The organism is Streptomyces sp. NPDC090499, from assembly GCF_044769305.1.
Taxonomy (GTDB): domain Bacteria; phylum Actinomycetota; class Actinomycetes; order Streptomycetales; family Streptomycetaceae; genus Streptomyces.
This window is the reverse complement of sequence record NZ_JBIVXP010000003.1, coordinates 418,942-475,071: the sequence shown is the minus strand read 5'-3', so window position 1 is coordinate 475,071 and position 56,130 is coordinate 418,942. Positions and strand designations below refer to the sequence as shown.

Annotated in this window: 54 protein-coding genes and 1 pseudogene (1 of these 55 only partly in view); 39 read left to right on the top strand and 16 right to left on the bottom strand. The window is 71.3% G+C overall.

All coding sequences use genetic code 11. The annotated features are described in order from the left end of the window. The 6 genes from ACIQVL_RS14090 to ACIQVL_RS14065 form a co-directional block, all read left to right on the top strand. A protein-coding gene (locus ACIQVL_RS14090; protein WP_403434035.1) for a glycosyltransferase family 2 protein crosses the window boundary here: on the top strand, positions 1-1,504 show its 3' portion. Its footprint begins 98 nt before the window's first position; 1,504 of the gene's 1,602 nt are visible here — the last part of the coding sequence; its start codon lies beyond the left edge, outside the window; its stop codon occupies positions 1,502-1,504. After that, positions 1,504-2,550: a glycoside hydrolase family 26 protein gene (locus ACIQVL_RS14085; protein ID WP_403434244.1), complete on the top strand. Its 1,047-nt coding sequence runs from the start codon at positions 1,504-1,506 to the stop codon at positions 2,548-2,550. Before ACIQVL_RS14090 ends, ACIQVL_RS14085 begins: the two co-directional genes overlap by 1 nt. Then, the gene (locus tag ACIQVL_RS14080; RefSeq protein WP_403475422.1) at positions 2,547-4,418 is read left to right on the top strand and encodes an ArnT family glycosyltransferase; all 1,872 of its coding nucleotides are present in this window, start codon (positions 2,547-2,549) and stop codon (positions 4,416-4,418) included. The genes ACIQVL_RS14085 and ACIQVL_RS14080 overlap by 4 nt, the downstream gene beginning before the upstream one ends. Further along, positions 4,415-6,280 (top strand): glycosyltransferase family 39 protein, encoded by a 1,866-nt coding sequence (locus ACIQVL_RS14075; RefSeq protein WP_403475421.1) that lies wholly within the window; start codon positions 4,415-4,417, stop codon positions 6,278-6,280. Before ACIQVL_RS14080 ends, ACIQVL_RS14075 begins: the two co-directional genes overlap by 4 nt. Positions 6,281-6,348: 68 nt before the next feature. Then, a complete protein-coding gene (locus tag ACIQVL_RS14070; RefSeq protein WP_403434043.1) occupies positions 6,349-7,104 on the top strand; it encodes a polyprenol monophosphomannose synthase in 756 nt (251 codons plus the stop codon). Between the two features lie 8 nt (positions 7,105-7,112). After that, positions 7,113-7,622: a GtrA family protein gene (locus ACIQVL_RS14065; protein WP_403475420.1), complete on the top strand. Its 510-nt coding sequence runs from the start codon at positions 7,113-7,115 to the stop codon at positions 7,620-7,622. Positions 7,623-7,638: 16 nt separating this feature from the next. Here the strand turns inward: ACIQVL_RS14065 and ACIQVL_RS14060 are convergent, their stop codons facing one another. Further along, entirely contained in the window at positions 7,639-8,523 is an 885-nt protein-coding gene (locus ACIQVL_RS14060) for a hypothetical protein (protein ID WP_403475419.1), read from the bottom strand. A 383-nt stretch (positions 8,524-8,906) separates the two neighbouring features. Here ACIQVL_RS14060 and rplM point away from each other — a divergent pair, with 383 nt between their 5' ends. The 4 genes from rplM (at position 8,907) to ACIQVL_RS14040 (ending at position 12,092) form a co-directional block, all read left to right on the top strand. After that, positions 8,907-9,350, top strand: coding sequence for a 50S ribosomal protein L13 (rplM, locus tag ACIQVL_RS14055; RefSeq protein ID WP_403434050.1), 444 nt, complete (start codon positions 8,907-8,909; stop codon positions 9,348-9,350). Between the two features lie 42 nt (positions 9,351-9,392). Continuing rightward, complete coding sequence (rpsI, locus tag ACIQVL_RS14050; protein WP_046730620.1) at positions 9,393-9,920, top strand: 30S ribosomal protein S9; 528 nt, start codon at positions 9,393-9,395, stop codon at positions 9,918-9,920. 183 nt (positions 9,921-10,103) lie between these two features. After that, positions 10,104-11,462 (top strand): phosphoglucosamine mutase, encoded by a 1,359-nt coding sequence (gene glmM, locus ACIQVL_RS14045; RefSeq protein ID WP_403434052.1) that lies wholly within the window; start codon positions 10,104-10,106, stop codon positions 11,460-11,462. A 108-nt stretch (positions 11,463-11,570) separates the two neighbouring features. Then, a complete protein-coding gene (locus ACIQVL_RS14040; protein WP_403475418.1) occupies positions 11,571-12,092 on the top strand; it encodes a hypothetical protein in 522 nt (173 codons plus the stop codon). Here the strand turns inward: ACIQVL_RS14040 and ACIQVL_RS14035 are convergent. The 3 genes from ACIQVL_RS14035 to ACIQVL_RS14025 all read right to left on the bottom strand — a co-directional run bounded on the left by ACIQVL_RS14035 (position 12,089) and on the right by ACIQVL_RS14025 (position 15,042). Next, the gene (locus tag ACIQVL_RS14035) at positions 12,089-13,036 is read right to left on the bottom strand and encodes a DUF389 domain-containing protein (protein WP_403434057.1); all 948 of its coding nucleotides are present in this window, start codon (positions 13,034-13,036) and stop codon (positions 12,089-12,091) included. The two genes, ACIQVL_RS14040 and ACIQVL_RS14035, sit on opposite strands and share 4 nt — an antisense overlap. 22 nt (positions 13,037-13,058) lie before the next feature. After that, positions 13,059-14,027: a type I pantothenate kinase gene (gene coaA / locus ACIQVL_RS14030; RefSeq protein WP_403434059.1), complete on the bottom strand. Its 969-nt coding sequence runs from the start codon at positions 14,025-14,027 to the stop codon at positions 13,059-13,061. A gap of 82 nt (positions 14,028-14,109) precedes the next feature. Further along, complete coding sequence (locus tag ACIQVL_RS14025) at positions 14,110-15,042, bottom strand: CbrC family protein (RefSeq protein ID WP_403475417.1); 933 nt, start codon at positions 15,040-15,042, stop codon at positions 14,110-14,112. 148 nt (positions 15,043-15,190) lie between these two features. Here ACIQVL_RS14025 and glmS point away from each other — a divergent pair, with 148 nt between their 5' ends. From glmS to tsaE, 7 genes are all read left to right on the top strand, one after another. Next, the gene (glmS, locus tag ACIQVL_RS14020; protein WP_403434063.1) at positions 15,191-17,038 is read left to right on the top strand and encodes a glutamine--fructose-6-phosphate transaminase (isomerizing); all 1,848 of its coding nucleotides are present in this window, start codon (positions 15,191-15,193) and stop codon (positions 17,036-17,038) included. 16 nt (positions 17,039-17,054) lie between these two features. Then, positions 17,055-17,426, top strand: coding sequence for a holo-ACP synthase (locus ACIQVL_RS14015; RefSeq protein ID WP_403434065.1), 372 nt, complete (start codon positions 17,055-17,057; stop codon positions 17,424-17,426). Positions 17,427-17,481: 55 nt separating this feature from the next. Then, the gene (locus ACIQVL_RS14010; protein WP_403475416.1) at positions 17,482-18,933 is read left to right on the top strand and encodes an NAD(P)H-hydrate dehydratase; all 1,452 of its coding nucleotides are present in this window, start codon (positions 17,482-17,484) and stop codon (positions 18,931-18,933) included. A 262-nt stretch (positions 18,934-19,195) separates the two neighbouring features. Next, positions 19,196-20,080, top strand: coding sequence for a L,D-transpeptidase (locus ACIQVL_RS14005; protein ID WP_403434069.1), 885 nt, complete (start codon positions 19,196-19,198; stop codon positions 20,078-20,080). A 60-nt stretch (positions 20,081-20,140) separates the two neighbouring features. Beyond that, entirely contained in the window at positions 20,141-21,355 is a 1,215-nt protein-coding gene (gene alr, locus ACIQVL_RS14000; protein WP_403475415.1) for an alanine racemase, read from the top strand. 129 nt (positions 21,356-21,484) lie between these two features. Next, a complete protein-coding gene (locus ACIQVL_RS13995; RefSeq protein ID WP_403434073.1) occupies positions 21,485-22,747 on the top strand; it encodes an alpha/beta fold hydrolase in 1,263 nt (420 codons plus the stop codon). Beyond that, positions 22,713-23,225 (top strand): tRNA (adenosine(37)-N6)-threonylcarbamoyltransferase complex ATPase subunit type 1 TsaE, encoded by a 513-nt coding sequence (gene tsaE / locus ACIQVL_RS13990; RefSeq protein ID WP_403434076.1) that lies wholly within the window; start codon positions 22,713-22,715, stop codon positions 23,223-23,225. The genes ACIQVL_RS13995 and tsaE overlap by 35 nt, the downstream gene beginning before the upstream one ends. 609 nt (positions 23,226-23,834) lie before the next feature. On the opposite strand, the gene ACIQVL_RS13985 is transcribed toward tsaE, so the two are convergent. Next, positions 23,835-24,398 (bottom strand): hypothetical protein, encoded by a 564-nt coding sequence (locus ACIQVL_RS13985; protein WP_403434078.1) that lies wholly within the window; start codon positions 24,396-24,398, stop codon positions 23,835-23,837. 148 nt (positions 24,399-24,546) lie between these two features. Here ACIQVL_RS13985 and tsaB point away from each other — a divergent pair, with 148 nt between their 5' ends. The 4 genes from tsaB to ACIQVL_RS13965 are packed head-to-tail and all read left to right on the top strand — an operon-like array spanning position 24,547 to position 27,092. Next, a complete protein-coding gene (gene tsaB, locus ACIQVL_RS13980; RefSeq protein ID WP_403434081.1) occupies positions 24,547-25,203 on the top strand; it encodes a tRNA (adenosine(37)-N6)-threonylcarbamoyltransferase complex dimerization subunit type 1 TsaB in 657 nt (218 codons plus the stop codon). A gap of 17 nt (positions 25,204-25,220) precedes the next feature. Continuing rightward, positions 25,221-25,748 carry a ribosomal protein S18-alanine N-acetyltransferase gene (gene rimI / locus ACIQVL_RS13975; RefSeq protein WP_403475540.1) on the top strand — a complete coding sequence of 176 codons (528 nt, stop codon included), beginning with the start codon at positions 25,221-25,223 and terminating at the stop codon, positions 25,746-25,748. Then, a complete protein-coding gene (tsaD, locus tag ACIQVL_RS13970; protein WP_403434083.1) occupies positions 25,741-26,835 on the top strand; it encodes a tRNA (adenosine(37)-N6)-threonylcarbamoyltransferase complex transferase subunit TsaD in 1,095 nt (364 codons plus the stop codon). Before rimI ends, tsaD begins: the two co-directional genes overlap by 8 nt. Next, positions 26,832-27,092, top strand: coding sequence for a hypothetical protein (locus ACIQVL_RS13965; protein WP_403434085.1), 261 nt, complete (start codon positions 26,832-26,834; stop codon positions 27,090-27,092). The genes tsaD and ACIQVL_RS13965 overlap by 4 nt, the downstream gene beginning before the upstream one ends. A 51-nt stretch (positions 27,093-27,143) precedes the next feature. Here ACIQVL_RS13965 and ACIQVL_RS13960 read toward each other — a convergent pair whose 3' ends face one another. From ACIQVL_RS13960 to ACIQVL_RS13940, 5 genes are all read right to left on the bottom strand, one after another. Next, positions 27,144-28,877, bottom strand: coding sequence for a caspase family protein (locus tag ACIQVL_RS13960; protein ID WP_403475414.1), 1,734 nt, complete (start codon positions 28,875-28,877; stop codon positions 27,144-27,146). Continuing rightward, positions 28,864-29,238 (bottom strand): hypothetical protein, encoded by a 375-nt coding sequence (locus ACIQVL_RS13955; RefSeq protein WP_403475413.1) that lies wholly within the window; start codon positions 29,236-29,238, stop codon positions 28,864-28,866. The genes ACIQVL_RS13960 and ACIQVL_RS13955 overlap by 14 nt, the downstream gene beginning before the upstream one ends. Before the next feature lie 149 nt (positions 29,239-29,387). Further along, the gene (locus tag ACIQVL_RS13950; RefSeq protein WP_403434094.1) at positions 29,388-30,074 is read right to left on the bottom strand and encodes a TetR/AcrR family transcriptional regulator; all 687 of its coding nucleotides are present in this window, start codon (positions 30,072-30,074) and stop codon (positions 29,388-29,390) included. A 34-nt stretch (positions 30,075-30,108) separates the two neighbouring features. After that, complete coding sequence (locus ACIQVL_RS13945; RefSeq protein ID WP_403475412.1) at positions 30,109-30,783, bottom strand: TetR/AcrR family transcriptional regulator; 675 nt, start codon at positions 30,781-30,783, stop codon at positions 30,109-30,111. Continuing rightward, positions 30,780-31,466: a DUF998 domain-containing protein gene (locus ACIQVL_RS13940; RefSeq protein WP_403475411.1), complete on the bottom strand. Its 687-nt coding sequence runs from the start codon at positions 31,464-31,466 to the stop codon at positions 30,780-30,782. Before ACIQVL_RS13940 ends, ACIQVL_RS13945 begins: the two co-directional genes overlap by 4 nt. Positions 31,467-31,584: 118 nt before the next feature. On the opposite strand from ACIQVL_RS13940, the gene ACIQVL_RS13935 reads away from it, so the two are divergent. Then, on the top strand, positions 31,585-32,418 hold the full coding sequence (locus ACIQVL_RS13935; protein WP_403475410.1) for a Scr1 family TA system antitoxin-like transcriptional regulator: 834 nt from the start codon (positions 31,585-31,587) through the stop codon (positions 32,416-32,418). Further along, a complete protein-coding gene (locus ACIQVL_RS13930; RefSeq protein WP_403475409.1) occupies positions 32,415-32,606 on the top strand; it encodes a DUF397 domain-containing protein in 192 nt (63 codons plus the stop codon). The genes ACIQVL_RS13935 and ACIQVL_RS13930 overlap by 4 nt, the downstream gene beginning before the upstream one ends. 3 nt (positions 32,607-32,609) lie before the next feature. On the opposite strand, the gene ACIQVL_RS13925 is transcribed toward ACIQVL_RS13930, so the two are convergent. Continuing rightward, on the bottom strand, positions 32,610-34,907 hold the full coding sequence (locus tag ACIQVL_RS13925; protein ID WP_403475408.1) for a glycoside hydrolase family 3 N-terminal domain-containing protein: 2,298 nt from the start codon (positions 34,905-34,907) through the stop codon (positions 32,610-32,612). 140 nt (positions 34,908-35,047) lie between these two features. Between ACIQVL_RS13925 and ACIQVL_RS13920 the strand changes: the two genes are divergently transcribed. The 6 genes and pseudogenes from ACIQVL_RS13920 to ACIQVL_RS13895 all read left to right on the top strand — a co-directional run. Beyond that, entirely contained in the window at positions 35,048-36,079 is a 1,032-nt protein-coding gene (locus ACIQVL_RS13920; protein WP_403434105.1) for a LacI family DNA-binding transcriptional regulator, read from the top strand. A 104-nt stretch (positions 36,080-36,183) separates the two neighbouring features. Continuing rightward, entirely contained in the window at positions 36,184-37,605 is a 1,422-nt protein-coding gene (locus ACIQVL_RS13915; RefSeq protein WP_403434108.1) for an endo-1,4-beta-xylanase, read from the top strand. A 95-nt stretch (positions 37,606-37,700) separates the two neighbouring features. After that, complete coding sequence (locus ACIQVL_RS13910; protein ID WP_403475407.1) at positions 37,701-38,762, top strand: LCP family protein; 1,062 nt, start codon at positions 37,701-37,703, stop codon at positions 38,760-38,762. Between the two features lie 130 nt (positions 38,763-38,892). After that, entirely contained in the window at positions 38,893-39,249 is a 357-nt protein-coding gene (locus ACIQVL_RS13905) for a YciI family protein (RefSeq protein WP_403434113.1), read from the top strand. A gap of 43 nt (positions 39,250-39,292) precedes the next feature. Beyond that, a complete protein-coding gene (locus ACIQVL_RS13900) occupies positions 39,293-40,573 on the top strand; it encodes an RNA polymerase sigma factor (protein ID WP_403475406.1) in 1,281 nt (426 codons plus the stop codon). A 117-nt stretch (positions 40,574-40,690) separates the two neighbouring features. Continuing rightward, a pseudogene (locus tag ACIQVL_RS13895) lies at positions 40,691-40,825 on the top strand (helix-turn-helix domain-containing protein); the annotation flags it as partial. A 43-nt stretch (positions 40,826-40,868) separates the two neighbouring features. On the opposite strand, the gene ACIQVL_RS13890 reads toward ACIQVL_RS13895, so the two are convergent. After that, a complete protein-coding gene (locus tag ACIQVL_RS13890) occupies positions 40,869-42,041 on the bottom strand; it encodes a methyltransferase domain-containing protein (protein ID WP_403475405.1) in 1,173 nt (390 codons plus the stop codon). Between the two features lie 90 nt (positions 42,042-42,131). On the opposite strand from ACIQVL_RS13890, the gene ACIQVL_RS13885 reads away from it, so the two are divergent. The 5 genes from ACIQVL_RS13885 (at position 42,132) to groL (ending at position 47,022) form a co-directional block, all read left to right on the top strand. Further along, entirely contained in the window at positions 42,132-43,025 is an 894-nt protein-coding gene (locus ACIQVL_RS13885) for a polysaccharide deacetylase family protein (protein ID WP_403475404.1), read from the top strand. Continuing rightward, positions 43,022-43,825, top strand: a complete 804-nt coding sequence (locus ACIQVL_RS13880; protein WP_403434122.1) for a polysaccharide deacetylase family protein — start codon at positions 43,022-43,024, stop codon at positions 43,823-43,825. The genes ACIQVL_RS13885 and ACIQVL_RS13880 overlap by 4 nt, the downstream gene beginning before the upstream one ends. Positions 43,826-43,982: 157 nt before the next feature. Beyond that, positions 43,983-44,750, top strand: coding sequence for a pirin family protein (locus tag ACIQVL_RS13875; protein ID WP_403475403.1), 768 nt, complete (start codon positions 43,983-43,985; stop codon positions 44,748-44,750). Positions 44,751-44,961: 211 nt separating this feature from the next. Then, positions 44,962-45,270, top strand: coding sequence for a co-chaperone GroES (groES, locus tag ACIQVL_RS13870; protein WP_004955293.1), 309 nt, complete (start codon positions 44,962-44,964; stop codon positions 45,268-45,270). Positions 45,271-45,396: 126 nt separating this feature from the next. Continuing rightward, entirely contained in the window at positions 45,397-47,022 is a 1,626-nt protein-coding gene (gene groL, locus ACIQVL_RS13865) for a chaperonin GroEL (RefSeq protein ID WP_391373006.1), read from the top strand. A 206-nt stretch (positions 47,023-47,228) separates the two neighbouring features. On the opposite strand, the gene ACIQVL_RS13860 is transcribed toward groL, so the two are convergent. The 3 genes from ACIQVL_RS13860 to ACIQVL_RS13850 form a co-directional block, all read right to left on the bottom strand. Continuing rightward, positions 47,229-47,936 (bottom strand): ester cyclase, encoded by a 708-nt coding sequence (locus ACIQVL_RS13860; protein ID WP_403434128.1) that lies wholly within the window; start codon positions 47,934-47,936, stop codon positions 47,229-47,231. A 114-nt stretch (positions 47,937-48,050) separates the two neighbouring features. Next, positions 48,051-48,824, bottom strand: coding sequence for an SDR family NAD(P)-dependent oxidoreductase (locus ACIQVL_RS13855; RefSeq protein ID WP_403434131.1), 774 nt, complete (start codon positions 48,822-48,824; stop codon positions 48,051-48,053). A 96-nt stretch (positions 48,825-48,920) separates the two neighbouring features. Then, a complete protein-coding gene (locus tag ACIQVL_RS13850) occupies positions 48,921-49,589 on the bottom strand; it encodes an MOSC domain-containing protein (RefSeq protein ID WP_403434133.1) in 669 nt (222 codons plus the stop codon). Between the two features lie 79 nt (positions 49,590-49,668). On the opposite strand from ACIQVL_RS13850, the gene ACIQVL_RS13845 reads away from it, so the two are divergent. Next, complete coding sequence (locus ACIQVL_RS13845; RefSeq protein ID WP_403434135.1) at positions 49,669-50,568, top strand: LysR family transcriptional regulator; 900 nt, start codon at positions 49,669-49,671, stop codon at positions 50,566-50,568. An 81-nt stretch (positions 50,569-50,649) separates the two neighbouring features. Here ACIQVL_RS13845 and ACIQVL_RS13840 read toward each other — a convergent pair whose 3' ends face one another. Continuing rightward, complete coding sequence (locus tag ACIQVL_RS13840; RefSeq protein WP_046733109.1) at positions 50,650-50,979, bottom strand: WhiB family transcriptional regulator; 330 nt, start codon at positions 50,977-50,979, stop codon at positions 50,650-50,652. A 381-nt stretch (positions 50,980-51,360) separates the two neighbouring features. Between ACIQVL_RS13840 and ACIQVL_RS13835 the strand changes: the two genes are divergently transcribed. The 4 genes from ACIQVL_RS13835 to ACIQVL_RS13820 all read left to right on the top strand — a co-directional run bounded on the left by ACIQVL_RS13835 (position 51,361) and on the right by ACIQVL_RS13820 (position 55,785). Further along, a complete protein-coding gene (locus tag ACIQVL_RS13835) occupies positions 51,361-51,972 on the top strand; it encodes a response regulator transcription factor (protein ID WP_003948568.1) in 612 nt (203 codons plus the stop codon). Between the two features lie 277 nt (positions 51,973-52,249). Beyond that, a complete protein-coding gene (locus ACIQVL_RS13830; protein WP_089099378.1) occupies positions 52,250-52,837 on the top strand; it encodes a sigma-70 family RNA polymerase sigma factor in 588 nt (195 codons plus the stop codon). Between the two features lie 202 nt (positions 52,838-53,039). Beyond that, positions 53,040-54,545, top strand: coding sequence for an IMP dehydrogenase (gene guaB, locus ACIQVL_RS13825; protein WP_403475402.1), 1,506 nt, complete (start codon positions 53,040-53,042; stop codon positions 54,543-54,545). Positions 54,546-54,660: 115 nt separating this feature from the next. Continuing rightward, entirely contained in the window at positions 54,661-55,785 is a 1,125-nt protein-coding gene (locus ACIQVL_RS13820; protein WP_132893015.1) for a GuaB3 family IMP dehydrogenase-related protein, read from the top strand. Positions 55,786-56,130 lie beyond the last annotated feature (345 nt).

Sequence of the window (56,130 nt, the reverse complement as noted above, 5' to 3'; positions counted from 1 at the left end):
CACCGAGAAGTACTCGTACACGCGCCGTCACCTGTGGGTGCTGACGCTGGGTTCGCTGATCAGCTTCGTCTGTCTCGCGGTCAGCCAGTTCCTGTTCACGGCGTCCAGCCCGTGGTTCTGGCTGACGATGCCGCTGCTCGCCTTCGTGGTCGCGGACTACCTGATCTCGCTGTACCTGGACGGGCTCAGCAAGGACTTCGACATCAAGGCGCACAAGCAGCTGGTACGGGACTGGCGGCCCGCCGTCTACCCGAGCGTGGACGTCTTCCTGCCGGTGTGCGGCGAGCCGCTGGAGGTTCTGCACAACACCTGGGTCAACGTGAACCGGCTCAAGGGCACCTACCGGGGCGTGGTCAAGGTGTACGTGCTGGACGACGCCGACGACCCCGAGGTCGGCGCCATGGCGCGGGATTTCGGCTTCCACTACGTGGTGCGGCCCAACCGCGGCTGGTTCAAGAAGGCCGGCAACCTCAACCATGCCTTCGGGATCACCGACGGTGACCACATCCTGATCCTCGACGCCGACTTCGCGCCACGCGCCGACCTGCTCGACGAACTGCTGCCGCACATGGACGCCGACGAGCGGACCGGGATCGTGCAGTCGCCGCAGTTCTTCCGGATCACCGACCGGCAGAACTGGATCGAGCGCGGCGCGGGAGCGGTGCAGGAGCAGTTCTACCGGTCCGTGCAGACCTCCCGTGAGGACAAGGACGGCTCGATCTGCGTCGGCTCGTGCGCGGTGTACCGGCGTGCGGCCCTCGCCGAGATCGGCGGCATCACGCTGATCGAGCACTCCGAGGACATGTACACCGGTTTCGACCTGCGGGCGCTGGGCTGGAAGCTGCGCTACGTGCCCGTCGCGCTGTCGGCCGGCGTGTGCCCGGACACCGCCGGTGCCTTCCACAACCAGCAGTACCGCTGGTGCATGGGCTCGCTCGAGCTGCTCACGAGCAAGCGGTTCTGGGAGATGGACCTGAGGTTCCAGACCCGCCTGTGCTACATCTCGGGTTTCCTCTACTACCTGCAGACCGCTCTGGCGACCTTCCTCACGCCGGTCATCCCGCTGTCGCTGATGATCCTGCGCCCCGACCTGCTGCGCGCCGAGGCGGCGATGTGGGTGCTGCCCAGCGTGGCGTACGTGACGCTGGTGCTGCCCTTCTGGCATCGCGCGCCGTACCGGCTGGAGGCCTGGGCGGTGCGGTTGATGTACGGCTGGTCGCATGTCTTCGCGGTGTGGGACGTGCTGCGCGGCCGTCCCATGGGCTGGAAGCCGACGGGATCGCAGGGCGCCAAGAAGAACGGCATGCGCCGCTGGTGGGTCGGCATGGTCGGGTGGACCGGCGGCACCGCGGTGCTGTGGGTGGTCGTCGCCGCCTGGCGGATGCTCACCGAGTACCCGCCGGACTTCGCCCTGATGCTCTCCGCAGGCCTCTTCTACGCGATCGTCGTCGGTCGCGCCCTCGTCCAGCCGCGCGCACGCGCAGTGCAGGAAGCGACCGCATGATCGTTCATCCACGCACCGCACGGATCCTTCGGCCCGTGCGGATGCTCGCCGCCGCGCTGCTCGCAAGCGCTCTCCTGGCGGGCTGCACCACGTTCTCCGAAAAGGGGCGCGACGAATACGACCGCGCCCAGGGCGACCAGCCGGGTGCCGACAGCTCCGCCGGGGCCTCCGCGTCGGCCAAGGCCGAGCCGCCGTACGACGTAAGGCCGCTGCTGCGGCCCGCGAAGAGGTACCTGGGTGTGGCCGCCGACGGCGCGCCCGCCAAGATGACCGGCGTCGCGGACTTCGCGAAGCGGGGCGGCAAGAAGCCCAACCTGATCGAGTTCTACTCGGCCTGGGGCGACCAGTACGAGACGCGGCTGGTACAGAAGTCCTGGGACTACGGTGCCCTGGCCTTCATCGCCTGGGAGCCCTTCGACGCCTCCCTCAAGGACATCGCCTCCGGCAGGGAGGATGCGTACATCCGCTCCTACGCGCAGTCCGTCAAGGCGCTGAACCTGCCGGTGGCGATCAGCTTCGCGCACGAGATGAACGGCGCCTGGTACCCCTGGGGCACCAAGAAGGCCACGGCTGCGCAGTTCACCGCCGCCTTCAAGCACATCCACGACCTCTTCGACGACGAGGGCGCCACCCAGGTCATCTGGGTGTGGAGCCCGAACGTCGTCAACCCGATGCCCAAGGTGAAGCTCAAGCCGTACTGGCCGGGCGACGACTACGTGGACTGGGTCGGTGTCATCGGCTACTACGCGGCCACCGGGCCGTCGACGTACAAGACGCTCTACGGGCCGACGATGAGCCAGGTCCGGTCCTTCACGAAGAAACCATTCATCATCGCGGAGACGGCGGCGCAGGCCGGTGAGCGCAAGCCCGCCGACATCGCGGACCTCTTCCACGGGACCGCGGAGCGCTCCGACGTCGTCGGGCTGGTCTGGTTCAACTTCGACAAGGAGACCGACTGGCGCATCAACAGCGGGCCGCTGTCCGAGCAGGCCTTCAGGAAACAGGCCGCGGACCCGAGCTTCGGATTCGATGTGACCAAGCCATGACCGACCGGCACACGCCCGTCTGGGCGGACGACCCCGGACTGCGGTACGACGCGCACGACCTGCCGTACGGACAGGACCAGCGGGTGCAGTGGCCCGGCGCGCACTCCCAGGACCCGTCGTGGTCGCACGAGCAGCAGTACGCCCACCAGATGCACCCCGGGGCGCAGCAGGGCGAGGTGACCGACACCGGCAGCTGGCGCTTCGACGGCCGTACCTCCGCGTACACCGACCAGCTGACCTACGACACCTTCGCGCCCTACGACCCGTACGCCACGTACACCGTGGCCGAGCCGGTGCCGGCCCCCGTGCCGGTGGCGCCCGAGCCCGAGCCGGAGGGGCCCGGCTACGTGCTGCCGCCCGTCCTGGAGTCCTCCTGGGCCGTGGACACCGGGCGCGGCCGGCTGCTCGGGCGGCTGGTGCTGCTGTGCGTCCTGCTCATCCAGGCCGGGCTGTCGCTGCGGCTGCGCGGCACCGCGTTCGAGGACGAGGCGCTGTACGTCCTCGCGGGCCACTACGAGATCGGCAACATCCTGCACGGCACCCCCGTGCCGGGCGACTTCGAGGGCTACTTCTCCGGCTATCCGAAGCTGTACCCGGTGCTCGCCGCGATGGTCGACAGCGTGGCCGGGCTCGCCGGGGTGCGCATCGTCAGCCTGGTGTTCATGCTCGGTGCGACGAGCCTGCTCTACGCGATGACCCGCCGGATGTTCGACGTCCGGGCGGCGATCGGCGCGGCCGCCCTCTTCTCGGTCGTCCAGTCCACCGTGTTCCTCGGCAACTTCGCCACCTTCGACGCGGCGGCGATCTTCTTCCTGGCGCTGTCCGCGTGGATCGTGGTGCGCACCGGCCGTGCGCCGGTCGTGGCGGTCGTGCTCGCGGCGCCCCCGGCGGTCCTCGCCTTCGCCACCAAGTACGCGGCGGGCCTGTACCTGCCCACCCTGGTGGTCCTGGCGGTGCTGACCGCCTACCGCCACCGCGGGCTGCGCGCGCTGGCGCGAGGAGTGCTGCTCGGCGGGGCGATGGGCGCCCTGCTGGGGGCCGGATACCTCTTCGCCGGATCGCTCGGCGGCATCAGCCAGACCACCACCAACCGTGCCAAGGGGGCCGACACCGCGGCGCTGCTCCTGCAGCACAGCGCCGAGTGGGGCGGGCTGATGTTCCTCACGGCGGTGGGCGGCTCCATCGCCTACGCGATCCGTCCGTACATGGGTGAGATGCCCTGGCTCGAGCAGGTGGGCCCCGGCCGGTTCCGCCGTGTCGCGCTCGGCGTGCTGCTCACCGGTACCGCCCTGCTCGCCCCGGCCTACCAGGTCCACCTGCAGACCGAGGTCTCGCTCTTCAAGCACGTGGGCTTCGGCCTGCTCTTCGCCGGACCGATGGCGGGCCTGGGCATCTCGCGCCTCGTCGGGCCGCACTTCCGGCACCCGCAGCTCGGGATCATGCTGTACGTCCTGACGCTCGTGTTCGGCATGGTGCAGTCGCAGCAGAACTACAGCTTCCCGGACTCCCGCGAGATGACGGCCGTCCTGCGCCCCATGGTCGACCGCAAGGGCACCTACCTGGCCGAGGAGCACGAGGTCCCCGCCTACTACTTGCGGGACGTCACCGGCTACGCGCAGTGGCAGGGCACGTTCGGCATGGACTACACGGACAAGAAGGGCAAGCGGTACTCGGGCCCCGAGGCCTACGGTGCCGCCGTCAAGGACGCGAAGTTCGACGTCATCGTGTTGCGCGGGACGGTCACGCCGGACGTCGACACCGCTGTGACGGACGCGCTGCGCGGCAACCCTCACTACCGCCTGGCCGCCGTCACGCGATTCACCACCAGCAAGGGCGACGGCGCATACCGGATCTGGGTGAAGAGATGAGTTTCGATGCCTTCGCCCGGCGCGACGAAGGGTACGCCGAGGGTCCCGGGGGGCACGATCCGTATCCGGGGCAGGAAGCACATCCGGGCCAGGACGCCTATGCCGGGCAGTGGGCGCATGCCGGTCAGGACGTCTACGCCGCTCCGGGACAGGGTGCCCCAGCGGGCCCCGGGGCCTACGCGGAATCCGGGCCCTACGCCGGGCCGGCACCGTACCCGGAAGCCGACCGGTATGCCGGTGCCGGGACAACCCCCGCGGCGGCGGCCGTCACCGAGCCGGAGGCTCCGGAGGCCGGTCCTCAGGCCGTCGAGGCCGAGCCCGGCCAGGAGGCGCCCGAGGACGCGAAGGGCGGGCGGCTCGCGGCTGCAGTTACGTTTCTGCTGCCCACCGTGCTGGCCTTCGCCCTGATCCTGCACGGGATCGGGGACCGCGAGCTGTGGCGGGACGAACACGCCACCTGGTGGGCGGCCGGCCTGTCGATCCACGACCTGAGCATGCTGATCCGCAGCATCGACGTGGTGTTCACCCCGTATTACGTGTTCATGCACGGCTGGATCCGGGTGGCCGGTGACTCCCCGACCGCGATGCGGGTCCCGGGCGCGGTGGCCATGGCGGCGTCGGCCGGTCTGCTCGCCCTGCTCGGCAGGCGGCTGTTCACGACGCAGGTGGGTGTCCTCGCGGGGCTGGTCCTGGCCGTCCTGCCGCTGACCACACGGTACGGGCAGGAAATCCGGCCGTACCCCTTCGCGGTCGCCGCGGTGCTCCTGTCGACGCTGCTGCTCGCGCGGGCGCTGGACCGGCCGTCGTTCAAGGTGTGGGTCGCCTACACGGTGTCGGTGCCGCTGATCGGCTGGAGCCATCTGGCCTCGCTCGCGGTGCTCGGCGCCCACCTGGTGTGGGTCGTACAGAAGCGGCGCGCGGGCGACAAGATCGTCAGCTGGGCCTACACCGCGGCGCTGATCCTCGGCATGTGCTTCGTCATGCCGATGGCCATGTCAGGCTCGGGGCAGAGCGGTCAGATCGCGTGGAACAACCCGGGGTTCCAGGACCTGGTGGACTTCCCCGAGAACCTCTTCGGTTCCTGGGCGGTGGCCGTGCCCGTGATGGCGCTCGGCCTGGTCGGTCTGTGTTTCGCGGGCCGGGCGGCGCTGCCCCTGGCGGTGTGGATCGTGCTGCCGCCGGTGGTGACCTACCTGACCGCGGCCCAGCTGCACCTCTTCCTGCCGCGCTATCTGCTGTTCACCGCGCCCGCCTGGGTGCTGCTCACGGCAGTCGGGGTGGGACGCCTGGCCGGTCCGGTGGCAGGGGTCAAGGCCGGCTCCGGCGGCGCGGTGCGTCGCGGCTTCGGCTGGGTGCTGGCGGTCGCCGCGGTCGCGGGACTCGTCTTCCAGTCGTTGCCGGGTATCCGCGAGGCTCATCACAACGCGCTGGGCGAGCCGGATTTCCGCGGTGCCGCGCGGATCGTCGAGGCCCAGCAGCGCAAGGGCGACGGCATCGTCTTCAGCGGCGTGCTGCAGGAACGCCGGGCCATGGCCTACGAACTGCGCGACGACGCCGGCCGGCCACGGGACGTGCTGATGTACCGCACTCCGCAGCAGCGGGGCTCGTACGACGCGGCCGAGTGTCCGCAGCCGGCGAGCTGCCTGGCGAAGAGCGAGCGGCTCTGGCTGGTGTCGACGACGCCTGACGGACAGCCGTTCAGCGGGATGCCGAAGACGACGGCGACCGTGATCCAGAAGGACTTCCGTGTCGTGAAGACCCGGAAGCTCGACTACCTCCAGCTGGTGCTCCTCGAAAGGACGCGAGCGGCGACGGACGGGACGTCCCGTGACGACGCCGCCAGGCGCAAGGTGCACGTCTGAGCTGGATTCACCGAACCACCGGAAGCATTTCTTCCGGCGGCTGCATTCACATTTGGGGAGGGAAAGAAATGACGTATGGACTGGGGGGTGCTCGCGTCACCGTGGTGATGCCCACCTACAACGAGGTGGCGAACCTGCCGCGGATGGCCGAGGCCGTGCTGTCGCTCGGGCTGCCCGGGCTCCACCTGAAGATCGTCGACGACTCCAGCCCGGACGGCACGGGGCGGATCGCCGAGGAACTGGCCGAGAAGTACAACTGGGACGGTCAGTACCGCATGAGCGTGCTGCACCGGACCGAGAAGGACGGGCTCGGGCGGGCGTACGTGGCGGGCATGAGCGCCGCACTGGACGAGGGCGCCGCGTACGTGGTCCAGATGGACGCGGACGGCAGCCACCCGGTGGAAGCGGTCCCACGCATGATCGGTACGGCGGTGGCGTCCGGGGTCGGACTGGTCGTCGGCAGCCGGTACGTCGAGGGCGGCTCGCTGGACGAGGAGTGGGGCAAGCACCGGGTCCTGCTGTCCCGGTTCGCCAACCGGTACGCCCGGACGGTGCTCGGCACGAAGATCCGGGACATCACCGCCGGCTTCAACCTGTGGTCGGCGGCCGCGCTGCGTGACGTGGACCTCGCGACCCTCGACAGCGCGGGCTACAGCTTCCAGGTCGAGCTGAAGTTCAAGGCCGTCCGTGCCGGGCACAGCGCCGTCGAGATCCCGATCCGTTTCGAGGAGCGCACCGAGGGCGTGTCCAAGATGAACCTCGCGACGCAGATCGAGTCGGCCGTGATGCCGGTACGGTTGCGGCTGCGCAACCGACGGGGCTGAACGAGACCGTGAGCGGACGGCATGCGCTTCCCTCGCGAGGGGGGAAGCTGTACCGGGAGATCGCGAAGTTCGGCATCGTGGGGGCCTCGGGGTTCGTGGTGAACCTCGCGGTCTTCAACCTGATCAGGGCCGCCGTCCACTGGCAGCCGGTGCGGGCGAGTGTCGTCGCGACGGCCTGCGCAGTGCTGGGCAACTACGTGGGCCTGCGCTACTTCGCCTACCGGGACCAGGACCGGGACGGCGGCGGTCGCAAGGAGCTGGGCCTCTTCCTCTTCTTCAGCGCGGTCGGCCTGGTCATCGAGAACGGGGTGCTCTACGCGACCACCTACGGGCTGGGCTGGCAGAGCACGCTCTCCTACAACGTGAGCAAGTTCCTCGGCATCGGCATCGCCACCCTGTTCCGCTTCTGGTCCTACCGCACGTGGGTCTTCGGGGCCGCCGAGGCCACCCCGCCGCACACGGTCGCGCGCGGCGGGCCCCAGGAAGCCGTGCTCCAGGCCACCTGGGAGCGGACCTGACCGGATGTGTCCGGAATCACTGTCCGGCGTCGGCCGCCGCCGACGCCTGGGCCTCGCCGCGGCGGTGGATCTGGCGGAAGGTGAACTCCGCCAGGTCGTCGCCGGCCTGGAAGACCTTGGTGTCCTTGGTGGTGACGTCCTTGCCGTTCAGGAAGCCGGCGGTGGTGAAGTACGCGTAGCGGCCGTACGAATTCGTCGTCGTGCGGCAGACGCCGGAGTCGCAGAAGGTCTTGACGCCGGAGCCGGCCAGGGCGGTCACGAAGCCCTTCTTGTCGGCGTCGGTCTTGGCCTTGCCCGCCTGCGCCTCGGTGTTGAAGACGGCCACGCCGACCGTCACCGCCACGCCGTCCTTGAAGTAGGTGACCCGCAGCAGGCGGGTGCAGCCGTCCTTGTCGAAGACGGCCGGGAGGCTGCCCTTGGCGGCCGTGGCGCACTTCTTCGTGTCGGACGTGGCGCCCTTCTTGTAGACCGTCTCGCCCATGGTCAGCTGGGTGCCCGGGAAGAGGGCCGCGGCGCTCAGCGGTGCCGTGTCCTTCTGCACGCTCGATATGAACTCCTCCGGGTCCAGCGGCGGCGGCGCGCTGGTCGGAGCGAAGGACGGCCCCGCGCCCGCCGTGTCGCTGGGCAGCGAGGCGCTGGCCGGCAGGTTGGTGGGCGTGCCGGAGGCCTTGTTGTCACCGTTGGCGGACACCACGGCCATCGCGACGGCGGTGCCGATCGCCAGCGTGGCGACCACGCCACCGCCGATGAACAGCACTCTGCGCCGCTTGTTCCGCGTCTCCGACGCCTCGGCCAGCGACGCCCAGTCCGGGGTCTGGCCGGTGCCGCTGCCCCAGGGCTGCTGAGACTGCGGTTTCCACGGATCCCACTGGGACTGAGGTCCCCCCTGCCCATAGCTCATGGGGCGCATCTTAGACGGGGGCCGGGGGGTGCCGGTGCGACTGTACGAACGGAGACCGGGGAGCTTCGGGGGACCTTTGGGGGCAGGACGGCGCATCCTGGTACGGCCGGGCGCCCAGGATTTCCGCCACGGTCGGCGACCGCTCGTCCCGATGTCCCCGGGAGCTCGTTTTGACCCTTCAGGGGCGACCCCGGTACGCTGGCTCTTCGTTGTGTATCGGCTCGCTCGTTCTCACGCGAGAGGCCCTTCACACAGGTTCCCTGGAGCAGTTACCAGTGGGCGGCATACGGGCAGCGTCCCCGGCATATTTGTCGTCCCCAGCTGCACGATCGCTTCAGTGATGCCATTTCCAGCGCCCATCCACTGAAGAAGAAGGCTGCGAAGTGCGTACGTACAGCCCCAAGCCCGGCGATGTGACTCGCCAGTGGCACGTCATCGACGCCCAGGACATCGTCCTGGGCCGTCTCGCCTCCACTGCGGCGTCCCTCCTGCGGGGCAAGCACAAGCCGATCTACGCCCCTCACGTCGACACCGGTGACTTCGTCATCATCATCAACGCCGACAAGGTGCACCTGTCCGGCAACAAGCGGACCCAGAAGATGGCGTACCGCCACTCCGGGTACCCGGGCGGTCTGCGTTCCGTCCGCTACGACGAGCTGCTGGACAAGAACCCCGAGAAGGCCATCGAGAAGGCCGTCAAGGGCATGCTCCCCAAGAACACCCTGGGCCGTCAGATGCTCAGCAAGCTGAAGGTCTACCGAGGCGAGAACCACCCGCACGCTGCGCAGCAGCCGGTTCCGTTCGAGATCACCCAGGTCGCGCAGTAGTTCCGGCCACCCCCTAAGACAGAAAAGAATCTGAGGAGCATCGTGGCCGAGACCACTGTTGAGCAGCCGGTCGAAGAGACCGAGACCGAGCTCGTCGACATCGACAGCTACACCACCGAGTCCGAGGTCCCCGTCGAGGGCGAGTACACCTCGGAGTCGCTGGCGTCCCGCTTCGGCGACCCGCAGCCGGCCGCCGGCCTGGGCCGTCGCAAGAACGCCATCGCCCGCGTCCGGATCGTCCCGGGCACCGGCAAGTGGAAGATCAACGGTCGCACCCTTGAGGACTACTTCCCCAACAAGGTGCACCAGCAGGAAGTCAACGAGCCCTTCAAGGTGCTCGAGCTCGAAGGCCGTTACGACGTCGTCGCCCGCATCGCCGGTGGCGGTGTCTCCGGTCAGGCCGGTGCGCTCCGTCTCGGTGTCGCCCGCGCGCTGAACGAGGCCGACGTCGACAACAACCGCGGCCCGCTCAAGAAGGCCGGCTTCCTCAAGCGCGACGACCGCGCGGTCGAGCGCAAGAAGGCCGGTCTGAAGAAGGCCCGCAAGGCCCCGCAGTACAGCAAGCGCTAATCACCAGCTGCCTGCACGTACTCCGAACGCCCCGGCGGCACGCCACATGTGCTGTCGGGGCGTTCGTTTATCCCGGTCAAGGGCGTATAACGACACAAGACGCTCAAAGGCTGGTGTGATCGCATGACTAAGCGCCTGCCATCATCATTTCCTGGCAGCAAGGACGCTTCTTCAGGAGGACAAGTGGGACGACTCTTCGGCACGGACGGCGTGCGCGGTGTCGCCAACGCGGACCTGACCGCCGAGATGGCGCTCGGGCTGTCCGTCGCGGCGGCGCACGTGCTGGCCGAGGCGGGCACGTTCGAGGGCCACCGGCCGACGGCGGTCGTCGGACGGGATCCGCGCGCGTCCGGGGAGTTCCTGGAGGCCGCCGTGGTCGCGGGCCTGGCCAGCGCGGGCGTCGACGTCCTGAGCGTGGGCGTCCTCCCGACGCCGGCCGTCGCCTTCCTGACCGGCGCGCTCGGCGCCGACCTCGGCGTCATGCTCTCCGCCAGCCACAACGCCATGCCCGACAACGGCATCAAGTTCCTCGCCCGCGGCGGGCACAAGCTCGACGACGAGCTGGAGGACAAGATCGAGGCCGTGTACGAGTCCCACCGGCACGGCGAGCCGTGGCAGCGGCCGACGGGCGCGGGCGTGGGCCGGGTGCGGTCGTACGACGAGGGCTTCGAGCAGTACGTCGGCCACCTCCTGTCGGTCCTGCCCAACCGGCTCGACGGACTGAAGATCGTCCTGGACGAGGCGCACGGCGCGGCCGCGGGGGTCTCGCCGGAGGCGTTCCGCCGGGCCGGCGCCGAGATCGTCACCATCGGCGCGGAGCCGGACGGGCTCAACATCAACGACGGCTGCGGGTCGACCCACCTCGGCAAGCTCAAGGCCGCGGTCGTCGAGCAGGGCGCGGACTTCGGCATCGCGCACGACGGGGACGCGGACCGGTGCCTGGCCGTCGACCACACCGGCGAGGAGGTGGACGGCGACCAGATCATGGCCGTACTCGCCCTCGCCATGCGGGAGCAGGGCACGCTGCGCGCCGACACCGTCGTCGCCACCGTCATGTCCAACCTCGGCTTCAAGCTGGCGCTGGAGCGGGAGGGGCTGCACCTCGTGCAGACCGCGGTCGGCGACCGGTACGTGCTGGAGGAGATGAAGGAGCACGGCTACGCCCTCGGCGGCGAGCAGTCCGGCCACGTCATCATCCTCGACCACGCGACGACCGGCGACGGCACGCTGACCGGGCTGCTGCTGGCGGCGCGGGTCGCCGGGACCGGGCGGTCGCTGCGGGAGCTGGCGGGCGTCATGGAGCGGCTGCCGCAGGTGCTGATCAATGTGCCGGACGTCGACAAGTCGCGGGTGCGGACGTCGGGGGACCTGGCGGCGGCGGTCGCGGAGGCGGAACGGGAGCTCGGGGAGACCGGGCGGGTGCTGCTGCGTCCTTCGGGCACGGAGCCGTTGGTGCGGGTGATGGTCGAGGCGGCCGACATCGAGCAGGCCCGGTCGGTGGCGGGGCGGCTGGCCGACGCGGTGAAGTCGGCGCTGGGTTGAGCCTCAAGGCGTAGCAAAAAGTGCGCGCCCGATCACTGACTGTTTCTCTTGCGTCGAGGCCGCTCTGTGCGGCGCCCTCTCGACGGAAGAGAACACAGCATGAAGATCGTGAGCACCATCCTCAAGCGAGCGGCCGGTCCGGTTCTGGTGGCGGGCCTCGTCGTCACCTCGTCGGCCACCATGGCCGTCGCCGCCCCGCCACCGGGCTCGACGGCGTTCCGTATCCTCGGCGGCCTGGTCGTACTCCAGGCGCGTAGCGGAGTGAACAACGTGGTCACGGCCAGCACTTCCACCGGCCGGCTGATCCTCACGGACGCCACGGGCATCGCGATCGGCCCGGGCTGCACCCGGGTGGACGCCAACACGGCGGACTGCGGCATCGCCGCCACGGTCACCCGGCTCGCGGTGCAGCTGGGCGACGGGAACGACAGCTTCGACGGTTCCACCGCCAATGTCAGCACCACCGCCGATGCCGGTACGGGCACCGACAGCGTGAAGACCAACGGCCGCAGCGACACGGTCAGCGTGGAGGACAACACCGGCGGTGACACGGTCGACTGCGGCGCCGGCACGGACACGGTGTTCGCCGACCCCGGCGACACCATCACGAACTGCGAGCGGCAGTTCTAGGAACCGCCGGCCTTCGCCGTGCGCTCACGCCGGCTGGCCCAGAACCACTTCTGGGCCAGCAGCGTCAGCGCTCCCGCCAGCACGATCCCCAACAGGTTCAGCAGCAGTTGTTCCGACGAACCCCACGCCTGGCGGTACTCCGTGAAGGCGAAGGCCACGGCCGCGTTCGCGGCTGCCGGGACCGTCGTCACCGAGATGGCGACGCCCACCAGGGCGCCGGACTTCGCCGAGGTCAGGGAGAGTATGCCGGCGATGCCGGCCAGGACCGCGACGACGAACGAGAAGGCGTCGGGGCGGTAGATGAAGTTGGTGTTCGGGCGTGCTGCCTCCAACTGCACCTTCGTGAACAGGTTCAGGCCGTCCATGAGGTAGGTGAAGCCGACCGTCACCAGCATCGCCACCGCGAAGCCGACCAGCAGCGCGACGACGGAGCGCACCGCCAGGCGGGGCCGGCGCCGGACCAGCGCCGTGCAGACGCCGGCCAGCGGGCCGAACTCCGGGCCCACCGCCATCGCCCCCACGATCAGGATCGCGTTGTCCAGGACGACACCGCAGGCCGCGATCATCGTGGCCAGGGTGATGAAGGCGACGTAGGTGACCGACAGCGTCGACTCCTCGTGGGTCGCCTCGGTCAGCCCCTCCCACAGCACCGCGTCGGCGCCCTCGCCCGGGGCCTCCGCCTCGGCCTCGTCGGCCCGGCGGGACAGGCTCAGGCCGATCTCCTCGACGGCGATCGAGCCGGTGCGGTCGAGGTCCAACCCCCGCAGCCCGCGGATGAGTTCGTCACCCGCCTCGCGGGCCACGTCGCACATCACGACGTCCCCGGCCGGGTCGCGGGCGGCGCCCGGCAGCACGACCAGGTGCGTGGTGCCCACGGTCGTCTCGATCAGACGGACCGCGTCGTCCGTCCGGTCGGCCGGGGTGATCAGGCGCAGATGCAGCATGACGCCTTTCTAACAGGCCGCTCTAGAGCTTGCGGAGCCGTAGCCGCTGCACCTTGTGGTCGGGGCCCTTGCGGACGACCAGGGTGGCGCGGCCGCGGGTGGGGGCGATGTTCTCCACCAGGTTGGGCTTGTTGATGGTCCGCCAGAGGCCGCGGGCGTAGTCGACGGCCTCCTCCTCGGACACCTGGGTGTACTTCCTGAAGTACGAGTCCGGGTTCTGGAAGGCGGTCTGGCGGAGCTTCCGGAAGCGGTTGAGGTACCAGCGCTCGATGTCCTCCGCGTTCGCGTCGACGTACACGCTGAAGTCGAAGTAGTCGGCCAGGCCGACGCGGGTACGGCCGTCCTGGCCGGGGAGGGCGGGCTGCAGGACGTTGAGGCCCTCGACGATGAGGATGTCCGGCCGGCGGACCGTGAGCTTGCGTTCCGGGACGATGTCGTAGATGAGGTGGGAGTAGACGGGCGCGGTGACCTCGTCCTTGCCGGCCTTGATGTCGGCGACGAAGCGGGTCAGGGCCCGGCGGTCGTACGACTCGGGGAAGCCCTTGCGCAACATCAGGCCGCGGGCTTCGAGCTCCCTGGTCGGGAGCAGGAAGCCGTCCGTCGTCACCAGCTCGACGCGCGGGTGCTCGGGCCAGCGGGAGAGCAGGGCCTGCAGCAGCCGGGAGACGGTCGACTTGCCGCAGGCCACGGAGCCGGCGACGCCTATCACGAACGGGGTGCCGGACTGGGAGCCCTGTTCGCCGAGGAAGGTGTTCAGGGCGCCTCTGAGGCCGTCGGTGGCACCGACGTAGAGGTTGAGCAGTCGCGACAGCGGGAGGTAGACGTCCCGCACCTCGTCGAGGTCGATGACGTCGCCGAGACCGCGCAGCTTCTCGACCTCCTCGGCGGTGAGCGGCAGCGGCGTCTTGTCGCGCAGCGCGCTCCACTCGGAGCGGGTGAGGTCGACGTAGGGAGTCGCCTCCGGCCTGTGCCGGTGGGCGCTCCGGGGCATCGGGGAGACCGGAGAGATCACATTCCATTGTTAACGGAGTTTGAACGGGGCGGGGGGTGGGGTCGGTCACGTGGGGTTCTGATCACGTGAAGTCGGCATACGCGAGGTGGATGCCACAGGCCCGGCACCGGAAGAGGTAGGCGGTGGGCGAGCCGTCCTTGTCGAGCGAGTCCAGCAGGCCGTCGGCCTGACCGGCCGGCCACTCCCGGCGCAGGTGCTCGACCGCGCTCGGATACGCCGCGAGCTCCCGGGCCCCGACGCGGCCGAGAAAGGCGGCGCCGTCGCCGCAGTGCGTCAGCCAGTACGGGGACTGCCAGGCGGCGAACCCCGGAGTGCGCTCCAGGATGGCCCCTACGACCTCCCGGGGCACGTCCCCGTCGACGGTGTCGGTGAAGGAGGCGCCGTGGCGTTCGGCGGCGGTGCCGAAGGCGATGCAGTACGGGCAGATGCCGGTGCCGGGGCCGTCCGCCGCGTAGACGGGTCCCGTGCAGATCCACCCGCGCTGCTGCCCGCAGCACCCGCACGCCTCGTCGGAGGCGGTCACGGAGCCGGTGGCGACCGGGCTCGGGTGGTACGGGAAGTCCGGGAGGATCGGCCGCAGGGGTTCTTCCGGCTGCGGGGCGACGATCCCCGCGACCGTCCGGCCGGTCAGGGCGGCGGACGGCACCACGATCGCGTCCGCGCGCAGGGGCTCCGGCAGGTGCCCGCGGTCGGTCTCGTCTCCGGCGATCGCCGGACCGTCCTGAGGCAGCATCACCGCGTCCGTGCGACGGACGAGTTCGGCCATGCGGTCCAGGACGGCGCCGGTGGAGAAGCGGTTGAAGCTGAGCCCCGTCGAGTCGCCGTAGACCTCCGAGCCGCCGCCGTCGCCGGCTTCGAGGTCCCAGGACTCCGGCAGCCCGGAGGCGGGCATGCCACCGACCGTGACGGGGCCGAGCACGTCGCGTATCACGGTCTCGTCCATCGGCACCGGCTCTCCGTCGACGAACCGGCCCACGTACAGGCTGTAACTCACGTGGCCTCCTGCCCTCTGCCTTGAGCCGGGAACCGAAGCTACCTTCCCGGCGGAGCGAACGGATCACGGTACGCAGGGCCGGGATAATTTCCGATTCCGGGCACGCTGAGCCGTGTTCGGGTGGGGGTCGGCACTTAGGCTGCCGCTCATGTGCGGAATCGTGGGATACGTGGGGGCGCAGTCGGCGCTCGATGTGGTGGTCGCCGGGCTCAAGCGGCTGGAGTACCGGGGGTACGACTCGGCGGGTGTCGCGGTGCTCGCGGACGGCGGGCTGGCCTCGGCGAAGAAGGCCGGGAAGCTGGTCAACCTGGAGAAGGAGCTGACGGAGCGGCCGCTGCCGGCCGGTGCCACCGGCATCGGGCACACCCGGTGGGCCACGCACGGCGGGCCGACGGACGCCAACGCGCACCCGCACCTCGACAACGCGGGCCGGGTCGCCGTCGTCCACAACGGGATCATCGAGAACTTCGCCGCGCTGCGCGGGGAGTTGGCCGGGCGCGGGCACGACCTCACGTCCGAGACGGACACCGAGGTGGTCGCGCACCTGCTCGCCGAGGAGTTCTCCGGCACCGCCGACCTCGCCGAGGCGATGCGGCTGGTGTGCCGGCGGCTGGAGGGTGCGTTCACGCTGGTCGCGGTGCACGCCGACGACCCGGACGTGGTGGTCGGCGCACGCCGGAACTCCCCGCTCGTGGTGGGCGTCGGAGAGGGCGAGGCCTTTCTCGCCTCGGACGTCGCCGCGTTCATCGCCCACACGCGGTCGGCGATCGAGCTGGGCCAGGACCAGGTGGTGGAGCTGCGCCGGGACGGCGTGACGGTGACGGGCTTCGACGGCGCTCCGGCGGACGTCCGCTCGTACCACGTCGACTGGGACGCGTCGGCGGCCGAAAAGGGGGGTTACGACTACTTCATGCTCAAGGAGATCGCCGAGCAGCCCAAGGCGGTCGCCGACACCCTGCTCGGCCGTATCGACGCGGGCGGCTCGCTGACCCTGGACGAGGTCCGGATCTCCGCCGCCGAGCTGCGTGAGATCGACAAGGTCGTCATCGTCGCGTGCGGTACGGCCTTCCACGCCGGCCTGATCGCCAAGTACGCCATCGAGCACTGGACGCGCATCCCGTGCGAGGTGGAGCTGGCCAGCGAGTTCCGGTACCGGGACCCGATCCTGGACTCGCGCAGCCTCGTCATCGCCATCTCCCAGTCCGGCGAGACCATGGACACGCTGATGGCGCTGCGGCACGCGCGGGAGCAGGGCTCCAAGGTCCTCGCGATCTGCAACACCAACGGCTCCACGATCCCGCGCGAGTCGGACGCGGTGCTGTACACCCACGCCGGACCGGAGGTCGCGGTCGCCTCGACCAAGGCGTTCCTCACCCAGCTGGTGGCCTGCTACCTGGTGGCGCTGTACCTCGGCCAGGTGCGGGGCACCAAGTGGGGCGACGAGATCAGCGCCGTGATCCGGGACCTCTCGCACATCTCCGGCGAGGTCGAGCGGGTCCTGGAGACCATGGAGCCGGTACGGGCGCTGGCGCGGACGCTGGCGGACAAGAAGACCGTGCTGTTCCTCGGCCGGCACGTCGGCTACCCGGTCGCCCTCGAAGGTGCCCTGAAGCTCAAGGAGCTGGCGTACATGCACGCCGAGGGCTTCGCGGCGGGCGAGCTGAAGCACGGGCCGATCGCGCTGATCGAGGCGGACCTGCCGGTGGTGGTCGTCGTCCCGTCCCCGCGCGGCCGCTCGGTGCTCCACGACAAGATCGTGTCCAACATCCAGGAGATCCGGGCCCGCGGCGCCCGCACCATCGTGATCGCGGAGGAGGGCGACGAGGCGGTCGTACCGTACGCCGACCACCTGATCCGGATCCCCGCCACCCCGACCCTGCTCCAGCCGCTGGTCGCCACGGTCCCGCTCCAGGTCTTCGCCTGCGAGCTGGCCACCGCCCGGGGCAACGAGGTGGACCAGCCGAGGAATCTCGCCAAGTCGGTCACCGTGGAGTGACCTTAGGGTGCAGACCATGAGCATCATCGGGGTAGGCATCGACGTCGCCGAGATCGACCGGTTCCGGGAGTCGCTGGAGCGGACTCCCGGGCTGGCCGGCCGGCTCTTCGTCGAGCGGGAGCTGTACCTGGCGAGCGGGGAGCGGCGCGGTGTCGCCTCGCTCGCGGCGCGGTTCGCGGCCAAGGAGGCGCTGGCCAAGGCGCTCGGCGCGCCGCCGGGGCTGCTCTGGACGGACGCGGAGGTCGTCGTCGAGGACAACGGACGGCCGCGGCTGCAGGTGCAGGGCAGCGTGGCCGCCTGCGCGGCGGAACTCGGGGTGCGGTCGTGGCATGTGTCGCTCAGTCACGACGCCGGGGTGGCGTCGGCGGTGGTGATCGCCGAGGGGTGACCCGGGCGGGGCGGGGCGGATGCGCGCCCCGCGGGTTCCGGGGGAGACTCGGGGCATGCGGACTGCTTACAGCGTGGAGACGGTACGGGCGGCCGAGCGGGAGCTGATGGCGCGGCTGCCGGAAGGGGCGCTGATGCAGCGGGCCGCCGCCGGGCTGGCCGCCACCTGCGCCGAGTTGCTCGGACGGGTCTACGGCAGCCGGGTGGTCCTGCTGGTCGGCAGCGGGGACAACGGCGGGGACGCCCTGTACGCCGGGGCGCGGCTGGCGCGCCGGGGGGCGGGGGTCGCGGCGGTGCTGCTCGCGCCGGAGCGCACGCACGAGGGCGGGCTGGCGGCGCTGCGCCGGGTCGGCGGGACCGTCGTACGGGACGGCGGCGCCGAGGAGTTGGTCCTGCGGGCCGATCTCGTCGTCGACGGGATCGTCGGGATCGGCGGGAAGGGCGGGCTGCGGCCCGGGGCGGCGGAACTGGTGGCGGTCGTGGAGCGGTCCCGGGCCGCCGTCGTCGCCGTGGACCTGCCGAGCGGGGTGGAGGCGGACACCGGCGAGGTGCGCGGGGCGGCCGTACGGGCGGACCTGACCGTGACCTTCGGGACGCACAAGCCGGGGCTGCTGATCGATCCGGCGCGGGAGTACGCCGGTTCGGTACGGCTGGTCGACATCGGGCTCGAACTGCCCGAGGAGGCCGAACTGGAGGCCTTGCAGGACGTGGACGTGGCGCGGCTGCTGCCGGAGCCGTCGGCGGAGAGCGACAAGTACCGGCGCGGGGTGGTGGGCATCGTGGCCGGCTCGGCGCGCTATCCGGGCGCGGCCGTGCTGGCCGTCGCGGGGGCGCTGCGGGGCGGGGCCGGGGCCGTACGGTACGTCGGGCCGGCCAAGGACGAGGTGCTGGCCCGCTTTCCCGAGACGCTGGTGTCGGACGGGGGACCGCGGAAGGCCGGGCGGGTGCAGGCGTGGGTGGCCGGGCCGGGGGTCGGGGACGACGCCGACGCCGTCGCCGAGGTGCTGGCGGCGGACGTGCCGGTGCTGGTCGACGCGGACGGGCTGCGGTTCGCCGACCGGGACGCGGTGCGCGCTCGTACGGCGCCGACCCTGATGACGCCGCACGCCGGGGAGGCCGCCGCGCTGTTGGGGGTACGGCGTGAGGAGGTCGAGGCCGGGCGGCTCGCGGCGGTGCGGGAGCTGGCGGCGGCCTATCGGGCGACGGTGCTGCTGAAGGGGTCGACGACGTTGGTGGCGGCGGCCGGGGGAGGTTCCGCCGTCCGGGTGAACGCGACGGGGACGCCCTGGCTCGCCACCGCCGGGAGCGGGGACGTGCTGTCGGGGCTGGCGGGGTCGTTGCTGGCGGCGGGGCTGGACGCGCGGGACGCGGGGAGTGCGGCGGCGTATCTGCACGGGCTCGCGGGGCGGTTCGCGGCGGACGGGGCGCCCACGGTCGCCCACGAGGTTGCTGCGCGGCTGGGGGCGGCTTGGCGGGGGGTCTTCCCACCCGCCCACCCGACTCGGTAGGACAGGGCCGCACCGTCACGGGGCTCCGCCCCGAACCCCATGTGCATGTGCGCCGGGTGCCGGTGCGCGGTGGCTGGTCGCGCAGTTCCTCCCCCAGCCTTCGGCCGGGGGTGGTACCCCGAGCGCCCCTTGCGGGGCGCCGTGCCCGGGGCGCGTGCATCCCTCGGGTGACCTCACCGCGCGGCTCCCCGGAATTCAGGGGGCCGCGGGGTTGTCTGATCGCATGATTTGTGGACGAATCGCGCGTTATCGGTGTGGTCTGGTGCGGGAGGTCGCCGGGGTCCTCGTGGTCGCCGTGGCCGTGTTCTGCCTCGGTGCCGGGACCGGGGTCGCGGACGCCGCCGCCCCCGAACCGGGCGCCGCCGTCCCCGAGTCGGAGCTGGTGCCGGGGGTCGCGCCGGGGCCCTCGCAGCCCTGGCAGATCGACACCCCCGACCAGATGCTGGCGCCCAAGGTGTACACGCCCACCGCCCAGGAGGACGCCGTCGAACCGAAGGCGGCGCCGCCCGGGACGTACGACCTCATCGAGTACGTGCCGCTCAGCGACGCCGTCGCCAAGGTGAGCTGCTCCAAGCTGACCGGGCCGTATCAGAAGCAGATCGAGCAGTGGCTGAAGCTGAAGGCGGACGGCAAGCAGTCCAGCGCCGACTGCAAGGCGATCCAGAAGTTCCAGACGAAGTACAAGATCAAGCCGGCGATCGGGTTCGCGGGGCCGGTCACCTGGTACCAGATGATGCTCCTGTCGGCGAAGAAGAACCCGAACGCGGCCAGGAACTGCCCCGTGAAGTCGTACCGGGTCGCCTGCGTGGACCTCAACCGGCAGGTCACCTGGGTGCAGAAGGGCAGCAAGGTGGTCTACGGGCCGGTGCAGATGCGCAGCGGGCGCAAGGGCTACGCGACCCGGGCCGGGTGGCACACCGTCTACTGGCGGCACAAGAACCACTGGTCGACGCTGTACAACTCGGCCATGCCGTACGCCCAGTTCTTCGACGGCGGCCAGGCCTTCCACGCCGTCTACGGCTCCATCTACACCACCGTCGGCTCCTGGGGCTGCGTGAACCTCAGGCTCGGCGACGCGAAGAAGCTGTGGAGCGTGCTCAAGAAGGGCGACAAGGTGTACGTGTGGGGTCACCGTACGGGTACCTGAGCCCGGTACCAGGGGCTGTGCCGGTGGGCTGCCGGGGGCCTCTGAGACACTGGGGGCGCGATGAGTGATAACCCGACTGCGCAGACCGCACCGACCGCACCGACCGGGTCCCTGCGCGCCCGCGCCGAGATCGACCTGGCCGCCCTGCGGGCCAACGCGCGGACCCTGCGTGCCCTCGCGCCGGGCGCGGCCCTGATGGCCGTGGTGAAGTCCGACGCGTACGGCCACGGGGCTCTTCGGTGTGCCCGCGCGGCCGTCGAGGCGGGCGCGAGCTGGCTGGGCACGGCCACCCCGGAGGAGGCCCTGGCACTGCGCGCGGACCCCGGGCTGCCCGCGGACGTGCGGATCATGTGCTGGCTGTGGACGCCGGGCGGGCCCTGGCGGGAGGCGATCGAGGCCGACCTCGACGTGTCGGTGAGCGGTATGTGGGCCCTGCGTGAGGTGACCGGGGCGGCGCGGGCGGCCGGCCGGCCCGCCCGCGTGCAGCTCAAGGCCGACACCGGGCTCGGGCGCAACGGCTGCCAGCCCGCCGACTGGCCCGAGCTGGTCCGTGAGGCGCTGCGCGCCGAGGCGGCGGGGCTGGTCCGGATCACCGGGCTGTGGTCGCACTTCGCCTGCGCCGACGAACCCGGCCATCCCTCCATCGCCGCCCAGCTCACCCTCTTCCGCGAACTGCTCGGGTACGCCGAGGGGCAGGGGGTGCGCCCCGAGGTGCGGCACATCGCCAACTCGCCGGCCACCCTCACCCTCCCCGAGACCCACTTCGACCTGGTCCGCACGGGCATCGCGCTCTACGGCCTGTCGCCCAGCCCCGAGCTGGGCAGCGCGGCCGACTTCGGCCTGCGCCCCGTGATGACGCTGTCCGCCTCCCTCGCCCTGGTGAAGCACGTACCGGGCGGGCACGGGGTCAGTTACGGGCACCACTACGTCACACCCGGCGAGACCACCCTCGGACTCGTCCCCGTCGGCTATGCGGACGGCATCCCGCGGCACGCCTCCGGCACCGGGCCCGTGCTGGTCGGCGGCAAGTGGCGGACGGCCGCCGGGCGCATCGCCATGGACCAGTTCGTCGTGGACCTCGGCGGCGACGAGCCCGAAGTCGGGGCGGAGGCGGTGCTGTTCGGTCCGGGCGACCGGGGCGAGCCCACCGCCGAGGACTGGGCCCAGGCCGCGGGCACGATCGCATACGAAATCGTCACGCGCATCGGAACCCGGGTGCCCCGCGTCTATGTGAACGGGCAACCGAGTGGGCAAGAACCAGGGGACGACGCCTGACCCGAGGGGTTCGGCGGCGGCACGACCCGGTTACACCTGTATCAACAGCAACAACGGCAACATGCGTCGCGTCAGCATCACCCGTGTCAGCCAGGCAGCGAACTGCAGTACGGCGAAGAGGAGCGGTACGTGAGCGAGAGCAGTGCGGAGGCCGTAGCGGAAGCCGCCGCGGCGGCCGTCGTCGCCTCGGCCACGGGGGCGGCCTCCGGCAGCTGGCGCAAGGTGACGGGCGTCGCCGGGGCCGCCATAGGAGTGCTCGCCGCCGGAGCGGCGGCCGGCGTCGCCGTGGAGCGGATGACCGTCGGCCGCGGGATGCGCCGCAAGGCCCGGCTGGCGCTGGACTCGGCGGGCCCCTACGGCACCCTGCGCGGCACCCCCGGCAAGGCGTACGCCGACGACGGCACCGAGCTGTACTACGAGGTCGACGAGGTGGTCCCCGACCCCGGCCCCGCCGTCTCGCCGCGCCGCCGCCGGCTCTTCGGCCGCAAGGCGCCCGCGCCCGTCACCGTCGTCTTCAGTCACGGCTACTGCCTCAACCAGGACTCCTGGCACTTCCAGCGGGCGGCCCTGCGCGGGGTCGTGCGCACCGTGCACTGGGACCAGCGCAGCCACGGCCGCTCCGGGCGGGGCGTCGCGCAGCACGAGGACGGGGTGGAGCTCACCATCGACCAGCTGGGCCGGGACCTGAAGGCCGTCCTGGACGCGGCCGTGCCGGAGGGGCCGATGGTGCTGGTCGGGCACTCCATGGGCGGCATGACGGTGATGGCGCTGGCCGCGCAGTACCCCGACCTGATCCGCGAGCGGGTGGTCGCCACCGCCTTCGTCGGTACCTCGTCCGGGCGGCTCGGCGAGGTCAACTTCGGGCTGCCGGTCGCCGGGGTCAACGTGGTGCGCCGGGTGCTGCCCGGGGTGCTGAAGGCGCTGGGCACGCAGGCCGCGCTGGTGGAGAAGGGGCGGCGGGTCACCGCGGACCTCTTCGCCGGGATCATCAAGCGGTACTCGTTCGCGTCCAAGGACGTCGACCCGGCGGTGGAGCGGTTCGCGGAGCGGATGATCGAGTCGACGCCGATCGACGTGGTCGCCGAGTTCTACCCGGCCTTCACCGACCACGACAAGACCGCGGCCCTCGCCTACTTCCAGAACCTGCCGGTGCTGGTGCTGGCCGGGGTGCAGGACCTCGTCACGCCCAGCGAGCACAGCGAGGTCATCGCCGACCTGCTGCCCGACGCCGAACTCGTGCTGGTCGCGGACGCCGGGCACCTGGTCATGCTGGAGCACCCGGAGGTGGTCACCGACCGCCTCGCCGACCTGCTCACCCGCGCGGGGGCCGTGCCGGCAGGGGCTACCGTAAGTGGCTATGGAAGCACCAGCAGCACGGCACAGCCAGGCTGACACCGAGTTGACCGTCACCTCCCCCGAGCAGATGGGGGAGCTGGGCCGCCGGCTGGCGAAGCTGCTGCGCGCCGGTGACCTCGTGATGCTCAGCGGGGAGCTCGGCGCCGGCAAGACGACGCTGACGCGGGGGCTGGGCGAGGGGCTCGGTGTGCGCGGGGCCGTCACGTCGCCGACGTTCGTCATCGCCCGCGTGCATCCGTCCCTGGGGGACGGCCCGCCGCTCGTCCACGTGGACGCGTACCGCCTGGGCGGCGGGCTCGACGAGATGGAGGACCTCGATCTCGACGTCTCGCTGCCCGAGTCCGTGGTCGTCGTGGAGTGGGGCGAGGGCAAGGTCGAGGAGCTGACCGACGACCGGCTCGTGGTCGGCATCCACCGGGCGGTCGGCGACACCACCGACGAGGTACGGCACGTGACCCTGGCGGGGCTGGGGGAGCGGTGGGACGGGGTGGACCTGGGGGTGCTGGCGGCCTGAGGACCGTGTGAACGTTCCGACAAGGCGTCGGCAAGATATTGCGCCGGACGTATCGGGCGTGGTCACATGGTACCCAGTCAGTGGTTAGGTCTACCTAACTACGTCCGCCCCCGCACTTCAGGAGGCGCCCGTGTCCGTGTCCCAGTCCGAGGAGCGGCGACCGGTCGCGGTCGCCGGGGTTCCCGGCGTCTCCATGCGTGAGCTGCTGGCGTCCTGTGCGTGCGCTGACGCGGTGTCCCGGCCGCCGGTGGTGCCGGAGCCGGCACCGAGGCCGGTTGTGCAGGACCGTAGGGCTGCCTAGGCGGTTCGGCAGCGCCCCGTCGGGGGCGCTGGGGGTACCCCCGGCCGAAGGCTGGGGGAGGAACTGCGCGACCAGCCGCGACGTACCTGAACGGACCCACCGACCGAACCCCCAGCGTGCTGCTATCTGCCGACTGCCGCGCCATCGTGGCTGGTCGCGCCCGCGCGGCGGAGCTGCAGATCAGATACAGCCCCGCGCCGCCAGGCGGCGGCTGCGCCGCCGGCTGGTCGCGCCCGCGCGGCGGAGCTGCAGATCAGATACAGCCCCGCGCCGCCAGGCGGCGGCTGCGCCGCCGATCAGGGGTGTGGTCAGCGGATCACGGTCACCTTGACGCCGATCGTCGCGAAGTTCCACATGGCGGTGCCGTCGGCGCGGGTCTCGCGGATGCCGCCGGTCTTCACCGTGGGGTCGGGGGGTGCGGCCGCGCGCTGGGCGGTGACCGCGCTGAAGCCGATGGCGGAGCCGTCCTTGGTGGTGGTGAAGCGGACCACGTGTTCGATGGGGAGGCCGTCGGTGCCCGTGACGGCCTTCGAGCGGGACGTCACCCAGTAGGCGCCGAGCGGCGGGTCGACGGTGCCGGGGTTCACCTTGAAGGTCCGTTCGACGCGGCCCTGCTCGTTGACGAGCCAGACCCGGTCGTCGTCCACCGAGTACACCACCCGTTCACCCGTGCCGGAGGTGTTCGGCAGGGCGGTGGGGTGGCGGTGGTCCCGGGGGGCCTTGGCACCCGGCGCACCGGGCGCGGGGCTCGCCGACGACCGGCTGCCGAGGCCGGGCGGGACGGTGGCCGAGGCCTGGTAGGCGAGGAAACCGACCGCTCCGACGGCCGCCGCGGTCAGGCCTGCCACGACTCCCGAGCTGGTCCCTGCCACGTGCGCCACCTCTGCCTGCCGTAGAGCCTCACGGGGAGCCTCGCATGGGGCCCAGCCGTATATGTCGTACTTCGTACAGACCGTAGCAGTCAGTGACCGTCCGACCCGGCCGGGCGTGCTCGCGGCGCCGGAGCCGTAGGCTGTTCGCGTGCTCTTGCTCGCTCTGGATACCGCCACCCCCGCCGTCACCGTCGCCCTGCACGACGGTACGGCCGTCATCGCCTCGTCGAGCCAGGTGGACGCGCGCCGGCACGGCGAGCTGCTGCTGCCGGCCGTCGACCGGGTCCTCGCCGAGGCCGGGGTCCCGCTGGACGCCGTCACCGAGATCGTCACCGGCATCGGTCCCGGCCCCTACACCGGCCTGCGGGTCGGTCTGATGACCGCGGACACCTTCGGGCTCGCGCTCGGCGTGCCCGTCCACGGCCTGTGCACGCTCGACGGGCTCGCCTACGCGGCCGACATCGAGAAGGGCCCGTTCGTGGTAGCGACCGACGCCCGCCGCAAAGAGGTCTACTGGGCGGTGTACGAGGACTCGCGCACCCGGCGCACGGAGCCCGCCGTCGACCGGCCCGCCGACATCGCCGAGAAGGTGGCCGGGCTGCCGGCCGTCGGCGCCGGGGCGCTGCTCTACCCCGACACCTTCCCGGTCGTCCACGAGCCCGAGCACGTCTCCGCAGCGGCCCTCGCGTCGCTGGCCGTCGCGAGGCTGGCCGCCGGCGAGGAACTGCCCGCGCCCCGCCCGCTGTACCTGCGCCGGCCGGACGCCCAGGTGCCCAAGAACTACAAGGTGGTCACCCCGAAGTGACCGCACAGCTGCGCGAGATGCGCTGGTGGGACATCGACCCGGTCCTGGAGCTCGAGAAGGACCTGTTCCCCGAGGACGCCTGGTCACGGGGGATGTTCTGGTCCGAGCTGGCCCACGCGAGGGGACCCGGGGCGACCCGGCGGTACGTGGTGGCCATGGAGGACGACCGGATCGTCGGGTACGGCGGCCTCGCCGCCCAGGGCGCCGCCTCCGACGACAGCGGCTCCGCCGCGGTCGGCGACGTTCAGACCATCGCCGTACGCCGGGACCAGTGGGGCACCGGGCTCGGCGCGGAGCTGCTCACCGAGCTGCTGCGGGCCGCGACCGCCTTCGAGTGCGCCGAGGTCATGCTGGAGTGCCGGGTCGACAACATCCGCGCCCAGAAGCTCTACGAGCGGTTCGGCTTCGAGCCCATCGGGTTCAGGCGCGGCTACTACCAGCCGGGGAACGTGGACGCCCTGGTGATGCGCCTGACGTCCGGGCAGCCCGGCAGTGGCTCCGCCACCGGGCCCACCTCAGAACAAGGAACCGAGATCAATGGCTGACGAACCCCTGGTGCTGGGGATCGAGACCTCCTGCGACGAGACCGGCGTCGGCATCGTCCGGGGCACCACCCTGCTCGCCGACGCCGTCGCCTCGTCCGTCGACGAGCACGCGCGCTTCGGCGGGGTCGTCCCCGAGGTGGCGTCCCGGGCGCACCTGGAGGCGATGGTCCCGACCATCCGGCGCGCGCTGAAGGACGCGGGCGTCAGCGCCAAGGACCTCGACGGCGTCGCGGTCACGGCGGGCCCCGGCCTGGCCGGTGCGCTGCTGGTCGGCGTCTCGGCGGCGAAGGCGTACGCGTACGCGCTCGGCAAGCCGCTCTACGGCGTGAACCACCTCGCCTCCCACATCTGCGTCGACCAGCTGGAACACGGCCCGCTCCCGGAGCCGACGATGGCCCTGCTGGTCTCCGGCGGCCACTCCTCGCTCCTCCTGTCCTCGGACATCACCTCCGACGTACGGCCGCTCGGCGCGACCATCGACGACGCGGCCGGTGAGGCCTTCGACAAGATCGCGCGCGTGCTGAACCTGGGCTTCCCGGGCGGCCCGGTCATCGACCGGTACGCGAAGGAGGGCGACGCCTCGGCGATCGCCTTCCCGCGCGGCCTCACCGGCCCCCGCGACCCCGCCTACGACTTCTCCTTCTCCGGGCTCAAGACGGCGGTGGCCCGCTGGATCGAGGCCAAGCGGGCGGCGGGCGAGGAGGTCCCGGTCCGTGACGTGTCCGCGTCCTTCCAGGAGGCGGTCGTCGACGTCCTGACCCGCAAGGCCGTCCGGGCCTGCCGCGACGAGGGCGTCGACCACCTGATGATCGGCGGCGGAGTCGCCGCCAACTCCCGGCTGCGCGCCCTCGCGGCGGAGCGCTGCGAGGCGGCCGGTATCCGGCTCCGGGTGCCGCGCATGAAGCTGTGCACGGACAACGGCGCGATGGTGGCCGCGCTCGGCGCGGAGATGGTCGCCCGCAACCGCACCCCGTCCGACTGGGACCTCTCCGCGGACAGCTCCCTGCCGGTGACCGACCCGCACGTCCCGGGCAGCCACCACCACGACCACGTGCACGAGGTCAGCAAGGAGAACCTGTACACGTGACGGTCGCGTTGATGTGGGAGGCGCGGGCAACGGCGGGCCGGGGCGGGGAGTTGCTGACGTGGGCGCGGCAACAGACGCTCGCCGGGCCCCCGTTGCGCCGCGAGATGCTCCGGGCACCGCAGGACCGGGTGCTGGTGATCACGTGGTGGGAGGGGTCGTACGACACCCCGGACCTGCCGGAACTCGCCGACCCGCCGGAGGAGTTGGTGACCCGTCCGGTGCACCGGTGGCGGTTCGAGTCGGTGGCGGCGGACTGAGCGCGGCTCAGGACCGGCACAGGACCGGCTCAGGACCGGCTCAGGGCTGACTCAGGGCTGGCCGCGCAGCGTGTTCGCGGTACGGGCGAGGTCCTGCAGGCGTCGGCCCGCGTCGCGGACCTGATGGCGGAAGGCAGCCGCGTCACCGTCGACGCTGTCCCTCGTGGGCAGGCACAGCAGGCTGAAGAACCAGACCAGTCCTGACTGGTCCTTCGGGCTCAGCGTGCCCCACTCGCCCCGCAGCCCGCCGCAGGCTTCGGCAAGCGCCTGGACGCAGAAGGCCATGGCGAGGTTCTGGTCACCGCCCCAGACATCGCGCAGCCATCGTTGGAAGTTGGCCTGGACCGTCGCCACCACGTCCGGGCCGGCGTCCCCGGCGAGGATCCTGGTCACCAGTGCTCCCTGCTCGTTCGCTCGCATGCTGAACACGACTGACTCTCCGTCCTGTTGGCTCTGTTGCTCCTGTTGGTGTGCGGAAATTCCGGTCTTTCCGAAGTCGCCGGCGTGTGCCAGCGGACCGAGGCCGCGGGCCATGCGGTCCTCAAGCCCGGCCAGGGCCTTGCGCGCCGCCCAGTTCCGCTCGTCGCGCGCGGCCTCCCGGTACCAGACCAGCGCCTCCGGCCACTTGCCCAGGTGGTCCTCGTGGAAGAGCCCGAGGAAGTAGGCGCCGTGCGAGCTGCCGAGCCGGGCTGCCCGGGTGTACCAGTGCAGGGCACCGTCGAGGTCCGGGGTGACGGCGTCACCGTGGCGCGTGCCCTTGACGCGCTCCTGGGCCCGCCCTTCGAGGATCATGCCCAGGCGGGTCATCGCCTCCGGATGTCCGGCCTCGGCGGCGGACCGGTACATCGACTGGATACGCGGCAGGTCCGCTGCCGTGGTGTCCCAGTCCATCTCGAGTGCGAGGGCGGCCCGGAAGAGCTCGTCGGCGTCCTGGTGGGCCGGGCCGGACCCGGCGGCGGCCTCGCCCGGTGCGGCGTCCGGCCGGCCGGGGAGCGGCCGGTGGCGCGCCGGGCCCCCGGCGATGACGAACCGCCCGGCATGGTGGCGGACCGACTGGGTGGGCCGGGGCTTGCCGTCCCGCACCAGGGCCGCCGAAGCGGCCGCGAAGGCCGTTTCGAGGGAGACCCCGTGCGGGTGGCCGGCGGCACCCGCCTCGATCGCGTCGACCAGGTAGCGGGTGAAGTGGGTCTGCGGGTAGCCGCCCGCCGAGTCCGGTTCGAACCATGCGGTGCGGTAGGCGTCGGTCGCGGCCAGCGTGATGGCCCCGGAACAGTGGGTCAGCTCGGTGATGGCGGGCGCGGACAGCGTGTTCCTGGGCAGCGTGGCCTGTCCTGAGAAGCAGCAGTCGAGGATGACCACCTTGGTCACGGCCTCGGACTCCTCAAGGGCCTCCCGGATGTCGGAGAACCGCAGCCCGGTGGTCTTCTGCGCGGACCCGCTCAACGGGGATTCGGCGAGTGCCAGGCAGAGCTCGTCCCCGTAGAGGCGGCCATGGCCCACGAAGTAGATCAGTGCCAGGTCGGCGGCGTCCTCGAACCACCGCATGAGGTCGTCGGGCAGGTTGTTGCGCCGCCGTGGATTGCGGAGGACCTGGAGCCGGTCCGCCGGGCTGCCCGAAGGCCGTGGCCAGCCGCAGAGCGGGCTCTGGAGCAGTTCGGCCATCCGGTCGAGACTGTTCCTGGTGGCCGAGGCGACGGGCGGCAGGTGATCGTAGTCCCAGCCGCCGATGAGGACCGCTCGTGAGCGCGCGTAGTCGTACAGGGGCGGGGGCTCAGGGGTTGTCACGGAGCAGCCGTTCGACGGCATCCAGCGCCCGGTCCGCGTTCTCCAGCTCGATCTCGACCTGCCTGCCGTCGACGGTGATCCGCATCCTGAGGTTCGAGCGGCGCGAGCGGAGGAAGTCGGGCAGGGTCTTCAAGGCCGTGGCCAGCACGCTGCTGCCGGCGAGTACCGCCAGCACGTCGGCCGTGCCGAGTTCGCCGGGGGCCGGCGGCGCGGGACTGATCCGCGTGGTGATCCCGTCCTGCGCACCCAGCCAGTCCCGTAGTCCGCGGAGCTGTGCCGGGTCGGAGACCGTCAGTTCGAGCATCCGGGCTGTGCCGGCCGACTCGCGGTCCAGTGGTTTCCCGTGACTCTCGGTTCTCACCTGCGTCTGCTCCGATCGCCGTACCGCCAAAGCGAAGTTGATCAGGCCGGAGTCCCGAGGGCGTGCGTAACGGACGGCTCGGGAGTCCGGACGTCGGTGCTTCCCGCAGCGTAGCCGCTCCGTCGGCGCAAAGGAACACTCATGTCTTTTTAGGTTGGCGGGAAGTCCGGCGCGGTCGGGCGGGGACGCGGGCCGAGCAGGCCGGCGTCCCACAGCTGGCGTACGTAGCGGTTCAACTCGACCGCGGCCGCGTCGAGTTGGCCTTGGTCGCCGTCGGCCACCGCCGAGGTCGCCAGGGCGGTGGTGGCCGCGAGGATCATCCGGCAGGCGAGCAGGCCCTCCGGGTCCGTGACCCCGAGCGTCTCCGCGACCAGGTCGACCACGGTGTCGTACAGGGGCGCCCGCACGGGAAGCACACCGGGACCGGCCGCGAACGCCTCGACCAGGCAGAGCCGGGCCGTGGGCCAGTCGGCGGCCAGGGTGTGGATGTAGGCGTCGACCAGCCGTCCGAAACGGTGCGGTGGGCCGTCGTCGGCACCGGCCGGGGACTCGCTCCCGGCGGCGCCGAGCCGCTGAAGCACCTGCGCCAGCAGACTCTCCCCGGCCGCCTGGTAGGCCGCGGCGAAGCAGTCCGCCTTGGAGTCGAAGTAGCGGTAGAAGGTCTGCCGGGACACCCCTGCCCGCTTGATGACGTGTTCGACGGTGGCGGCGGCGTACCCCCGCTCGGTCAGCACCTGGGCCAGCGCCGCGTACACGCGGCCCCGCTGCAGCGCCTCCACCTCGTCGACCGGCAGGGCGTTCGTGCCCCGGGGAAGCTTGCGCTGCGGTGTCGTCATGGACGGCAGGTTAGTCCGCCGGTGCGATGCGCCTTCAGGCCTCGAAGCCGGTCCGCTTCGGCCAGATCTGGAGGGCCTGGGCGTCGGTCATCACGGGCGGGCGCGGCGCCGGGTCCTTCGGGTCCGCCGGGTCCTGCGCCAGGCCGAAGCCGGCCAGCAGCAGTTCCGCGTAGCGGCGCCAGGCGCCGGGGGCGGCGTCCTCGGTACGGTCGGCGACCGTACCGATCATGAGGAGGAACGCGTACACGTCGGCGGAGGCGAAGTCCGCGCGTACGGCGCCGGCCGCCACGGCCCGTTCGGCCAGGCCGTCCACGTGGCGGCCCAGGTCGTCGCGCATCCGGGCGATCGGCTCCGCGGCGACGTCCGCGTGGGCGAGGATGACCTCCAGTGCCCTGTCCTGTGCGCGTCGGCGCGCCGCCTCCAGCAGGTAGTGCCGCAGCGCCCGCCCCGGATCCGGCTGCTCCGCGGCCGCCGTCGCGACCTCCAGGAACACGGTGAACCGCTCCGTGAACAGGGCGTCCACCAGTGTCTGCAGGTCCGGGAAGCGGCGGTAGACCGTGCCGACCCCGACGCCCGCCTCGTGGGCGATCTCGTTGAGGGTGGCGACCGCCCCCCGCTGGGCGAACATGCGCTCGGCCGTCTCCATGATCAGCCGACGGTTCCGTTCGGCGTCCGCGCGGAGCGGGCGTTGCGTGGTGTCCGGGGTCACGCCAAGACATTCTCCACGACGACGGGCGAGCGGAACCGCCTGGCCAGGACCAGCCCGCCCGTCACCGCGCTCCACAGCAGCCAGGAGTAGACCCCGCCGCGCTCGAACACACCGGCCGTGCTCGTGGAGACACTCACGAACAGCTCGCTCAGCAGGCCGAGGGACCCGACCGTGACGCTGAAGACGCGGTACGGCTTCGGCAGGCCCAGGCGCCCGCCCAGGCTCCGGGACGCCCCCGCCATGATCGCCAGCGTGTTCGCGCACAGGATGCCGATGCCGGCCCCCACGACATGGAGGACCAGGCTGTACTTCGCCCCGTTCGCGGAGCCGTGGAAGAGCCCGACCATCACGAAACCCACTCCGTGCGCGACCGCCAGCGAGGTGACGACGCGCCGCATCCGCCCCTCGACGAGCGGTAGCGCCACCAGCAGCACCCCGGCCGCGAACAGGATCCCCTGCAACGCGAACGACGTGTTCATCAGCGCGTGCGACGGCGAGCAGATCTCCCGCGCCTGGAACTTCGTGCCGCAGTCGGGCACGCCGAGGTCGCTGATGTAGTTCCGGGCGTAGCTGTAGGGCGGGTCGTTCCAGGCCGTCGCGGTGACGCCCTCGGCGATCACCCACTGCAACGCGTTCACGATCAGGACGGCGGCTCCCACCGGGAGCCAGTTGCTGCGCGACATCGGCACTCCTCATGTCCTCGGACGACGGCTGCGCAGCCACCGTAACACTAACCGGATATTCTTATCCGCTTACGCGATACGGCCGCGCGCGGGCGCCGACGCCCGTCACGCTGAGTGCATGAGCGGTGGCGTTGAGGTGAATGGCGAGCCCGAGTCGTCGGACAGCATGAAGACGTTCGGCGCGTTCGTGCAGGGGCTGCGGGAGCATGCGGGGCTCAGCCGGGAGGAGTTCGGGGCGCGGGTCCACATGTCCAAGCACTCGGTGGCTTCGATCGAGTTGGGCAGGAGGCTGGCGGACCAGAGTTTCGTGGAGGCGGCGGAGGGGGTGTTGGGGAACACCGGGGCGTTGAGGAGAGGGTTCGAACGGGTTTCACGGCAGCCCGGGTTCGCGGTCTGGTTCCGCAAATGGGCCGCGTTGGAGCAGGAGGCGGTGAGCCTGGCCACGTACGAATGCCGTCTGGTTCCCGGGCTGTTGCAGGCCGAGCCGTACGCACGGGCGGTGTTCGGCAACAGCATTCCGCCCTTGTCCGATGCCCAGGTAGAGGCGCAGGCCGAGGCCCGGATGGAGCGGCAGTTGATGCTTCGGGAGCGGCCCAACACCTCGTTCAGCTTCGTCATGGACGAGCACATCGTGCGGCGCCGTCTGGGAGGCGACGAGGTGGCCCGCGCCCAACTCGATCACATGCTCGGATACGCCCAACTCCGCAATGTGGAGATCCAGATCATGCCGCTCGACTGCCAGGTACACGCGGGGCTGGATGGTCCGCTTGCCTTGCTGGAGACGCCGGAAGGCGGGCATCTTGCCTACTCCGAAGGCCAGAAGACCGGTCGGCTGATCGTTGACCCGAAAGAGGCCGCCATCCTGCATCGCCGTTATGCGACACTCCGCTCACAGGCACTGTGCCCCCTGGAGTCGGTGAGCCTGCTGGAGCGCATCAGAGGAGAGCTATGAGCGACACCATCGAACTGGCGTGGTTCAAGTCCACCTACAGCGGTACCGAGGGCGACAACTGCATAGAAGTAGCCGTAGCCCCCACCACCATCCACATCCGCGACTCCAAAGACCGCGCCCGCCCCCACCTCGACCTCACTCCCGCCGCCTGGGCCCCCTTCGTGGCGCACGCGGCGGGGGTGGCCTGACGGTCAGTTCACCTCCGTCTCGCAGCGCAGTACCCGGTCCGGCCCCAACCGCCGTACCGGGCCGGTCAGTCGGAGGTGGGTCACCGCCCGCACCTCCGCGCTGGACGCCGCAACCCGCAGCTCCAGGGCCCCCGGCTCCACCACCCGCGCCCCTTCCCGGTCCGTGAACGCCGACAGGTCCGCGTGGAACCGGAAGGTCACCCGGCGGGACTCGCCGACGGCCAGCTCCATGCGCCGGTAGCCGATCAGCCGGACGTCCGGGCGGGTCACCGAGGCCACCGGGTCGTGGAGGTAGAGCTGGACGACCTCGGTGCCCGCGCGGTCGCCCGTGTTGCGGACGGTCACGGTCACGTCGTACGAGCCGTCCGTGCCGATCTCCGCCGTGTCCGGTGAGACGAGGTCCCACGCGAACGCCGTGTACGAGCGGCCGTGGCCGAAGGCGTACTGCGGGGTCGGGTCCAGGTTGCTGACCTCGCCCGCGAGGCCCAGCGGGGGCTGGAGGTAGGTCCAGGGCTGGCCGCCCGGTACGCGTGGGACGCTGACCGGGAGGCGGCCCGACGGGTTGACGCGGCCCGACAGCACTCCCGCCACCGCCGGGCCGCCCTCCTCGCCGGGGAAGAACGCCTGCACCACCGCGCCGAGCCGGCCGTGCCAGCGGCCCAGCGCGTACGGGCGCCCGGTGAGGAGGACGAGGACCACCGGGACGCCCGTCGTCAGCAGCGCGTCCAGCAGGCCGGACTGGACGCCGGGCAGGTCGAGGTCCGTGACGTCGCAGCCCTCGCCCGAGGTGCCCCGGCCGAACAGGCCGGCCCGGTCGCCCAGGACCGCCACGCACACGTCCGCCTCCGCGGCGCGGGCCACCGCCTCCTCGAAACCGGCGGTGCCGGGGTCCGAGACGTCGCAGCCCTCGGCGAACGTGACCTTCGCGTCGGGGAGTTCGGCGCGGAGGGCGTCGAGGACGGTGGGGATGGCGATGCCCAGGTCGGCCTCGGGGTGGTGGGTCAGGACGTGGGACGGGAAGGAGTAGCAGCCGAGCATGGCGAGGGCGTCGGCGGCGCGCGGGCCCACCACCGCGATGCGGGTGTCGGGGGCGAGCGGGAGGGTGCCGTCCGGGTTGTCGAGGAGGACCACGGACTCCTCGGCCAGGCGGCGGGCCAGCGCACGGTTCGCCGTCGAGTCGAGGTCGATCGGCCCCGCGGGCGTGGGGTCCCAGTCGGCGTCCAGCATCCCCAGCTCGCACTTCTGGAGCAGGACCCGGTGGGCCGCGCGGTCGACGAGCGACTCCGGGACCGCGCCGTCCCGGACCGCCGCCACCAGCGGGCGGCCGTAGCACTTCAGCGTCGGGAGTTCGACGTCGATGCCGGCCTCAAGGGCGAGACGGGCCGCCTCCGCCTCCGTGCCCGCCACGCGGTGGAGGGTCTGGAGGAAGCCGATGCCGAAGTAGTCGGCGACGACCGTGCCGGTGAAGTCCCAGTCCGTGCGGAGGAGTTCGGTCAGCAGGCGGGGGTCGGCCGAGGCCGGGACGCCGTCCGTCTCGTTGTAGGCCGCCATCACCGAGCGGGCCCCGCCCTCCCGGAGCGCCATCTCGAACGGGGGGAGGGTGACGTCCGCGTACTCCCGTACTCCGGCGCGGACCGGCGCAAGGTTGCGGGCGCCCGCGGAGGAGGCGTAGCCGGCGAAGTGCTTGAGGGTGGCGATCACTCCGGCCGACTCCAGGCCCCGGACGTACGCGGAGCCGACGGTGCCGACCAGGTACGGGTCCTCGCCGATGGTCTCCTCGACCCGGCCCCAGCGCGGGTCGCGGACCACGTCCAGGACGGGGGCCAGGCCCTGGTGGACGCCGACCGAGCGGAGGTCGTGGCCGATGTGCCGGCCCAGCTCCTCGACGAGGGGCGGGTCGAAGGCGGCGCCCCAGGCGAGCGGGACCGGGTAGGCCGTGGCCTGCCAGGCCGTGAAGCCGGCCAGGCACTCCTCGTGGGCGATGGCCGGGATGCCGAAGCGGCCGGCCGCGGTGATCCGGTGCTGGGCGCGGGCCAGTGCGCGCGCGCCCAGCACCGGGTCCACCGGGGCGGTGCCGAAGGAACGGGTCAGCTGGCCGAGACCGAGAGCGATCAGCTCGTCCCAGTCGTAGTCGGCGGTCATCTCGCGTTGCAGCGGGGCGACCCCGTCGCCGTCCGTGGCGGCGCCCACCCACACGCCGTACAGCTGGGCGGTCTTCTCCTCCAGCGTCATCCGGGTGAGCAGGTCGTCGACACGGGCGGTGGCGGGCAGCGCGGGATCGCGCCAAGGAGCGGTGGTCATGAAACTCCCGTCTCTGCTTCCTGCGGGTTCTCTGCTACGAACGCTGCTACGAATGTTTCGTACCACACACCGAATGTTCCGGGAACCTATGGCGTGCGAAGGTCTTCGTCAAGGGGAAGCGCGGGGATACGATCGCGGGCATGACGCCTTCGAAGCCCACAGAAACGCAGACGGCGACGCTCGCCGAAATCGCCCGTGAGGCCGGCGTGTCCGCTCCGACTGTTTCGAAGGTCCTGAACGGGCGTGCCGACGTCGCTCCGGCCACCCGTACCCGGGTCGAGGAGCTGCTGCGCGCCTACGGCTACCGGCGGCGCCGCGCCGAGGCCTCCCGGTCGCCGTTGATCGACCTGGTCTTCCACGAGCTGGAGAGCGCCTGGGCGATGGAGGTCATCCGGGGGGTGGAGAACGTGGCCCGGGACGCCGGTCTCAGTGTCGTGCTCAGCGAGAGCGCCGGGCGGCTCACCCCGGGGCGGACCTGGGCGGACCAGGTGGCGGCGCGGCGGCCGCACGGGGTGGTGCTGGTGCTGTCGGGCCTGGACGAGTCGCAGCGGGCGCTGCTGCTGAGCCGGTCCATCCCGTTCGTGGTGATGGACCCGGCGGGCGACCCGGGGCCGGACGTGCCGTCGATCGGCGCGACGAACTGGCAGGGCGGGCTGGCCGCCACCCGGCACCTGGTCGAGCTCGGGCACCGGCGCATCGGGGCGATCAGCGGGCCGTCCCGGATGATGTGCAGCCGCGCCCGGGTGGACGGGTACCGGGCCGCGCTGGAGACCGCCGGGCTGCCGGTGGACCAGGCCCTCATCAAGGCGGGCGACTTCCACCACGACGCCGGCTACCGGCTCGGCCTGGAGCTGCTGCGCATGCCCGACCGGCCCACCGCGATCTTCACCGGCAACGACCTCCAGGCCCTCGGGCTCTACGAGGCCGCGCGCGAACTGGGGCTGCGCATCCCGGAGGACGTGAGCGTCGTCGGGTTCGACGACCTGCCGCTGGCCCGCTGGGTGGGGCCGCCGCTGACGACCGTACGGCAGCCGCTGACCGAGATGGCCGAGGCGGCGGCGCGGCTGGTCCTGGAGATGGGGCGGGCGGAGGAGGCGACGACCGCGACCCGGGTGGAGCTGGCGACCAGCCTGGTGGTGCGGTCGAGCACGGCGGCACCCGCGGGGGCCTGAGGCGGGCTTGGCCAGAAGTTGACGTATTGACGGGTGGTGCGGGCGCCTCCACACTCCACCGAAGTCAATCGGTTACTCAACCGAAACTTTCGGAGGCCACCCGCATGAGAACCTCCAGAACCGCCAGGACCTCTAGCAGCTCTAGCACCTCCAGAACCTCCAGGGCTTTCAGGAATCCGTTACGGGCCGGTCTGGCGGCCGGTCTGGCCGGGCTGGTCGCAGGCATCGGCCTGTTCGCCGTCGGCGCCGTCCCCGCGCACGCCGCCGACACCCCGCTGCGCGACCTCGCCGCCGCGAAGGGCAAGGTCATCGGCACCGCGGTCACCGGCTCCAAGCTCACCGGCACCTACGGCGACCTGGCCGGCGGCCAGTTCAGCTCGCTGACCCCGGGCAACGCCATGAAGTGGGGGACGGTCGAGCCCACCCAGGGCAGCTTCAACTGGACCGAGGCCGACCAGATCGTCGCCTTCGCCCAGGCCCACAACCAGCAGGTCCGCGGCCACACCCTGGTCTGGCACAGCCAGAACCCCAGCTGGCTGACGAACGGCACCTGGACCTCCGCCCAGCTGAGCAGCCTGCTGCAGAACCACATCAGCACCGAGGTCGGCCGCTACAAGGGGAAGATCGCGGCCTGGGACGTCGTCAACGAGCCCTTCAACGAGGACGGCAGCTACCGGTCGACGCTCTGGTACAACGGGCTCGGTTCCGACTACATCGCCAACGCCCTGACCTGGGCGCACGCGGCCGATCCCGCCGCCAAGCTGTACATCAACGACTACAACGTCGAGGGTGTCAACGCGAAGAGCACCGCCCTGTACAACCTGGTGAAGTCGCTCAAGGCGGCCGGCGTCCCGATCGACGGGGTCGGGCTGCAGGCCCACCTCGTCCTCGGCCAGGTGCCGTCCACCCTCCAGCAGAACATCCAACGCTTCGCCGACCTGGGCGTCGACGTGGCGATCACCGAGCTGGACATCCGGATGGCACTGCCCTCCGACAGCACCGAACTCGCCCAGCAGAAGGCCGACTTCAAGTCGGTGGTGGCCGCGTGCGTGGCGGTGGGCCGCTGCGTCAACGTCACCGTGTGGGGCTTCACCGACTCCGACTCCTGGGTGGACAGCACCTTCCCGGGCTACGGCGCGGCGACCCCGTACGACGCGAACTACGTGCCGAAACCGGCGTACTACGGCATCGCGGAGGCGCTCGGCGGCACCACGACCACCCCGCCGCCGACCGGTGCCTGCACCGCCGCCTACAGCGTGACCAGCCAGTGGAACACCGGGTTCACCGGGCAGGTGACGGTCTCCTGTTCCGGGGCGGCACTGAGCTCCTGGAACGTGAGCTGGACCTACGGCGCCGGGCAGCAGATCACCCAGGCCTGGAACGCCGTGTGCACCCAGTCCGGCGCGGCCGTCTCCTGTGCCAACGCCTCCTACAACGGGACGGTGGCGGACGGTGGTTCGGTGTCCTTCGGGTTCAACGCGTCCTGGAGCGGGAGCAATCCGGTGCCCGCCGTCACCCTGGGCTGAACCCCGGGTGAGAACGGTGAGATTTTCCGAAGAAAACCCCTTCACGGCGCCTGCGCTAACAGTCCCCTAATAATTCAGACTTACGTTCCTGCCTTGTGACGGGACACGAGGAGCAAGGCGGCGCGGGCAGACGGGTCGGCCGGCGGTCGAGAACGCTGAAGATCGTCGGCCTCACCCTGGCGGGGGTCATGACGCTCGGCATCGCCGGTGCGGGGTGGGTCTACTGGCACCTCAACGACAACATCAAGAGCGTCGACATCAACAGCGCGCTCGGGGACGACCGCCCGGCGAAGGCGGTGACGACACCGACGGCCACCGCGTCCGCCTCGGCCTCCGCGTCCCCGCTGCCCACCGGCTCGATGAACATCCTGGTGCTGGGCTCGGACTCGCGCAGCGGCAAGGAGAACAAGAAGCTCGGCGGCGGCAGCAGCTCGGGCGCCCGCTCCGACACCGCGATGGTCGTCCACGTCGACGCCGGCCGGACCTCCGCCACGATCGTCAGCATCCCGCGCGACACCCTGGTCACCCGGCCCTCCTGCCCGCTCTCCTCCGGCGGCTCGACGTCCGTCGCCTACAACGCGATGTTCAACAGCGCCTACTCGGTGGGCGGCGCGGTGTGCGCGGTCAAGACGGTCGAGTCGATCACCGGCGTCCGCATGGACCACTACCTGGAGATCGACTTCTCGGGCTTCGCGAAGCTCGTCGACGCGCTCGGCGGGGTGACCGTGACCACCGACCAGGACATCGACGACGACGACAGCCACCTGCACCTGAAGAAGGGCACCCACCACCTCGACGGCACCCAGGCCCTCGCGCTCGCACGCACCCGGCACGGCATAGGCGACGGCAGCGACCTGGGCCGGATAGGCCTCCAGCAGAAACTGGTGAAGGCCCTCCTGGACCGGATGGCCTCCATCAGCCTGCTGACCGACCCGGCCAAGCTCTACGAGGTCGCCGACGCGGTCACCTCCAGCCTCACCACCGACACCGGCCTGGACTCGCTCAGCGAGCTGATGCGGCTCGGGCAGAGCCTGAAGGGACTGACCTCCGACCACACGAAGACGGTGATGATGCCGGTGGTGACCGCGCCCTCCGACCCCAACCGGGTGATCGCGAAGGAGCCGGCGGCGGGCGAGCTGTGGGAGTCGCTGCGGTAGGCCCTGCCGCAGGGGCGGAAAAAAACTTCGGGGAATTCCGGTGAGCGTGTCGATCCGGGGGCGGGCCGTTCGACGCAAGGGTGAGATGCGGGGACGGACCCCGCACCGCACCGGAACAACAGGAGCCACCATGCCCCGTTACCTGTCGCTCGTGAAGATCGACGAGAACACCGCGCCCGCCGAAGGCCCCAGCCAGGAGCTGATGCAGCGGATGGGCGAGCTGATCGAGGAGATCACCAAGGCCGGCGTGATGCTGGACACCGCGGGCCTCACGCCGACCGCCCAGGGCACCCGGGTGCACTGGGAGGGCGGGAAGATCTCCGTCACCGACGGGCCGTTCACCGAGGCCAAGGAGGTCGTCGGCGGGTACGCGATCATGCAGTGCAAGGACATGGCCGAGGCCCTGGAGTGGACCAAGCGGTTCCTCAAGGTGCACGAGGAGTTCTGGACCGTGACCTGCGAGGTCCGGGAGATCGCGGAGGGCTGACCTTCCTGGCGTCCGTCCGGCGGTGGGTGTTGCATGGGGGGCTGTGAGCACACAGCCCCCCGCCGAGCCCGCCGCCTCCGCCGCGGCCGACCCCCGCCACGCCATCGAGACCGTCTTCCGGCTCGAATCGCCGCGCGTGATCGCAGGTGTCGCCCGGATCGTCCGGGACGTCGGCATCGCGGAGGAACTGGCGCAGGACGCGCTGGTCGCGGCCCTGGAGCAGTGGCCGCGGGACGGCGTGCCCGACAACCCGGGCGCCTGGCTCATGGCGACCGCCCGGCACCGCGCCGTCGACCTGGTCCGGCGCCGGGAGAACTACGCCCGCAAGCTCGCCGAGATCGGCCGGGGCACCGAGACGACGGCCCCGCCACAGGAGCCCGCCGACCCGGACGACATCGACGACGACCTGCTCCGGCTCGTCTTCACCACCTGCCACCCGGTGCTCTCGCCCGAGGCCCGCACGGCCCTCACCCTGCGCCTCCTCGGCGGTCTGACCACGGCCGAGATCGCCCGCGCCTTCCTGGTCCCCGAGCCGACGGTCGCCCAGCGCATCGTCCGCGCCAAACGCACCCTCGCGACGAAGAACGTCGCCTTCGAGGTGCCGTACGGCCCCGACCGCGAGGCCCGGCTCGGCTCGGTCCTGGACGTCATCTACCTCATCTACAACGAGGGCTACGCGGCCACGGCGGGCGACGACTGGCTGCGCCCGTCGCTCTGCGAGGACGCGCTGCGGCTGGCCCGCGTCCTGTCCGCACTGATGCCGAAGGAGCCGGAGGTGCACGCCCTCACCTCGCTCCTCGAATTCCAGTCCTCCCGGACGGCCGCCCGCACCGGCCCCGACGGCGAACCGGTCCTGCTCAGGGACCAGAACCGCCGCCGCTGGAACCGCATGCTCGTCGCCCGCGGCATCAGGGCCCTGGCCCGCGCGGACGCCACGGCGGCCGGCGCCCCCGGGCCGTACGCCCTCCAGGCGGCCATCGCGGCCTGCCACGCGCACGCGTACACGTACGAGGAGACCGACTGGAAGGCCATCGCCACCCTGTACGGGCTGCTGGCGGCCCGCTCCCCGTCCCCGGTCGTCGAGCTGAACCGGGCGGTGGCCGTGTCGATGGCGGACGGCCCGGCGGCGGCCCTCGCGATCGTGGACCCGCTGACCGCCGAACCCGCCCTGAGCGACTACCACCTGCTGCCGAGCGTCCGCGGCGACCTGCTGGCCCGCCTCGGGCGCACGGCCGAGGCCCGCGCGGAGTTCGAACGGGCCGCGGGCCTGACACGCAACGAGCGGGAACGGGAACTGCTGCTGCGACGGGCGGCGGAGGCCTAGGTGTTCTGTCCATAGAGGTTGGTGACGGACGGCACGGCTAGGTGGTCTTGAACGAGTGAGGGCCTTCCGGCTTCGGTGTGGATTGCGACATCTCCACCGAGTACCGAGAAGGCCCTCTTGCCCCACCGTAATGCACCTCTGACCGAGACCGGCCGTCTGCGCCTGGCCCGCTGCGTGGTCGAGGACGGCTGGCCCCTGCGCCGTGCCGCCGAACGTTTCCAGGTCTCACCGACCACAGCCCAGCGATGGGCCGACCACCCGCCAGCCGCGTCCCCAACCTCACAGGGCAATACACCTAGGGCCGGGCGGGGTGGCCGAGCAGCATCGACGGCGCCCCCGCCACCCGGGTCAGGAACACGGTCGCCGCGTTCGGGCCCTGCGGCCTGACCTTCCTGCGCAGTTCCTCCGGCTCCACCGCCGAGCCGCGCTTCTTCACGGTCAGGTTCCCGACCGCGCGCTCCCGCAGCAGCGCCTTCAGCCTCTTGACGTTGAAGGGGAGTTCGTCGGTGATCTCGTACGCCGTGGCGTAGTCGGTGGCGCGGAGCGTGTCGGCCGTGACGTACGCGATCGTCGGGTCGATGAGGCCGCCGGCCAGTTCCCCGGCCGTCTCGGCGACCAGGTGGGCGCGGATGACGGCGCCGTCCGGCTCGTAGAGGTAACGGCCGACCGGGCGGACGGCGGGGTCGGGCAGGCCGCGGCCGAGCAGGGTGCGCGGGCCGGGCAGGAGGGTGGCGCGGACGGCCCCCGGGGCGCCGGTGCCGAACCAGAGGACGGCCTCCTTCACGTCGCCGCCGTCCGAGATCCACTCCGCCTCGGCCACCGCCGGGACCGCCTCGTGCGGGATGCCGGGGGCGATCTTCAGCGCGGCCACCCGGGCGGTCGAGGCGGTCGCGACCGCCCAGGACAGGGGCGGTGAGTAGGCCTCCGGGTCGAAGATGCGGCCGCGGCCGCCGCGCCTGGCCGGGTCGACGAAGACGGCGTCGTGGCCGGCCGTGTCCACCTCCTGGACGTCCGCCTCCCGGACCTCGATCAGGTCCGCGAGCCCGAGCGCCTCGGCGTTCGCGCGGGCGGTGGCCGCGGTCACCGGGTCCCGGTCCACGGCGAGGACGCGGATGCCGGCCCGCGCGAGCGCGATCGCGTCGCCCCCGATCCCGCAGCACAGGTCGGCCACCGAGGTCACCCCGAGCGCCTTCAGCCGCTGCGCCCGGTACGCGGCGACACTCGCCCGCGTCGACTGCTCGACCCCGTTCGGCGTGAAGAACATGCGGCCCGCGTCCGCCTCCCCGAACTTCGCCGCCGCCCGCTGCCGCAGCCGGGCCTGGGCCAGTGCCGCCGACACCAGCTCGGCGGGGTGCTCGCGGCGCAGCCGGGTGGCCACGGCCAGCTCGTCGGCGGGCGCGGTGTCGCGCACCTCGTCGAGGAGGGCGTGGCCCTCGGGCGTGAGGAGGGGGGAGAGGAGGTCGTTCACCGGGTCATTGTCGGCCAGTCGGTGGACTGTTCGCCTCCGGCCGAGGTGTCTGCCGGGGTTCCGGGGAGAGGGCTGGAAAGATCCGAGGCCATGCGAGCAGTCGTACAAAATGACAAAAATAGGGTGGTTTCGGCCATGGCCGCCCTCGCCGCCGTAGCGGCCGTCGCCGTCGTCTCCGGCTGCGCCGGGCCGGGGGACGAGGCCGGAGTCCGGCCCGCCGCGGGCCAGCAGGCCCACCGGGCGGCCGCCGCCCCCGACGACCACGCCGCCCTGGTCGCCGCCGCCCGGCGCTGGGGACTGGACGCGGTCCCGCTGCGCCCCCCGGCCCCGCCGAAGCGCAAGCCGACGATCACCGCTCGCGACGGCTTCGAGGTGGACGGCCAGGTCGAGGACGACCTGCCCCCGGTCTTCACCACGATCCCGACCAGGAAGAAGGTCGTCTTCCTCACCATCGACGACGGCGCCGAGAAGGACCCGGACTTCCTGCGGATGATGAGCGAGCTGCACGTCCCGTACACCGCGTTCCTCAGCAACTACCTGGTCAAGGACGACTACGGCTACTTCCGCCGGATGCAGGCCGAGGGCCACACCGTCAACAACCACACCCTCACCCACCCCTACATGCCCGGCCTGACCTACGACGAGCAGAAGCACGAGATCTGCGGCATGCAGGACATCATGAAGCGGCAGTTCGGCAAGGCGCCGACGGTCTTCCGGCCGCCCTACGGCAACTACAACGGCGACACCCTGCGCGCCGCCAAGGCCTGCGGCATCAAGTACGCCCCGATCTGGGACGAGGAGGTGTACGTCGACCACTGGGAGTACCGCGAGTGGGACCGCTCGCTGCACCCCGGTGACATCGTCCTCACGCACTTCCGCGGCCGCAACGACTGGGACGGCACCATGGTCGACGACATGCGCCGCTTCCTGAACAAGGTCACCCGCGACGGCTACGCGGTGGCGCGCCTGGAGGACTACCTGTGAGCCGACCGAGGGCGACGGCCGCTGTCCTGGCCGCCGCCCTCCTCCTGTCCGCGTGCGCGCCGTCCGTCGACCCCATCGAACGGCTCGGCCGGAAGGCGGCCGACCGGGTGCACCCGCACGGCCCGTCCGGCGAGCCGCCGTACCGCCGGTGGGGCCTGACCGAGCCGCTCGCCCCGGCGCCCCGCCCGCCGCAGCACCCGCTGTCCTTCCGCGCCGACCTCCCCCCGGTCGTCGACCACGTCCCCACCTCCGACCGGGTGGTCTTCCTGACCTACGACGACGGCGCCGAGAAGGACCCCCGCTTCGTCGACATGGTCCGCGAACTGCGGCTGCCGGTGAGCATGTTCCTCACGGACAGCGTGGTCGGCCCCGGCTACGGCCACTTCGCGCGCCTCCAGTCGGTCGGCGCGAGCGTCCAGAACCACACCCTCGACCACCCGGCCATGCCCGGTCTGCCGTACGCCGGCCAGCGCGCCGAGATCTGCGGCCAGCAGGAGAAGCTGAAGTCCCGCTTCGGCATCCGCCCCCGCCTCTTCCGCCCGCCCTACGGCACCTACGACACCACCACCCTGCGCGCGGCGGCCGACTGCGGGGTCACCGCGGTGGTGCTGTGGCGGGCGGCGATGACCCCCGACGGCATCACCTACCGGACCGGCGACCGACAGCTCCGCCCCGGCGACATCATCCTGGTGGGCCCCGACGAGGCGCTCGGCCTCACCCTCAGGGAGCGCACCGCCCGGCTGCTGCGCCGGGTGCAGGCGAGCGGGCTGACGGTGGGCCGTCTTGAGGACTATCTCTGAGGGCTGAGACCTGAGCTCTGAGCTCGCCAAGACTTAAAGACTCAAGTCAATGTGGCGCTCAATCGCGTCCGTTTGCCTCTCCTAACTGGTCGATGGATCCCTGATGACTTGAATATTCACGTCAATATGGATTCTTGTGCGGAGCGGAAGGCGCGGTATGAGCGCACTACTGGTGCCCGGCGTGGAGGTGCGGCGCGGTGACGCGCGGCTCGCGAGCCGGCTGTCCTGGCTGGACTCGAAGCACTCGTTCTCCCTCGGTACCCACCGGCCCGACCCGGCCAACACGCACCACGGGGTGCTGCTGGTCCACAACGAGGACCTGGTGCAGCCGGGCACGGGCTTCGAGACCCACCCGCACCAGGACATGGAGATCGTCACCTGGGTGCTCCGCGGCTCGCTGGTCCACCAGGACTCCGGCGGCCACTCCGGTGTGATCTACCCGGGCCTGGCCCAGCGGATGAGCGCCGGCACCGGCATCCTGCACTCGGGGAAGAACGACACCTACCGGGCCGCGGACCGGCCGCCCGCCGAACCGGTGCACTTCGTCCAGATGTGGGTCGTCCCCGACGAGGCCGGTGTCGCCCCGGGCTACGAACAGCTGGAGATCGACGCCGAACTGCTCTCCGGCGGCCTGGTCGCGGTGGCGTCCGGCATGGACCGGCACAAGGACGCGAGCGCCATCCGGATCCGGAACCGGCACGCCGCCCTGTACGCGGCCCGGCTGCGCCCCGGCGGGCACGTCACCCTTCCGGAGGCGCCCTACCTGCACCTGTTCGTCGCCCGCGGCGCGGTGGACCTGGAGGGCTTCGGGGCGCTCGGCGAGGGTGACGCCGCGCGCTTCACGGCCGTCGGCGGCCACCGGGTGGCGGCCTCGGAGCCGGCCGAGATCCTGGTGTGGGAGATGCACGCCGCCGTCGCCCTGTGACCCCTCCGAGGCCGATTCCGGCGCCGCGACGCTCGCAATTGGCACTCCGCTTGACCGAGTGCTAATCGCGGTCATAGTCTCGGCTCTGGCACTCGGCAGATGAGAGTGCCAACAACGCGACGGGCAGGTCCGGCACCCGCGACGACGGATCGACCTGGTCGCCACCTCAGACAGTTAACCCCGTGAGATCTCCGAAGGGGGAGGTCGGATCGTGACGACCGCCAGCTCCAAGGTTGCCATCAAGCCGCTTGAGGACCGCATCGTGGTCCAGCCGCTCGACGCCGAGCAGACCACGGCCTCCGGCCTGGTCATCCCGGACACCGCGAAGGAGAAGCCCCAGGAGGGCGCTGTCCTCGCCGTGGGTCCGGGCCGTTTCGAGAACGGCGAGCGCCTGCCGCTCGACGTCAAGGTCGGCGACGTCGTGCTCTACAGCAAGTACGGCGGCACCGAGGTGAAGTACAACGGCGACGAGTACCTCGTCCTCTCGGCTCGCGACGTGCTCGCGATCATCGAGAAGTAAGCCTGCGACTTACCACCTCAAGCACTCTGCTTGAAGCTGCGCCCCTGGCCCCGCGATCCTCCAAGAGGCCGGGTGCCGGGGGCGCAGTCTTGTTCACCCAAGAATTCCGAGAGGGCATCCGCTGCCATGGCGAAGATCCTGAAGTTCGACGAGGACGCCCGTCGCGCCCTTGAGCGCGGCGTCAACAAGCTTGCCGACACGGTGAAGGTGACGATCGGCCCCAAGGGCCGCAACGTCGTCATCGACAAGAAGTTCGGCGCCCCCACCATCACCAACGACGGTGTCACGATCGCCCGCGAGGTCGAGATCGAGGACCCGTACGAGAACCTCGGCGCGCAGCTGGTGAAGGAGGTGGCGACCAAGACCAACGACATCGCGGGTGACGGTACGACCACCGCCACCGTGCTGGCCCAGGCGCTCGTGCGCGAGGGCCTCAAGAACGTCGCCGCCGGTGCCTCCCCGGCCGCCCTGAAGAAGGGCATCGACGCGGCCGTCGCCGCCGTCTCCGAGGACCTCCTCGCCACCGCCCGCCCGATCGACGACAAGGCCGACATCGCGGCCGTCGCCGCGCTGTCCGCCCAGGACACGCAGGTCGGCGAGCTCATCGCCGAGGCGATGGACAAGGTCGGCAAGGACGGTGTCATCACCGTCGAGGAGTCCAACACCTTCGGTCTGGAGCTGGACTTCACCGAGGGCATGGCCTTCGACAAGGGCTACCTGTCGCCGTACTTCGTGACGGACCAGGAGCGCATGGAGGCCGTCCTGGAGGACCCCTACATCCTCATCAACCAGGGCAAGGTCTCCTCCATCGCGGACCTGCTGCCGCTGCTCGAGAAGATCATCCAGTCCAATGCCTCGAAGCCGCTGCTGATCATCGCCGAGGACGTCGACGGCGAGGCGCTGTCGACCCTGGTCGTCAACAAGATCCGCGGCACCTTCAACGCGGTCGCGGTCAAGGCCCCCGGCTTCGGCGACCGCCGCAAGGCGATGCTGGAGGACCTGGCGATCCTCACCGGCGCCACGGTCGTCTCCGAGGAGGTCGGCCTCAAGCTCGACCAGGTCGGCCTGGACGTGCTGGGCTCCGCCCGCCGTGTCACCGTCACCAAGGACGACACCACGGTCGTCGACGGCGCCGGTGACTCCGGTGCGGTCACCGGCCGCGTCGCCCAGATCAAGGCCGAGATCGAGAACACCGACTCCGACTGGGACCGCGAGAAGCTCCAGGAGCGCCTCGCGAAGCTGGCCGGCGGCGTGTGCGTGATCAAGGTCGGCGCCGCCACCGAGGTGGAGCTGAAGGAGAAGAAGCACCGTCTGGAGGACGCCATCTCCGCGACCCGCGCCGCGGTCGAGGAGGGCATCGTCTCCGGTGGTGGCTCCGCGCTGGTCCACGCCGCGAAGGTCCTGGAGGACGGCCTCGGCAAGACCGGCGACGAGGCGACCGGTGTCGCCGTCGTCCGCCGCGCCGTCGTCGAGCCGCTGCGCTGGATCGCCGAGAACGCCGGCCTGGAGGGCTACGTCATCACCTCCAAGGTCGCCGAGCTGGAGAAGGGCCAGGGCTTCAACGCCGCCACCGGCGAGTACGGCGACCTGGTCAAGGCCGGCGTCATCGACCCGGTCAAGGTCACCCGCTCCGCCCTGGAGAACGCCGCCTCCATCGCCTCCCTGCTGCTGACGACCGAGACCCTGGTCGTCGAGAAGAAGGAAGAGGAAGAGGCCGCCGCCGCGGGCCACTCGCACGGCCACTCGCACTAGGCAGCTCAGCACCGAGGCCCGGCACCCTGGAGGCGCCGGGCCTCTTTGCGTCGGTTCGGCCCCCTGCCACAGTCGGGCCGCCGACCCGACGGCCACCTCTGTGCCAGTCGGGCCGCCGACCCGACGGTGGCAACGAGGAAGCCCCCGTTCCCGGTCGTCCGCCGGGAACGGGGGCTTCGCCCCTCGCGGGTACTTCGATGGTCGGCCTAGTTCTCCAGCGCGTCCAGCGCTCCCAGCTGTGCCAGCAGTCCCATCCGGTCGTACTGCAGCCAGCCCTCGGCCATCTTCCCGTCGGCGCCGAAGCGGTGGATGGTGGTCCCGGCCATGGTGACCTGCCGGCCGGTGTTGGCCACTCCCATGAACGCCGCCTTCTGCACCCCCGTCCACAGCCACCGGGTGCACACCCGGTCGCCCTGCGCGATCTGGTCCTCGACGAGGAACGTGAAGTCGAAGGCCCCGCGCCACATCTCCAGCTTGCGCCGCATCGCGTCCATGCCGATGGTGTCCTGCCCCTCGACCGGATCGTGGTCGTGGTAGTCCTCGGCGAGCAGGCCGTCCAGCGGAACCAGCGGGCCGGGCGCGGCGATCGTCTCGAAGAACCGCCGCGCGGTACCGGCGAACAGCCCCTCGTCGCGCACCACGTCCAGGTCCGTGAACGTCGGCGTCCCCTCGCACAGCGCCAGCAGCTCGTGGAAGACCTTGTCGGTCTCCGGGAGCCGTGAGTTCCGCATCGCCTCCTCGTACGACGGGAACTCCACGATCTCCACGACGTGCTCCGCGTCGGTGCGGTCCTTGCCGACCAGCGTGTGCGTCGCCGTCCGCTTCCCCTTGGTCTGCTCGACCCACCTGTCCATCAGCCGGTCCATCTCGTCGAACCGCCTGGTCCTGCACTCGATGAGCTGCACGAACGTCATGACACCGCCTCCGGCCCCCCTGCGGGCGCGACCGAACGACACCATCGTCTCACCGGCCCCGTTCCGGTGTGTCCGGATGTGTCGCGGTATGTGCCCGTCGGCTCGGTCGGCTCCCTACTGCGGCCCGTACTTGCGGCCCGTCTTCGAGCTGATGCCGCCCACCAGCCCGCGCGGTGCCACCTTCGCCAGCCCCGTCAGCACCTTGTAGCGGGGATCCGGGACCGACAGCGTCTTCCCGCGCGCGAGGTCGGCCAGCGCCGCCGCGACCAGCTTGTCGGCGTCCAGCCACATCCAGCCCGGAATGTTGTCCGTGCCCATCCCGGCCCGCTGGTGGAACTCGGTACGGACGAACCCCGGCGCCAGCGCCATCAGCCGCACCCCGGTGCCCGCGAGGTCGCGCGCCGCGCCCTGGGTGAACTGCACGACCCATGCCTTGGAGGCGCCGTACGTACCGCGCGGCACGAAGGCCGCCACCGACGCCACGTTGACCACTCCGCCGCGGCCGCGCTCGCGCATCGCCTCGGCCGCCGCCGAGGTCAGCCGCAGCACCGCCTCGCAGTGCACCTTGAGCATGCGCAGCTCGTCGGCCATCGAGACGTCGAGATAGCGGCCCTTGTTGCCGAAACCGGCGTTGTTGACCAGCAGGTCGACCGGGTGGCGGCGGTCCCCGAGCCGGGCGGCGACCGACTCGATGCCGGGGTCCTCGGCGAGGTCGGCGGTGAGCACCTCCGCCTCGATGCCGTGCCGGTCGTGCAGCTCGGTCGCCTGCTCGCGCAGCCGCTTGGTGTCCCGGGCCACCAGGACGAGGTTGTGCCCGTCAGCCGCCAGGCGCCGCGCGAACGCGGCACCGATCCCCGCGGTCGATCCCGTAATCAGAGCCGTTGTCATGGCCCAAGGGTAGTTACCCGGACTGACGGCGTCCGCTGTGCGCACCGGCTCTCCCTGGGGTGAAGCACCGGTGAACGGCCCGCGCGTGACGGCCGCTCAGCCGCTCTGCGCCGCCACGTACTTCCGGGCCTGCGCCAGCGCCTCCGGGTGCAGGGCCGCGCCCGCCGCGAGCAGCCGGGGCAGCAGCTCCCGCTCGGTGGTGGTCGCGCGGAACTCCATCGCGGCGGTCACCCCGTGCTCCGGCAGGTGGATGATCTCGATGGGGTCGCCGGCCCGGATCTCGCCCGGTTCGATCACCCGGAGGTAGGCACCGGTGGCACCCTTCCGCGTGAATCTCTTCACCCATCCCCGCTCGCCCAGATGGCCCTGGAAAGTACGGCACGGGATGCGCCCGGAGGTGACCTCCAGTACGACCTCGGGACCGATCCGCCAGCGCTCGCCGATCAGCGCCCCCGACACGTTCAGCCCGTTTGTCGTGAGGTTCTCACCGAAACAGCCGTTCGGCAGCGGGCGGCCGAGCTCCTTCGCCCAGTCGTCGAGGTCCTCGCGCGCGTACGCGTACACCGCCTGGTCGTCGCCGCCGTGATGGCGCAGCTCGCAGACCGCGTCCCCGGCGAGACCGCTGCCCGCGGTCCCCTTCGGCCCGGGCGCCGCCACCCGCACCGGCCCGGCCACCGGCTGCTTGTCGATACCGGTCACGCCGTCGGCCTGGTCCGTGTGCGGCGACGGCGTCGGACGGCCGAGGTTCACCGAGAGAAGCTCCATGCTCCGACGGTACGGGACCACCCTCAAAGCGTCGACGCGTTTTCGGGTGCCATGTCCAAGTCGGCCTTATGCTCAGGGGGTGATAGAAGCACGTCATCTCCGCGTCCTGCGGGCCGTCGCCGGCACCGGGTCCTTCTCGGCGGCGGGGCGCGAACTGGGCTGCACCCAGCCCGCCGTCAGCCAGCAGATGAAGGCCCTGGAGACCTCCGTGGGCACCCCGCTGCTGGTCCGCAACGGCCGCGAGATGCGCCTGACCCAGGCCGGCGAGGCCCTGGTCCGGCACGCCTCCGGGATCCTCGCCGGGCTCACCGCCGCCGAGGAGGAGGTCGCCGCGATCGCCGGGCTGCGCGCGGGCCGGGTCCGCCTGGTCTCCTTCCCGAGCGGCAGCTCCACCCTGGTCCCGACGGCCCTCGCCGCCCTGCGCGCCGCTCACCCCGGCACCCGCGTCTCCCTGGAGGAGGCCGAGCCGCCGAAGTCCGTGGAACTGCTGCGCGCGGGCGACTGCGACCTCGCGCTGGCCTTCCGTTACGAAGGGGCCGCGGACACCGGGGAGTGGGACGACCTGGTGGTACGGCCGCTGCTCACCGACCGGCTCGTCGGCCTGGTGCCGGAGCGGCACCGGCTGGCCCGCGCGGAGTCGGTCGCCCTCGGGGAACTCGCCGACGAGCCCTGGATCGCGGGCTGCCCGCGCTGCCGGGGGCAGCTCGTCCAGGCGTGCGAGAGCGCGGGCTTCACGCCGCGCATCGACTTCGCCACCGACGACTACCCGGCCGTGGTCGGCCTGGTCGGCGCGGGTCTGGGGGTGGCCGTGCTGCCGCGGCTGGCGGTCGAGTCGGTACGGCCGAGAGGCGTGCGCACGGTGGTCCTCGAACCCGCGGTGCGGCGGGAGATCGTCGCCCTGACCCTGCCCGACCTGGCACAGGTACCGGCGGTGGCGGCGACGCTCGATCAGCTGGGCCGGGCGGCCCGGCGGGCGTGACGGACTGGCGCCGGGCACACGCGCGTGCCCGATCGTCGGCAGATCGTCAGCGGCTTGTCAACAGATTGCAGAAACGTTCTTTCACGTGTCGGAGGCGGAGTCGCCGCTGGTCGTCGACGCCGACACCAGCCTGTTGCGCGCCCGCCCCATGAGCTCTTCGCGCTCGTCCTCGGTCAGGCCGCCCCACACGCCGTACGGCTCACGGACCGCCAGCGCGTGCGCCGCGCACTCCGCGCGGACCGGGCACCTCATGCAGACCTCCTTGGCCGAGTTCTCACGGGCACTCCGAGCCGCCCCGCGCTCGCCCTCGGGATGGAAGAAGAGCGAGCTGTCGACCCCGCGGCAGGCGGCCAGGAGCTGCCAGTCCCACAGGTCCGCGTTCGGTCCGGGAAGGCGGGAGAAATCTGCCATTACGTGACCCCTTGTAGCCGTTCTGGGCGGATACGGTGCCAACGACCGTACATCTCCGGTCTAGAGAGATGAAAATATGACTCATTGGCAATCTAGCCCCAGACACTGTGAAACGGGAAGAAAAAGGTCTAAATGGGGCATTGGATGTGATGAAAAGTTGAGGGTCTGACGTCCATGTCTGCACCGTGTCCGCCCCCTCACGTAGAGTGCCGAAGACGGCATGCAGCCCCGTAACTCTTTCGAGTGACCGTCGTTGAGAGTGCGGTGGCGGTTGAAGCAACAAGCCCTCGGGCAGGCGTCCGAGACGTTCGACCGCACAGGTGACGATTCCGTACCAGCCTGGAGGCTCAAGGTGACGCGCATCAGCTGCGGAGGACGGTCATGACATCCGTCCTCGTCTGCGACGACTCCCCGCTTGCCCGAGAGGCGCTGCGCCGCGCGGTGGCGACCGTGCCCGGCGTCGAGCGCGTGACGACGGCGGCCAACGGCGAGGAAGTCCTCCGCCGCTGGGGTGCCGACCGATCCGACCTGATCCTGATGGACGTGCGCATGCCCGGACTGGGCGGCGTCGAGACCGTGCGCCGGCTGCTGTCCGCCGACCCCGGCGCGCGCATCATCATGCTCACGGTCGCCGAGGACCTGGACGGCGTGGCCCTGGCCGTCGCCGCCGGTGCCCGCGGCTACCTGCACAAGGACGCCTCGCGCGCCGAACTGCGGGCCACCGTGACCCAGGCCCTCGCCGACCCCACGTGGCGGCTGGCCCCGCGCCGCCTCCGCTCGGCCGAGATGGGCGCCGCGCCCACCCTCACCGCGCGCGAGATCCAGGTCCTGGAGGGCATGAGCCACGGCCGTTCCAACGCCGAGATCGGCCGCGAGCTGTTCCTCTCCGAGGACACCGTGAAGACCCACGCCCGGCGCCTTTTCAAGAAGCTCGGAGCCTCCGACCGCGCCCACGCGGTGGCCCTCGGCTTCCGCTGGGGTCTGGTTCGTTAGTACGGCGGTGAGCTGCGCCGCAACGGGGAAGCGGACCGACCGGACGCCCCCGCCTACCCCATGGTGGGCGGGGTTCACAAGGCGGAGCGCCGAAGGCGCGCTGCTCGTTTCGGCGCGGATGCCGCATCCTTGAGGTGTGGAGTCTCTCGGGGACGAGTCGTTCGAGCGGAAGGGGAGGGCGCAGGAGATGAGTTCCGGCGCACCTGCTCATAACGCTTCGGTGCACAACGACGGACGCGATGCCACGCCGCCGACGGCAGCAGGGCACCATGGACCGATGCGCGACGACGAGGCGGTCACTGCCGTGGGGACGATCGGCGCTCTCGTCCATCGCGCCGTAGACGGGGACGAGCAGGCCACGCATGACCTGCTCGCCCATGTCCACCCCCTCGCGCTGCGCTACTGCCGCACCCGGCTGTCCCGCCTCCCGGGCGACGCCCGCCACTTCGTCGAGGACCTCGCCCAGGAAGTCTGCGTGGCGGTTCTGCTGGCCCTGCCCCGGTACCGCGACACCGGCCGCCCCTTCGAGGCCTTCGTCTTCGCGATCGCCTCCCACAAGGTCGCCGACCTGCAGCGGGCCGCGATGCGCCACCCGGGCTCCACGGCCGTCCCCTCGGACGAGATGCCGGAACGCCCGGACGACTCCCTCGGCCCCGAGGAGCGCGCGCTGCTCAGCAGCGACGCCGAATGGGCCAAGAAACTCCTGGCCAACCTCCCGGAGAACCAGCGCGAGCTGCTGCTGCTGCGCATCGCCGTGGGCCTCACGGCCGAGGAGACCGGTCAGATGTTGGGAATGTCACCGGGCGCGGTGCGGGTCGCCCAGCACCGGGCGCTGAGCCGGCTGCGGGCACTGGCGGAGCAGTAGACGGCGGGGGTCCGCCCCTCTGCGGCCGACTGGGCCGCGTCCCGGTGGCCGACGGGTTCCGCCCCTCCCCGATGAACAGGCGCACGCCCGTTCCCGTACGAACATACGAAGCCCGGAGCTGAGTCGTACCGTGGAATTTGGGAGCCGTGCTTCCCGTTAGCATGGACATCCGCACCGATCAAGGCCATTTGGGGAAGGTGTCATGACCACCAACGTCGACGGAGTGCCCGACAAATTCGCCACCCTCGGGCTGACCTACGACGACGTGCTGCTGCTGCCGGGAGCCTCCGAGGTCCTCCCGAACGCGGTCGACACCTCGTCCCGCATCTCCCGCAACGTCCGGGTCAACATCCCGCTGCTCTCCGCGGCGATGGACAAGGTGACCGAGTCCCGCATGGCGATCGCGATGGCCCGGCTCGGCGGTGTCGGCGTGCTGCACCGCAACCTCTCCGTCGAGGACCAGGTCAACCAGGTCGACCTGGTGAAGCGGTCCGAGTCCGGCATGGTCACCGACCCGATCACGGTGCACCCGGACGCGACCCTCGCCGAGGCCGACGCGCTGTGCGCGAAGTTCCGGATCAGCGGTGTCCCGGTCACCGACCCCGACCGGAAGCTGCTCGGCATCGTCACCAACCGCGACATGGCCTTCGAGAGCGACCGCTCCCGTCGCGTCCACGAGGTCATGACGCCGATGCCGCTGGTCACCGGCAAGGTTGGCATCTCCGGCACCGAGGCCATGCAGCTGCTGCGCAAGCACAAGATCGAGAAGCTGCCGCTCGTCGACGACCAGGGCGTCCTCAAGGGCCTGATCACGGTCAAGGACTTCGTCAAGGCCGAGAAGTACCCGAACGCGGCCAAGGACTCCGAGGGCCGCCTCCTCGTCGGCGCGGCTGTGGGCGCGAGCCCCGAGGCCCTGGAGCGCGCCCAGGCGCTCGCCGAGGCCGGCGTGGACTTCCTGGTCGTCGACACCTCGCACGGCCACAACAGCAACGCGCTCAGCTGGATGGCGAAGATCAAGTCGAGCGTGGACGTCGACGTGATCGGCGGCAACGTCGCCACCCGCGACGGCGCGCAGGCGCTGATCGACGCCGGTGTCGACGGCATCAAGGTCGGCGTGGGCCCCGGCTCGATCTGCACCACCCGCGTGGTCGCCGGCATCGGCGTCCCGCAGGTCACCGCCATCTACGAGGCCTCCCTCGCCGCCCGCCCGGCCGGCATCCCGCTGATCGGCGACGGCGGCCTGCAGTACTCGGGCGACATCGGCAAGGCGCTCGCGGCCGGCGCGGACACGGTGATGCTGGGCTCCCTCCTCGCGGGCTGCGAGGAGTCCCCGGGCGAGCTGCTCTTCATCAACGGCAAGCAGTTCAAGTCGTACCGCGGCATGGGCTCGCTCGGCGCCATGCAGTCGCGCGGCCAGGGCCGGTCGTACTCGAAGGACCGCTACTTCCAGGCCGAGGTCTCCTCCGACGACAAGCTCGTTCCCGAGGGCGTCGAGGGCCAGGTGCCCTACCGCGGCCCGCTGGCCAACGTGCTGCACCAGCTCGTCGGCGGTCTGCGCCAGACCATGGGCTACGTGGGCGCGGCCACCGTCGACGAGATGGAGTCCAAGGGCCGCTTCGTCCGGATCACCGCCGCGGGCCTCAAGGAGAGCCACCCGCACGACATCCAGATGACGGTCGAGGCGCCGAACTACAGCCGCAGCAAGTAGTCACAACTGGTCGGCAGAGCCTTTCCAGGGCGGTCCCGGGCGCACCGGGGCCGCCCTTGCCGTACCCGTCGGCGATACTGGAAGACGCTGAAACGCAGAGGGAAAGGCCACAGACGTGACTGAGATCGAGATCGGGCGCGGCAAGCGCGGCCGCCGGGCGTACGCCTTCGACGACATCGCCGTCGTCCCCAGCCGCCGTACGCGGGACCCGAAGGAGGTCTCGATCGCCTGGCAGATCGACGCCTACCGCTTCGAGCTGCCGTTCCTGGCCGCCCCCATGGACTCGGTCGTCTCCCCGGCCACCGCGATCCGCATCGGCGAGCTCGGCGGCCTCGGCGTCCTCAACCTCGAAGGGCTCTGGACGCGGCACGAGGACCCGCAGCCGCTGCTCGACGAGATCATCGGGCTGGACGCCGACACCGCCACCCGCCGCCTCCAGGAGATCTACTCCGCCCCCATCAAGGAGGAGCTGATCGGCGCGCGCATCAAGGAGGTGCGCGACTCCGGCGTGGTCACGGCGGCCGCGCTCTCCCCGCAGCGCACCGCGCAGTTCTCCAAGGCGGTCGTGGACGCGGGCGTCGACATCTTCGTCATCCGCGGTACGACGGTCTCCGCGGAGCACGTCTCGTCCTCGCACGAGCCGCTGAACCTGAAGCAGTTCATCTACGAGCTGGACGTCCCGGTGATCGTCGGCGGCTGCGCCACGTACACGGCGGCCCTGCACCTGATGCGCACGGGCGCGGCCGGTGTCCTGGTCGGCTTCGGCGGCGGCGCCGCCCACACCACGCGCAACGTGCTCGGCATCCAGGTCCCCATGGCCACCGCGGTCGCGGACGTGGCCGCCGCCCGCCGCGACTACATGGACGAGTCCGGCGGCCGCTACGTGCACGTCATCGCCGACGGCGGTGTCGGCTGGTCCGGCGACCTCCCCAAGGCGATCGCCTGCGGCGCCGACTCGGTGATGATGGGCTCCCCGCTGGCCCGCGCGACCGACGGTCCCGGCAAGGGCCACCACTGGGGCATGGAGGCCGTCAACGAGGAGCTCCCGCGCGGCAAGAAGGTCGACCTCGGCACGGTCGGCACCCTTGAGGAGATCCTCACCGGCCCGTCCCACACCCCCGACGGCTCGATGAACCTCTTCGGCGCCCTGCGCCGCGCCATGGCCACCACCGGCTACAGCGAGCTGAAGGAGTTCCAGCGCGTCGAGGTGACGGTGGCGGACTCGCAGCACAAGCGGTAGGCGGCAGCCGCCGTACGGCCGACGGAGGGCCGGTCACCCCGGGTGGGTGACCGGCCCTTTCGCATGCCCAAGTGCGCTGGTGGGGGCGCGTGTTGAGGGGGAGGGGCGTGCGGTTGCGTTGGGGACGAATGTGGGCCGAACGGGCGTAGGGGGCGGTATTGTCCTTGATCGGCGCCCCAGTTTCCTGGGAGCCCCCTTCCAAGGACTTTGTTCCGGACCCCGGCCCTCGGACCCCGGCCCTCGGACCCCGGCCCTCGGACCCCGGCCCGACTTCCGACGGACCGTCCACCGGGCAACTGGGCGGCATCGTGGAAGGGGGCGCCCATGGGACGCCACCGCAAGCCC

What these genes read in the sequence shown, in the direction of transcription:
- ACIQVL_RS14080 (WP_403475422.1), top strand. Translation starts at nt 2,547, where the DNA reads ATGACCGACCGGCACACGCCCGTCTGGGCGGACGACCCCGGACTGCGG.
- ACIQVL_RS14075 (WP_403475421.1), top strand. Translation starts at nt 4,415, where the DNA reads ATGAGTTTCGATGCCTTCGCCCGGCGCGACGAAGGGTACGCCGAGGGT.
- ACIQVL_RS14070 (WP_403434043.1), top strand. Translation starts at nt 6,349, where the DNA reads ATGACGTATGGACTGGGGGGTGCTCGCGTCACCGTGGTGATGCCCACC.
- ACIQVL_RS14060 (WP_403475419.1), bottom strand. Translation starts at nt 8,523, where the DNA reads ATGAGCTATGGGCAGGGGGGACCTCAGTCCCAGTGGGATCCGTGGAAA.
- ACIQVL_RS14035 (WP_403434057.1), bottom strand. Translation starts at nt 13,036, where the DNA reads ATGCTGCATCTGCGCCTGATCACCCCGGCCGACCGGACGGACGACGCG.
- coaA (WP_403434059.1), bottom strand. Translation starts at nt 14,027, where the DNA reads ATGCCCCGGAGCGCCCACCGGCACAGGCCGGAGGCGACTCCCTACGTC.
- glmS (WP_403434063.1), top strand. Translation starts at nt 15,191, where the DNA reads ATGTGCGGAATCGTGGGATACGTGGGGGCGCAGTCGGCGCTCGATGTG.
- ACIQVL_RS14015 (WP_403434065.1), top strand. Translation starts at nt 17,055, where the DNA reads ATGAGCATCATCGGGGTAGGCATCGACGTCGCCGAGATCGACCGGTTC.
- ACIQVL_RS14010 (WP_403475416.1), top strand. Translation starts at nt 17,482, where the DNA reads ATGCGGACTGCTTACAGCGTGGAGACGGTACGGGCGGCCGAGCGGGAG.
- alr (WP_403475415.1), top strand. Translation starts at nt 20,141, where the DNA reads ATGAGTGATAACCCGACTGCGCAGACCGCACCGACCGCACCGACCGGG.
- tsaE (WP_403434076.1), top strand. Translation starts at nt 22,713, where the DNA reads ATGGAAGCACCAGCAGCACGGCACAGCCAGGCTGACACCGAGTTGACC.
- rimI (WP_403475540.1), top strand. Translation starts at nt 25,221, where the DNA reads ATGCGCTGGTGGGACATCGACCCGGTCCTGGAGCTCGAGAAGGACCTG.
- tsaD (WP_403434083.1), top strand. Translation starts at nt 25,741, where the DNA reads ATGGCTGACGAACCCCTGGTGCTGGGGATCGAGACCTCCTGCGACGAG.
- ACIQVL_RS13950 (WP_403434094.1), bottom strand. Translation starts at nt 30,074, where the DNA reads ATGACGACACCGCAGCGCAAGCTTCCCCGGGGCACGAACGCCCTGCCG.
- ACIQVL_RS13940 (WP_403475411.1), bottom strand. Translation starts at nt 31,466, where the DNA reads ATGTCGCGCAGCAACTGGCTCCCGGTGGGAGCCGCCGTCCTGATCGTG.
- ACIQVL_RS13935 (WP_403475410.1), top strand. Translation starts at nt 31,585, where the DNA reads ATGAGCGGTGGCGTTGAGGTGAATGGCGAGCCCGAGTCGTCGGACAGC.
- ACIQVL_RS13930 (WP_403475409.1), top strand. Translation starts at nt 32,415, where the DNA reads ATGAGCGACACCATCGAACTGGCGTGGTTCAAGTCCACCTACAGCGGT.
- ACIQVL_RS13925 (WP_403475408.1), bottom strand. Translation starts at nt 34,907, where the DNA reads ATGACCACCGCTCCTTGGCGCGATCCCGCGCTGCCCGCCACCGCCCGT.
- ACIQVL_RS13920 (WP_403434105.1), top strand. Translation starts at nt 35,048, where the DNA reads ATGACGCCTTCGAAGCCCACAGAAACGCAGACGGCGACGCTCGCCGAA.
- ACIQVL_RS13915 (WP_403434108.1), top strand. Translation starts at nt 36,184, where the DNA reads ATGAGAACCTCCAGAACCGCCAGGACCTCTAGCAGCTCTAGCACCTCC.
- ACIQVL_RS13905 (WP_403434113.1), top strand. Translation starts at nt 38,893, where the DNA reads ATGCCCCGTTACCTGTCGCTCGTGAAGATCGACGAGAACACCGCGCCC.
- ACIQVL_RS13885 (WP_403475404.1), top strand. Translation starts at nt 42,132, where the DNA reads ATGCGAGCAGTCGTACAAAATGACAAAAATAGGGTGGTTTCGGCCATG.
- ACIQVL_RS13875 (WP_403475403.1), top strand. Translation starts at nt 43,983, where the DNA reads ATGAGCGCACTACTGGTGCCCGGCGTGGAGGTGCGGCGCGGTGACGCG.
- groL (WP_391373006.1), top strand. Translation starts at nt 45,397, where the DNA reads ATGGCGAAGATCCTGAAGTTCGACGAGGACGCCCGTCGCGCCCTTGAG.
- ACIQVL_RS13860 (WP_403434128.1), bottom strand. Translation starts at nt 47,936, where the DNA reads ATGACGTTCGTGCAGCTCATCGAGTGCAGGACCAGGCGGTTCGACGAG.
- ACIQVL_RS13855 (WP_403434131.1), bottom strand. Translation starts at nt 48,824, where the DNA reads ATGACAACGGCTCTGATTACGGGATCGACCGCGGGGATCGGTGCCGCG.
- ACIQVL_RS13850 (WP_403434133.1), bottom strand. Translation starts at nt 49,589, where the DNA reads ATGGAGCTTCTCTCGGTGAACCTCGGCCGTCCGACGCCGTCGCCGCAC.
- ACIQVL_RS13840 (WP_046733109.1), bottom strand. Translation starts at nt 50,979, where the DNA reads ATGGCAGATTTCTCCCGCCTTCCCGGACCGAACGCGGACCTGTGGGAC.
- ACIQVL_RS13835 (WP_003948568.1), top strand. Translation starts at nt 51,361, where the DNA reads ATGACATCCGTCCTCGTCTGCGACGACTCCCCGCTTGCCCGAGAGGCG.
- ACIQVL_RS13830 (WP_089099378.1), top strand. Translation starts at nt 52,250, where the DNA reads ATGCGCGACGACGAGGCGGTCACTGCCGTGGGGACGATCGGCGCTCTC.
- guaB (WP_403475402.1), top strand. Translation starts at nt 53,040, where the DNA reads ATGACCACCAACGTCGACGGAGTGCCCGACAAATTCGCCACCCTCGGG.